This is a genomic window from uncultured Faecalibaculum sp. (assembly GCF_910588395.1).
Taxonomy (GTDB): domain Bacteria; phylum Bacillota_I; class Bacilli_A; order Erysipelotrichales; family Erysipelotrichaceae; genus Faecalibaculum.
Genome location: NZ_CAJUPA010000003.1, coordinates 1 through 56,529, shown reverse-complemented (window position 1 = coordinate 56,529; position 56,529 = coordinate 1). Strand labels below are relative to the sequence as shown.

The following is a 56,529-nucleotide window of genomic DNA, read 5'->3' as shown; positions in this document are numbered from 1 at the left end:
TCGGGAATCATGTCCGGTCCCAGTTGTGCTCCATCATCACAGAACACAGCATCAAATGCATCCGTATCTGTGAAACTGCAGAATCCCTTGATGGACAGCTTGGAGGAATCCGCCAGCAGATATTTTTTCTGGGCTTTGTCCATGGCTTTCTGCTTGATTGCCATGGTATCCAGCTCTGCGGTATAGGCCGTTTTTCCTGCCAGATCAATTCCGGCACATCCAATAAAGGCATGATCGAAATTGAACTTCGCCAGATCCTGCTCTGTCATCGGACCCACAAACATTTTGTACTCGGGAATGTACCTGCCGCCCAGGGCAAACAGTTCGCTGCCCGGATCCGCAAACTGCTGGGCGATCAGCAGGCTGTGGGTGACGATCCGGATTTTCTTTCCCTGCAGATAGGGCATCATCTGTTCGACAGACGTACCGCCATCCAGAAAGACGCAGTCGCCATCCTGAACAATGGATGCTGCTTTCCGGGCTACCGCATCTTTCTGACGCTGATTGCGGGACCGCTGGCTCATGTCCAGTTCCGCTCCCTTTGTCAGGATCATCTGCTGACGAAGCCGCCGGGCGCCTCCATGGACTTTCAGCAGAATTCCCCGGCGGTCCAGCTCCTCCAGATCCTTGCGGATGGTGGGTTCAGAGACTTTCATCTGTTCCGACAGATCTCTGGTGGAAACAAAATCCTTTTCATTCACAAGTTCGGCGATTCGGGAAAAACGTTCACTGGCCATCATGCAAGATCACTCCTGTCCAACAGGCATTGTACCGGAGATTCACAGCTTCCGGTAGTGCGGACAGCCCTGCGGAAGAACCTGGATGCCGGAGAATACCGGATCATCAGACAAAACTCAGTCCTATTTGGAAAAACCGGAATAATTCCCGGTCATTCCTGTGAAAAAGCGGGTTCTGTTCCGGTTTTCCGCCATCTGTTTGCCTCATAGTATACTGTAGCGAAAAACAACTGAAGCCCTGCACCCCTGGATGCTCCATGAAGACAAAAAGCGCTGCGCATCCCCGGTCGCCATCAAATCGGAAAACCACGCTGACCGCTGATCAGGTTCTGATCCGCCTGGATGAAATTCCGGAATATCCAGCTGCCAGAACAGCCATCAGGTTTCCGGGGAAAGATGGAGACCTGTCGCAACCGGCTCTTTTCCGAGGATACCTCTGGAGCAACTCTAATCCTGACACCAAGCCGGAAGGCGCAGATCCCTGACCCTCCATACAGATTTTTGATATCTTATATATATTCATCATCAGAAAGTGAGGCTTTTCCATGATCGGTGCGATTATTGGCGACATTGCCGGGTCCCGTTTTGAGTGGCACAATCACAGATCAAAACAGTTTGACCTGCTGGCTTCAGACTGCTTTTTCACAGATGATTCCATTATGTCTCTGGCAGTCTGTGACGCTTTGCTGCACTGCATGCCGGATTACAGCAGTCTGAGCCAGCAGGCTGTGATTTCCATGCAGACCATTGGCCGGCCCTATCCTGACTGCGGATATGACGGCCGGTTCTGGAACTGGATGTATTCGGATCATCCCAGGCCGTATAACAGTTTTGGCAACGGAGCTGCCATGCGGGTAAGCGGATGCGAGTATGCAGGCGACTCCCTGGAAGAAGTGAAGAAACTGTCCAGAGCCGTAACCGAAGTGACACACAATCATCCCGAAGGACTGAAAGGAGCGGAAGCGACTGCCGTTGCGGTGTACCTGGCCCGGACAGGAAAGAGCAAGGATGAAATCCGCAGGCATATCACGGAGAATTACTACCCGATCGACTTCACTCTGGACGATATCCGGAATATATACCAGTTCAATGAAACCTGTCAGGATACTGTTCCTCAGGCAATGGAGGCGTTTTTCGAATCCACGGACTTTGAAGATGCCATCCGGAATGCAGTCTCGATCGGCGGGGACAGTGACACACTGGCTGCCATTACCGGATCCATCGCGGAGGCTTACTATGGCGTACCGGATCCCATCCGTGCCAAAGCACAGCAGTATCTGGATGACCTGCTGTCCGGAATCCTGGAGGAATTCGAACATCGTTATCCGCCAAAAGCAGAATCCTGATGACAGCCAGGCAATGGTCCCCACTACCATTCTGCTGTCACAGACCTCTCTCATGCAGAAAACCCGTCCGTGATTCGGACGGGTTTTCTGCATCTTTGTGATTCAGCTCCGCTTTGCTGATGGTGAGAAACATCCACCGACAGTCTGCTTCAGAGGTGTCGCTGAAATCCGGCAGCACGCAGCATGCAGAGGATATACATCCCCGGTTTCCGCTGCAGTCAGCAGAATGCAGTCGCCTGACAACAGCTGACCGCAGTGATAACAGGTTCCTTCCTGTATCCATCCCGATTCTTTCCGGCACAGTTCCGGTTCCCCATCAGCAGTCCACTGATACAGCACCATGTTTTCTGTGATGATCTCCGATTCCGGCAGATGCTTTACCAGAATCCTCTCTCCATCCAGAAAGGTGTCCACATCATAGGAGTTGTCATGATCGTTGACGATGAATATCTTACCGGTGCAGTTCCTGCCACCTGTCCGGAATTCTATCCAGTCTCCTTTTTTGAATTTCATAATCCCGCCTTTCCTTTGAGAAATCATGCTTCCCGATATCTGTCCCGGGCTATGATCCCGGACTCTGACACTGGTATCTTTTCATGATTATAAATCAAAAATGAAGAATAAAACCCTTTCGCTCGATGGAGGGTGCATTGTCTGGACAGAAAGCTGCAGCCCTTTTCCGCTTCCATCACCGGCATTGTGCAGCTCTAAGCCAGCTGCACGTCCACCTGTTTTTTCACACGGCACCATTCCAGCACCGACAGGCCTGCACAGATCACTTCTGTGATCACAAACGCCAGCCAGCCTGCATCCAGTCCATAGAGACGGGCCAGCAGCGCAGTCAGGGGAATCAGCAGAATCAACTGCCGCAGCAGTGTGATGCCCAGACTCGTGCCCGGATGACCCAGAGCCTGGAAAGCAGAGCACAGAATCATGGATACCCCCGCGAAGACAAAGCTCAGGGATATGATCCGCAGGCAGGGAATGCCAATGGCATACATATCCTGATTGGCATTGAACATGGCCAGAAGCGGTCCGGGGATGAGCTGGAACAGCACCGTTCCTGCCAGCATGATGCCCGTGGCCATCAGCAGCGAGAACCGTACCGCGGGGAAGATCCGGTCTTTCCTGCGGGCACCGAAATTGAATGAAACAATGGGGATCAGCGCATTGGTGAATCCCATGACGATCATGAACACAAACTGCTGCAGCTTGATGTAGACGCTGAACACCGAGACCGCCATGCTGGAATAAGGCATGAGGATCCAGTTCATGAACACTGACATGAAACTCATGACAGCCTGCATCACCATTGCCGGTATGCCAATCTGCAGGATCCGCAGCATGAGAGCCCCGTTCCACCGGAACTGCCGGATATCGGTATGAATCTCCGGCACTTTTCTGTGCGTGATCCAGATGCCCAGTCCCATCGCCGTGATCTGGCCGATGATGGTGGCAATGGCCGCCCCGGCCACACCCTGGTTGAACGTGAAAATGAAAACCGGGTCCAGAATGATGTTGATCAGTGCACCGGTTCCCTGGATCGCCAGGTTGTACATGGGCCGTCCGGTGGCCTGCATGATCCGTTCATAGGTGATCTGAAAGAAAATCGCAAAGGAAAAGCCGCAGCAGATCTTCAGATAGGCATCTCCCTGCTCAATGACAGCGGCTTCCTGCGTAAAGAGTCCCAGAAACCATTTCGCTCCGAACAGGCCGAACAGCAGAAATACGATCCAGCTGATCAGCGCCAGAAACAGGCCGTTGAGCACAGACTGACTGGCCATATCCGGTTTCTGCTCCCCGAGAAACCTGGCCAGAACGGTGTTGAATCCCACGCCGATGCCGCAGGCAATGGCAATCATCAGCGTCTGCACCGGGTAGCACAGGCTGACCGCCAGAAGCGCCTGCTGTGAATAGCCGGCAACAAACATGCTGTCAATGATGTTGTACAGTGCCGAAAGCAGCATGCTCAGGGCAATGGGAATGGACATTGAAATCACCAGCCGGCGAATGTCCATGGATTCCATTTTATGCATTGAAAAACCTCCAGCGAATTATGATACCACGTTTCAGCTGCTTTCTTCATGCCGCACTCTGCCCGACAGCCGGTGAGGGACAGCATGTCTCAGCATCTGCATACAGGCCGGATACCCGACCTGTATGCTGTCAGGGGCTGGTGTGAAAAATCCGCCGCAGCGGATTCTTTCACTCAGTCAAAGGACTTCCGGTAAAACGCATCAATCTGATCGAACGGAATGACAGCCAGATTGTCATACAGGTCCGTATGCACCGCGCCGGGGATGATCAGCAGCTCCTTGTTGTCTCCCTTGAGGTGGGAATACGCTTCTTTGGAGTAGGACAGCGAGTGCGCTTTTTCCCCGTGCACCAGAAGGACCGGAATTTCGATCTCCTCAATGAAGGCATTCAGCGGCATGTTCAGAAACGAAGCGCAGCCGGTCACGTTCCTGCCATCCGTTGAGTTTCCCGAGCGGGGATGATAGCCCCGGGGTGTTTTGTAATAGGCATGATAATCCTTCACAAACCAGGGTGCATCCTGGGGCAGCGGATCCACCACGCCTCCGGCGCGTCGGAGGTCCTGCGTTCTGAAATCAATGGTCCGCTGGACAGCAATCGCTGCCCGTTTCGCATTGCCGCTGCGGCAGAGTCTTCGCTGTTGAAGTAGCCGTTTTCGATGTTTTCGCTCATGTTGTACATGGTGCTGGCGACTGTGGCTTTGATCCGCGGATCATTGCTGGCGGCACTGAGAGCCATGCCGCCGAATCCGCAGATTCCCAGAATGCCGATCCTTTCCTGATCCACCTGCTCCTCATTACTCAGAAAATCCATCGCTGCACTGAAATCCTCGGTATTGATGTCCGGGGATACCAGCCGCCGGGGCCAGCCACCGCTCTCTCCTGTATAAGAAGGATCAAAAGCCAGTCTATAGTATCCCTTCTCCGCCAGTTTCTGGGCATACAGACTCGAGGCCTGTTCCTTCACGGAGCCAAAGGGGCATCCGCCGTTTTACACCGGACAATCTGGAAAACCTGCGGGTGATCGAATGTCTTAAGACCAGCGGGCTGGAAATCCGGGACATTGCCCGGTTCATGGAGCTGTGTCAGCAGGGAGACGCAAGTCTGAGAGAACGGAAAGAAATGTTCGAAAACCGCCGTCAGGTGCTGCTGGCAGAAATCGCCAGGCTGCAGGAGCAGATGAACATGATCGAATTCAAGTGCTGGTACTACCAGCAGGCGCTGGAGGCCGGATGTGAATCCGCCGTGCAGGCGCTGATCCCACAGGATCTCCCGGAGGACATTCGCCGGCTCTACACAGCAAGTCACCAGGAAAACCAGCCGGATCCCGGGAAAACACAGGACGAAAAAGGGACTGCGCAGAATGACGCAGCCAGTTGAAACACAGCTGATGAACCTGCTGGTCAGCGCGCGGCAGCTTCCCGAAGAAACAGCCGCATGACTGCTGCCATCCGCTCCGGCTGATCCGCATTGATTTCATGACCGCTTCCTTCCACCATGCGTAGCCTGGCACCGGGAACCCGGTCGGTCATGGTCAGGGCGGCTTTCCGGTTGATTCTGTCCCGGCTGCCCACCAGAATCAGGACCGGACAGGAAAGCGCCGGAACCTGATCTGCATAATCCAGGGTCATCATGCTCCGGGAAAGAGACAGCATCTGGGGTTTCGTCAGGCCTGCAGACGCGAACAGTTTCTCCGGAGCCACGGAAAACAGCGTGCTCTGCAGCCGGAGGAGCGTTTTCGGGGTTTTGTACTGCGGGGCTGCCAGGATCAGGGAACGGACTTTCTCCGGATGACGCAGGGCATAATCCAGCGCCACCACTGCGCCCAGGGACAGTCCGGCTATGTCCGCCGGTCCCTGAATGCTTTCCATGAGCTGCTCGAAGGATGCGGCCAGCCGCTCAAAGGACGCATCCTCTTCTGTCACGCCGGATTCCAGATCCGGGGCAATGACCGGAATATACGCCGGAAGGTGTCTCATCACCGGTTTCCAGCTGTCGGGTTTCTGTCCCAGTCCATGAAGCAGCACCAGCGGCACAGGCTGTCTGGAGGGAGTATTCTGCAAAGTCATATCCATACTGTCCTTTTCTGCAAACACCAGGCAGGTCCCGGGTTCTTCTGTTACATCATACCGTACTGTACTTTTCATATCCCTGAAATATGGAACCTGCAAACAGAAATTGCCGCATTCTGCGCCGCCTGCGGGAAGAACGGAAATCAAAACCGGTTTCCATTGGCTGTTCCGTTCACATATTGTATCCTGTACTCATGAAAGACATTCCCTGGAATCCCTGGCATGGGTGCCACCCTTTTTCTGCCGGCTGCAAAAACTGTTTCATGCGCCGGGCTGACCTGCGTCATGGACGGAATCCCGATCAGATCACCAGGTCCGTCACGATGTTTGATCTACCCCTGAAACGGAAACGGGATGGCAGCCGGAAAATCCCGGCAGGAGCGCAGATGTCTGTCTGCTTCAACTCGGATTTCTTCGTGGAAGAAGCCGATCCATGGCGGCAGGAAGCCTGGGACATCATCCGCCAGCGCCCGGATGTACAGTTTCTGATTCCCACCAAACGGATCCACCGGGTCAGAGACTGTCTGCCTCCTGACTGGAACGGCGGCTGGCCCCAGGTGACGATTGCGGTTTCCATTGAAAACCAGCAGGCTGCCCAATCCCGGCTGGACCTGTTCCTGACAATCCCCTGCCGGCACCGGTATATTTTCGCCGCCCCCCTGCTGGAAGAGCTGCACCTGTATCCCTGGCTGAAAACCAGAGGATTCGAGCTGGTTTCCGCTGCCGGAGAAAGCGGTCTGGAAGCACGGCCCTGCGACTTTGGCTGGATGGAACAGCTGTTTCTGGACTGCCGGCGAACCGGAACCGCGTTCTCGATTCATCAGACAGGCCGGTATTTCATCCGGAACGGCCGGCTTTACACGATCCGGAAACAGGACCAGTTTCAGCAGGCGCACAAAGCCCACAGCTGGCTGCGAAAAAGACACAGACTGCAGCAGACTTCCCTGTTTGAAGAGGCAGCCTGACAGGCTGGCTCCAACCGCGTCTTCCCGACAGACACCGTATGAATGCCCATAAACGCAAAACACCCTGATCCTGGCTTCTCATGCAAAGCCGGTCAGGGTATTTTCTGCAGAATTCTCTGCGGCTGTCTGTGGTTACGCGCCTCCGGGCCTGGTCCGGGACAGATACCGCAGCACACGGCACAATGGCTCATACAGAACCCAGGCCATGGCTGCGCTGAGCGCCCCCTGGACCAGGGAGGTCTGCAGTCCCGCAAGAAGATAGCCCGCTGCCAGGACGCCGGAAAAGAGCAGCCAGGGAATCTGCAGGATCTGACCGGTCAGAAACGACAGCACGCCTGTCAGCGCCGCTGCCTGCAGCCGGTTCATGCCATGCCGGCCGAGCCGCCGGACGACCAGGGAATACACCGGATAGACCCCCAGATACATCAGGGACCAGGGGGTGACGCCCTGAATCAGCAGCATGTTCAGTACGCAGAAACAGACCGAGGACAGAACCGCCGTCCGCCGGTCCAGGCAGCAGGCAACCGATACAACCGTCAGGGTCACGGCTTCCAGGTACAGAATGCCGGAAAATGCCGTGAACACCACCAGCTCCAGCGCCCCCAGCACAGCGGACCGGACAAGCAGCCGGACGCTCATCAGCTGCCGCTGGAGAAGGTGAATACGAACCGGTCGCCGTCTTCCACTTTCACATCATCCGCAGCCGGACAATAGGATTCTTCCTGGCAGACCGCATTGTTGTCGGATTCATACGTCCACCAGGGGCCCTTGTTCCAGTCCTCTGTCTCCAGTCCCCCGAGTCCCATGACCATGGTGCCGTACTGTCCTTCTTCCAGTTTCGCCTGCAGGGCATCGCTGTTTTCCAGGACCCCGGTCAGCGTATCCGCCGTTGTGACAACGGACTCATCCAGGACCGTCTGACCGTCCTGATCCTTTGCGACAATCTGAACCGTTTTCTCAGTCCCTGCTCCGGTACTGTTCTCCTTGTCCGCCGCTGCAGGGCTGCCTGTGCTGCACCCTGCCAGCATGGTCAGGGTCAGGGCCCCTGCTGCCATCATCTGTTTCTTCATTTCTGTCATTCCTTTCTGTAAACCGCCGGTATTCTCCCGGTGTGATTCCATACAGCCGCATAAAAGTTCTGTGCATCGCGCTGCGGGAAGAAAACCCGTTGTCCAGCGCAATTTCTTCCATGCTCCTGGTTCCCTCCAGGATTGCTTTCTTCACCCCCGCCAGGCGGCAGTACATCAGATACGTGTGAACGGACATGGAGAACACATCGGAAAAACAGTGCATCACATACCAGCGGGAATACCCCAGGGCATCCGCCATATCCTGCGCCGTCACATGTTCGCGGCAATGCGCCTCCAGCCAGCGTCCTGCCTGAGAAGCCACTTTGTTTCCCGTGATGTTCCGCCGGTGCCAGTGCGAGAGAAACTGGAGAATCACGGAGGAAATCATGTAGCCATCCGGTTCTTTCCGGATTTTTCCCGCATTCTGCAGTCCCTGAAAAAAGATGGAGGTCCGGTTGGCAAACCCCTCCGGTGCCGTTGCGATACCCGGTTCCTGCCCCGGGACTTTGCTCAGCACCGCCAGCTGCAGACTGCATCCCTGCACCCGGAGAGTCAGGGGACCGGCTGCCACCGCTGTCCACCCGCCCGGCAGAGGTCTGCCGTCAATCTGCCCGTCATCCTCTGCCGCCAGGGCCACCAGCACCTGACCGGCAGCCAGGACAATCCGTTCCCGGGCCGGCACGCTGCTGCAGAGCCGGTCCAGGGAAATCAGGTCCTGCACCCGGATACCTCCTGCAGCAGCATGGCCCTGGCGAAGGTTTCCGCAAACCGGGGATCCTGTTCCAGTTCCAGAACCTGCGCCTGCAGATCATCCGGTTCCGGATTCACAGCCAGGCGGCAGGCCCCTTTCAGTGCTGTGTTTCCGCAGAACCGGATTTTCCCGTTCCAGGCCGGATGAAACAGACCCAGACGGATGCAGGCAGCTTCATCCAGCCCCAGAGAGAACCCGCCGGCGATCAGGATCTCCTCCAGATCCGCGGGATCGGGCACCAGCAGCTGCCAGGCTGCCTGCAGCGCCCCCTTGGCCAGCTGAAACATGCGGATGTCCTGCTGTGTCAAAGCCAGACCCGCAATCTCCGGACACGCCTTCAGCTTTCCCGCCCGCGTTACCAGATCCGCCTGCCGCAGCCCATCCACCCAGGCGATCAGCCCGCTGCCGCAGACCCCGGCCGGCACCTGGCCGCCTATGGTTGCGGCTGTCCAGTCGCTCTGTTCATGATACACGCCCGCAATGGCCCCCGGCAACGCCGGCATGCCGATGGAAATCCCTGCGCCTTCCAGCGCCGGACCGCAGGCCGCGCTGCACACCGTGATTCTCCCCCTGTCATACAGCGCCAGCTCGCCGTTGGTTCCCAGATCCATATACAGAAACCGCTCTGCATGGTCCTGCGCCAGCACCTCCAGCAGTCCCGTCCGGATATCTGCGCCGACATACGGTGCAAAAGGGGCGCATACGATCTCCTGCCGCCCCATACACCTGGTGATAATTCTGTCCGGGTGCGGAATCACAAAGGGAGATCTGGCCAGAGGCGCCGGATCGGTTTCCAGCCAGATATGGGTCATGATCGTGTTTCCCGTCACCACCAGACGCCGCACCGTCCCCAGCTCCGGTTCCACCAGATGCCGGATCAGTCCCCGGGGCATCTCATGGTAATGCTCCAGACGGGACAGCACATCGGCTCCCCACCGTTTCTGAGGATTCACCCAGCGGCATTCCCGCACCAGATTTCCCTGCCCATCCAGCAGCGCCAGCACCACCGTGGTCGTTCCGATATCCAGCGCCGCACATACAGCCCGGGCCTCTCTGGAAACCGGTGCCATCCCGCTGCCAGCCGTCTCCATGGAGGAGTCTGCACCGGCCATCTCCCAGTCCCCGTTCTCCTCCTGTCCGCCAGCCCAGTCATGACCCGCTGTCTCATGCTGACACGCCAGCCGCCAGCCCTGCTGACAGCCCGCAGATCCCAGTATTCGAAGATCCGCTTCCAGAACCGGCAGATCCGGCGCCTGCATCCGGCATTTCCCGCACAGACCCCGGCCGCCGCACACCCGGCTCATCCCAGAACCCGTGACAGCTCCACCGCATCCGCGGTATACAGGTCCGCCCCGATGGAAGCCGCAAACTCCGGCGTCACCGGGGCGCCTCCCACTGCCACCTTCACAGTATCCCGCAAGCCGGCCTTGCGCAGCGCCTCCAGTGTCCTGGCAAACCCGTCCATCGTTGTCGTCAGCAGCGACGACATGCACAGATACTCCGGATGATGCCTCTTCACCGCCTCGACAAACGCCTCCGGCGTCACATCCACGCCCAGATCCAGAACCGGGATCCCCTGGGAGCGCAGCAGCAGGATGCACAGATTTTTCCCGATATCATGCAGATCTCCCTGTACCGTGCCAAACACCACCCGCGGCGATTCCTCTTTCCTGTCTTCAGACACCATCAGCGGCTCCAGCCGTTCCATGGCAGCATTCATGATCCGGGCGCCAATGAGCACCTCGGGAATGAATGCCTCTCCTGCCGCCCATTTATCCGCAATGTCATTCATCCCCGCCAGCAGCCCCTGTTCCAGAATGACTGCCGGATCCACCTGCTCCTGCAGGGCCTCGTCCACATATCCCAGGATCGCGTCTTCCTCTCCGTCGATCAGCTCCGTACGGATTTTTTCCAGTTCGTTCATATTCAGGTTTCCTTTCTTTCCGATCTCTGCCCCGGCGCCGGCCGGGCTGCAGCCTTTATTCCCTGTCGCCCGGATCCCCGGCCGCATCGGCAGCAGTGCCGGGAACATAGGCGTGGACTTCCTTCATAAAAGCTTCAATGTTCTCCATGGGCACGTTGTCTTCCAGACGGTTGGAGACTGTGAACACGGTCCGGGTTTTCTGCGGGAGATAGAAGGTATCCACCAGATGATGCACTTCCTCTTTCACGTCTTCCACAGATCCGAAGGGCAGGATCCGCTGAAGATCCATGCCGGACCAGAAGGCGATCTGTCCGCCGTACTGTTCCATGACTCTGGTTTCATCCATGGCATACTTCTGTATCGGATGCAGCACATCGAATCCTGCTTCAATGAACTGATCCAGCAGCGTCATGGCATCGCCGCAGCAGTGCAGCCACACATGGAGTCCTTTTGAATGCGCATAGTCGCAGATTTCCCGGTAGAAGGGATAGTAGAATTTGCGGAACATCTTCGGGGACATGAAGGGACCTTTCTGCATCCCGTGGTCGTCTCCGAACCCGATGGCATCTGCCTTGTGTCCGGCAGCGACCTGGTCAATGACTTCCCTGAACCAGCGCATGGTGCGGTCGTTGATGTGTCTGACCCGTTCGGGGTCTGTATAGAGATCCATGAGGGAGTTTGTCATGCCCCGGTATTCCCAGATGCGGCTCCAGGGGCCGTAGGAGAGCCAGGCCATGCGGTAGCGGCCGTCTTCCGGGGGCCAGCCTTCAAAGAGGTCCACACCGGTGGGGTCCGGGATGTCCGGGGATATCTGATCGTAGATTTCCCAGGAGATGGCATTTTCTTCATCCACTCCAACGGATCTGGTCCGGCCGATGTGGGGATCGGCGTCTTTGACGTCGCACCAGCAGAATCTGTCTCCGGGTTGTCCGAAGGTAGCCGGTTTTTTGATGTAGAAGGCTTCCATGTCGCAGGGGTATTCTTCCATGAGCCTGGCATACCGCTGCTGTTTGTCTTCACTGAGCAGATCCGGATGGATCCAGGTGCCGATGGCCAGGGCCGGTCTGCGAACCGGGCGGCCTTCGATGCAGTCGATCATTTCCTGGCGGGTAAAGGGCGTGATTTTCATTTCATAACCTCTCTTTCCTGGTGTCTTTCTGATATTGAGCAGTTTGCGGTTTCTGTCACTGACCGGCTGTCCGGTTCCAGGTGTCAAAGGCAGCCTGGATGGAATCGGGTCTGGCAGCGGCGGGAATGTCACAGCCGGAGGACAGCCGCCAGCAGGGGTGTATTCCACAGCGGCGGATGAGTTCTCCGGTCATGGAGGCGATGGTTTCCGGCGGTTCAGTGACAAACGCCACCGGATCCAGATTGCCGAAGACCGGCACATCCGGATGGGTTTCGAGAATCTGTGACAGATCCACGGCGTTGCCAAAGTGATAGGCAGCGGCGCCGGACTGCCGGAGGACGTTCCAGCATTTTCCGGCGGAGGGACCGCAGTTGTGCAGGACGACGGCGAAGGCATCGGTCTGTACCGCCGCGATGATTTTCTGCAGCCAGGGCAGAACGAATTTCCGGTTCATGGCCGGTGACATGAGGCCGCCCATGGGTTCGGCCATGATCACCCCGTCACAGCCGGCTTTGCGGTACTGCTCCAGCAGGGAGATCAGGAAGGTGGCGGCTTTGTCCAGCAGCACAGTGAGTGTGCCGGGATCGGTGACAGGCATGGTCAGCGCGGCAGAAGGGTCTGCGAGGCGGCCGGCCAGAGAAAACGGACCGATGCAGCCTGCCAGCAGCGGTGTGTCGGGGTTTCGTTTCCTGACTGTCTGCAGAGCTTCCAGGGTGACAGCCAGCCGGCGGGTGTCCGGAGCCGGGATCTGCAGGTTCCGGGCATCTTCCGGGTTGCGGATCACAGGTTCCATGACCACCGGCAGGTCATCCCGGGAAAAGCGGACGGGACAGCCAAAGGCTTCGGCTTCCAGTGACAGGTCCATCAGACCGGTCAGGGCTGTCTGCTGCGGGTAGCGGTTCCTGATTTCTTCCATGGCTGCCACCTGGCTGGCGGCATCCGTGACCATGTCCTGCACGGTGATGCCCAGCATGCCGGCGGCGGGAAACGAGAGAATGAACAGCGGATCCCGGGACCGGATCCAGGTTTGTGTTCGGTTCATGTGTATCCCCCTTTCTGTTTCTTATTGTATATTGTCATATCATAATGACAAATATCTCTGAGTGTGGTTTTTTTGTCCCGATGTGCGCTTTGGAGCCTGCTGTCTGAACCTGCCTTTCATGCAGAAAGCCCAGAGCGCAAAAATCCCCTGTCAGGATTGAATCCTGCAGGGGATTTTTCAATGCAGACAGCAGCTCAGGCGGCTTCCATCCACTGGCGGCGGGTCTGTTCCCGGACAAACCGCTGGAAGGATTCCGCTTCCTGCTCATTCAGCGACGAACGGGGAATGATGAAATACGCCCGGGATCCGGTCGCCAGATACCAGTTTCTGGTGTCTCTGTACAAACCATAGATTTTCTTCCAGGGAACTCTGGCACCCTGGGCTCTGTTTTCCAGATGCAGTTCGATTCCATACCGGTTCAGAGATACCTGCGCAGTTCTGCCCAGATAGCAGGTCCTGAAACGCCGGGCATCCTGTTCGGCACTGTTCCTGTGCAGAGCGGTCCGCAGAAGAATCAGGGATCCTGTCAGGATCAGCACTGGCATGAGCTGCAGTCCTGACTGCCACAGCATGAAGCCGGAGACGATCAGTCCGGCGATTCCGGTGAGCAGGCATGCAAACCTACTTTTTCCGGACAGTTCCGTTTTGGAAAGCAGAAACCGCTCAAACGCCTTCAGATTTCCTGCTGTATAGGTAAAGTGCAAAGTCATGCTGTCAGATTCCGCTCCTTTCTGCCATTGCAGTCCTGTGATTTTCCCAGTAGCAGGCCGCTTACCGGGATTCTGTTTTCTGCCCGTAATAGGCGTCAGGTCCGTGTTTTCTCATGAAGTGTTTGTCCAGAATATTGTCCGGAGCCGGCTGTGCTTCAGGATTCACCTGTTCTGTCAGCAGGCTCATTCTGGCGACTTCTTCCAGAACAGCAGCATGGTATACAGAATCCGCCGCGTTCTTTCCCCAGGCAAAAGGTCCGTGGCTGGCGCAGATGATGGCGGGTGTATGCATGGGATCAATGCCTCTTTCCGTCAGCGTTTCCACAATCACATGTCCGGTGTTTTCTTCATATCCGTCCTGGATTTCCTGCGTTGTCAGATTCCGGGCGCAGGGAACAGGACCGTGAAAATAGTCTGCATGCGTGGTGCCGTATGCCGGTATATCCCGATGTGCCTGCGCCCAGGCAACTGCATAGGGAGAATGCGTGTGAACGATGGCTCCGATTTCCGGATAGCGCCTGTACAGAATTCTGTGGGTTTCTGTATCGCTGGAGGGATTCAGAGTGCCTTCCACCACGTTGCCTTCCAGGTCCACCACAACCAGATCTTCCGGTTTCAGTGCATCATACTCCACACCGGACGGCTTGATCACAAACAGACCTTTTTCCCGGTCAATGCCGGACACATTTCCCCAGGTATAGGTGACCAGCCCCCGCCTGGGGAGCTCCATATTGGCTTCATACACGTCCTGTTTCAGCTGTTCCAGCATCAGTCTTCCTCCTTCAGTTCGTATTGCGCAATTTCATTGATTTCCCGGTTGGTGCAGATCAGTTTCTGCTGCCCATGTTCGTCTGTCACAACCAGCGCATTGGCTGCTCCGGCATCTGTGTCGATCACTTCCCAGCCATAGGTCCCTCTGGCCGGATTCCAGCGGATGATGATGGTCGACCGGGTTCCTTTCCGCCAGCCGACAATCCAGGAAGGTTTGCCGTTGACGACGCCTGCCCAGGTGGCATGAACCATTTCTGTCTCTGCTTCCGGAAGCGGCAGCTTCCACTGGGGAACATACTGACCGTCCTGGTCCAGATGCCAGATTGTGACAGCAGCCCCGTGAAATGGTGAAATCATGCCCAGTTCCGGTTTTCCGTCTCCGTCAAAATCCAGCAGGACGCTGTCGCTGGAAGGAACAGCGGATATCTGTCTGATCTCCCAGGTTTCATCTTCTGCTGCCGGCGGCGTGAACAGGAACGTTCCGTTTTCCGCCGCAATCAGTGCCTGCCCCTCTTCCGTCTGACTGTATCCGTGGTTGCGCAGCAGACCGGTCATCAGTGTCTGGAACCTGATCCCCTCTTTCGGATCTTCCGGAAGCCTGGCACCATACACAGCACCGGGTTTGGACCAGTCCTCTTTGTGTTCATGTCCGGATTTCAGCGCGCAGGCGATGATCCAGTGTCTGCCGTTTCGCTCCAGCAGACCGAAGCGGTGCACAAACGGCAGATCGGTAACAGGATGCACATCCCATCCCGCTGCGGTTTTTTCCGCCAGAACAATGGAAGCCTCGGCGGCATCATTCGGTGAATAGAATTTCCGGGTTGCCAGAAACCGGCTGTCCTGCCCGGGTAGAGCCGCCATGGTCATGACCCCGCCGGGTCCATCCCAGACTGTGTCGATGCGGTTGCCCGCGGCATCAAACAGATAGCAGGGATCCTGTTTTTCCGCTGCTGCCAGCAGACAGGGTTCGCCGTCCACCATGAGTTCCGCCATGGAATAGCATTTGTTCAGTTCTCCAAGCTTTTTTTGCTGATTTTCATGTGTCATTCTCCTTATGCTGCTGTATCCTCAGGACCGTGCAGTCATTTCGTGCCTGCTTCTTTGCGGTCAAGAATGCCGGTCATCATTCTGCAGGCCTCATCAACCGCAGCTTTCCAGTCTCCTGTTCCTGTATCCCACAGCTCTGTCACAAACCGCCGGATTCCCAGATCCCAGGCACATCCGATCATTGCCTCAAAATCCACATGTCCGGTCCCGAAGGGAATCTCGCGGTAGTGACCGGGAATGGTTTCCTTGAGATGCAGGGCACAGAGATGACCCTGTCCGCTTTTCAGATCCTCCAGAACATCTGTTCCGTACAGGAGCGCCGCATTGGTGAGATTTCCTGTATCGGGATACACGCCGAGCCAGGGGCTGTCCACCGCCTGGACATAAAACATGGATTTCCATACCGTATCCATGAAAGGAGTCTCCATGGTTTCAAACCCCAGCATGATTCCCCGGGAGGCCGCCATGTCTGCGGCCTTTTTCAGATTCTCCAGAAACCGCTCCCGTGTTTCTGCACTGCCGGTTTCGTAATATACATCATATCCGGCCAGCTGAATAATCCGGATTCCCATCCTGTCAGCCAGACAGATGGCCTTTCTCATGATGTCCATTGACTTTTCAGCCCGGGCAGCCGATCCCATCGGATATTTGCGGTGACCGGAGAGGCACATGGAACGGATTGGCAGTTTCTCCCTTTCGCAGTCCTGCAGAAGAGCGTCAATGTCCGTGTCGTTCCAGTCGAGCCGGGCCAGCCGGCTGTCGCTCTCGTCAATACTCATTTCCAGATAGTCATACCCTGCTTCCTTTGCAGTTCTCAGCTTCTGCCACCAGGGCATTTCAGCTGGAAGGGCTTTTTCATACAGTCCAATCGAATAGCCTTTCAATCAATAGTTCCTCGCTTTCGCACCTAAAACATAATCCGAATAGTTTTTACGGTCAATATCGAACATTTATTTTGCTTCAATTCCGGAACAAACCCCATATTTTTGTTCTTTTTCCAAATTTATGTGTTGAATCCGCTTACAGCACACGGTATAACCTAGGTGCATTCGAACAGATTGTCTCGACTGCAGAACGTAAATCAGCAAACTATCCAGAAAACGAACAGAAAAGGAGATATTTTATGAGCAAAATTTCTGAGACAACAAGAGACAGCTGGATCAGCAGCACATTCCCTGAATGGGGCACCTGGCTGGTGGAAGATATTGAAAACGAACAGGTCCCGGAAGGAAATGTGGCCATGTGGTGGCTGGGTTGCACCGGCATGTGGATGAAAACCCCCGCCAATGCCAACATCACCATTGATCTCTGGACCGGCAACGGAAAACGGACCCACGGCAATGGGAAAATGGCACCGGGACATCAGATGGCCAACATGTGCGGCGGCCGGCTCATGCAGCCAAATCTGCGGAATATCCCTTTTGTGTTCGATCCCTTTGCCTTCAAAACCGTGGATGCTGTTCTGGCTACCCACTATCACCAGGATCATATGTCACCTGAATGGGCTGCCCATGTCATCAACAGCGGCATGACCACCGTGGATGAAAACGGACAGGTGATTCCTGTTCCATTCATTGGACCGAAGAAGTCTGTGGAGCTCTGGCAGAAATGGGGTGTTCCTGCCGAACGCTGCATCACCGTAAAGCCCGGAGATTCCATCCGGATCAAGGATCTGGAAATCATTGCGCTGGACAGTTTCGACCGCACCTGCCTTGTGACCACGGACAAAACCGATGAAACCCGCGAGGAGCTGACAGGGATCTGCCCCACTGATATGGATGACAAAGCTGTCAATTATCTGATTCGCACCCCGGGGGGCAATATCTACCATTCCGGCGATTCTCATTATTCGATTTATTCCGCCAAACACGGAAAAGATCACGATGTGGATGTGGCCTTCGCCTCTTTCGGAGAAAACCCGGTGGGCATGCAGGACAAGATGACATCGGTGGACTGTCTGCGCATGGCCGAAGCCCTCAATGCCAAAGTCCTTGTACCCATTCACTGGGATGTCTGGACAAACTTCGCCCCGGATCTGGAGGAAATCAGACTGCTGTGGGATTTCAAAAAGGACCGCAATGAGTACAGGTTCCATCCGTTCTTCTGGCAGGTTGGCGGCAAGTACACATATCCGATGGACAAAGACAAACTGTATTATCACCACCGTCGGGGATTTGAAGACTGCTTCGAACACCCGCAGAACATTCCCTTCCGGTCTGCGCTTTGATCCGGACAGACTGAGACGACTACAGAAACAGAAAGAGAGAAAAAGATGTCTGAACTCCTGAAAAGAATTGTTGAACGGGATCACGTCCTGTTCAGGGACCATATAGAAACCTGGCAGGAAGCCGTGCGGCAAAGCACCCTGCCGCTGGTGAAAACCGGATACGTCACCGAAGACTATTACAGACAGATTGTCAGCTGCATTGAAACATACGGCCCCTATGTGGTTTTTGATCACCAGGTGGCTATGCCTCATACCACGGAAAATGCAGAGGGAGTCCTGAAAACAGCTGTCAGCTTCATGCGGGTCAAGGATCCGGTCAGCTTCGGATTTGACGAAGATGGCGTGGAAAAAACAGCGAGTCTGTTCTTTACCCTGGCAGCTGAAAATCCGGAAGAACACCTGAACAACATTCAGAATCTTGTGGGGATTTTCACCAATGAAGAACTGCTTGACGCACTGATGACCGCTTCTTCGAAAGAAGACATTCTGGCTGCAGATGCAGCTCATCCCTGCACAGGATTTCAGGAGGACTGAATATGGATTTTCTGATTGGCATCTGGGATTTTTTCGCTGAGTATATTCTGAAGCAGGCACCGATGATGATCGGTTTCCTGGTTCTGCTGGGATCGCTGCTGCTGAAGCGGAAATGGTATGACTGTCTGGCATCCACGCTGAAGGCCATTATCGGCATGCTGATTCTGGGCGCCGGTTCTTCCGGGCTTGTGACCACATTCCGCCCGATCCTGGCCGGGCTGCGGGAGCGGTTCAATCTGGCTGCGGTGGTGATTGACCCCTATTACGGACAGAACGCCGTGACCGAGGGCCTGGAGCAGACATTCGGTGTGGCTTTCTCCTATGCCATGACCCTGCTGCTGATTGCCTTCATCGTCAATATTCTGCTGGTCCGCTTCAATAAATGGACCAAATGCCGGCGCTGTTTACCACCGGTCACGTTCAGGTGCAGCAGGCTGCGACGGCTTTCTGGCTTGTTCTGTTTGCCATGCCTTTCCTGGCAAAAGAAGGCAACACCATTCTGATGCTGATCGTCATGTCGGTACTGCTGGGAGCCTATTGGGCTGTTGGATCCAACCTGACAATCAAGCCGATGCAGGAGCTCACCAATGGGGCGGGATTCTGCATTGCCCATCAGCAGATGTTTGGCATCCGGCTGAACTACTGGCAGGCTGAGAAATTCTTCAGCAAGGACGGCAAGCCAAGGGGCCGCAAAGTCGGAGAAATGGAAATGCCGGGTTTCTTCTCGATTTTCAATGAAAACATGGTCTGCACTGCGATTCTGATGGTGGTTTTCTTCGGAATCATCATGGGAATCATTGGCAAGGAGTATTTTGTGACACAGGGTGTCATTGCCGCAGATTACAACTTCCTGTACTACACGTTCACCACTTCGCTGAATTTCGCTGTTTATCTGGCCATCCTGCAGCTGGGTGTCCGGACGTTCGTAACCGAGCTGACCACTTCTTTCCAGGGAATTGCCGACAAACTGCTGCCTGCTTCCATCCCTGGTGTGGATTGCGCTGTCTGCTACGGTTTTGGTGATTCCAATGCGGTGACATTCGGATTCCTGGCTGGTCTCACAGGTCAGATCGTTGCCATACTCGGCCTGCTGGTATTCAAAAGTCCGGTCATCATCATCTGCGGATTTGTTCCTGTCTTCTTCGACAATGCCACGATCGGACTTGTTGCCAATGAAAAAGGCGGTATGAAAGCCTGCATCGTACTGACATTCCTGTCCGGTATCGTACAGGTTCTGGGCTCCGCCTTCATTGCCGGGCTTGTGGGTCTTGCACCATTCGGCGGCTATCTGGGCATGTGGGACTGGGCAACAGTATGGCCTGCCATCACGGTTGTGATCAAGTATCTCGGCTGGATCGGACTGGGCATCGTCACGCTCGTTCTGCTGGCTCTTCCGCAGCTGGAATACCGGAAGGATCCGAAAGGCTATTTCCTGATTACAGAAGACTATTCCGCCTACAAGAAGTACAAAGGCATTGACGACGGAGACGAGGAGGAAGACTGGTCAGAGTTTGCCTGACCTGTTCTTCCAGGGCAGCTGGCTGCCTTCCTGCTACAATAGACGCATCACTGCATATCTGACAGAAAAGGAGAAAACGCATATGTCCAAACTTGACAACAAAAAATTCATGGTCTGCTGTGCTAACGGCGCAGGTTCATCTCTGATGATGAAGATGACCCTTCAGAAAGTGCTGAACAAGCACAAAATCAAACCTGCTTCCCTCCACCACTGCGCACTTTCCGAAGGCAAATCGGCTGCCGGTCAATACGACATCGTGTTCTGTGCCCGCAACTTCGCCGGCATGTTCAAGGACGCCGAAAAGAAAGGGACTGTCGTTCTCGGACTTAAGAACATCATGTCTCCCGGAGAAATGGAAAAAGCCCTCATGGAAAAAGGGCTGATTGACTGATACAAGTCGGGAAAGAAGGAAGTTATGTTCCTTCTTCTTTTTTATGCTCAGAATACTGATTTATATGAGCATCCGGACTGTATAATGAAAAACGAAAGCAGAAGGAATATGAAACGAGATCAGAAAACAATTGACCGCAGGCACCAGGAAATGGTAGCCAGAATACGGGCGGCAGGAACAATGAGTGTGGAAGAACTGTCTTCCCTCTTCGGCATCTCCAGCATGACATGCCGCCGGGATCTGCAGATACTGGAAGAAAAGGGATATCTCCGGCGATTCCGGGGTGGGGCAGCCTACCTGCAGGATGCCGCTTCCGAGAAAAACGACTATGTTCTCTCCAGCCGGAAAGCCATCAGCCGGTATGCTGCCGGATTGCTCAAAAGCGGAGACTCGCTGTTTATAAACGGCAGCCAGACGGCGCTGGACGCGCTTGAGTTCACAGACGTACGTCTGTCTGTCTATACCAACAACGCCAGAGCTGCCAGTCTGAAACAGGACCGTGATATCCAGTTTATCCTGACCGGTGGAACATTGAAAGGCCATATCCTGGTGGGTGATTACTGCATCCGCAGTCTTCTGGCAACCGATGTGGATATCGCCCTGCTGGGATGCACAGGCATTTCAGAATACGGAGAAATCCTGTGTGACATTCCCAGTGAGCTGTCCATCAATGAAACAATGCTCTCCCACGCGCAGAAATACTTCATTCTGGCGGATTCAACCAAATTCGGGAAAGTGAAATCCATGGGCAGCTTTACACTGCAGACGCCCGGAACCGTCATTACGGATAGCGGTGCCCCAAAGGACATTCTGGACAAGCTGCGGGACCAGGGCATGGAAATCATCCTGGTGCAGCCTGCTGTCTGAACCTGCCTTTCATGCAGAAAGCCCAGAGCGCAAAAATCCCCTGTCAGGATTGAATCCTGCAGGGGATTTTTCGGTGCAGACAGCAGCTCAGGCGGCCATCTGATCCGTATAGCACTCAATGTCGTTGATCATGTATTTGTACTCATCCATTGTGCAGATGATGTACTGGGCGCCATACTCCATGACAAGAAGCGGCTGCCGGTCCATGAGGGGCATTGCGTCGAGTTCGTGTTTGGAAACAACCTGGATCATGAGAAATCTCCTTTCCCGGTTTCTTCCGGTTCTTTATTTCAGGTGCCAGATATCCTGATTGTACTGGGCAATGGTGCGGTCACTGGAGAAGTAGCCGGCTTTGGAGATGTTGACAATCATCTTTTCTGCCCAGGCCTGACGGTCTTCATAGGCTGCGAAGCACTTGTCCTTCTCATCAATGTAAGCATGCAGATCCAGCAACGCCATGAACCAGTCTTTGTTGATCATGTCGTTCTTGACCCGCATCAGAGCTTCCGGATCGCCGATTTCCATCATGGAAGGATCTGTGATGAAATCCACAGCACGCTTGACCACCGGATCGGATTCATAGACAGCCCGGGAGCTGTAGTCCGCGTTCTTGTAGTGGTTGATGACGGTATCGGAATCTGTGCCGAAAATGAAGATGTTGTCATCGCCGACCAGTTCGTGAATTTCCACGTTGGCGCCATCGTCTGTACCCAGGGTCACAGCACCGTTGAGCATGAACTTCATGTTGGAGGTACCGGAGGCTTCTTTGGAAGCCAGAGAAATCTGCTCGGATACATCGGCCGCCGGGATCAGCTTCTCAGCCAGTGTGACGTTGTAGTTTTCCACCATGACCACGTTCAGGTACGGTGCAACGGCGGGATCCTTCCGGATCAGATCACCCAGCGTCAGGATCAGAGAAATGATGTCCTTGGCCAGCAGATATGCCGGAGCCGCCTTGGCGCCGAAGATGCAGGTGATGGGACGGGCGGGGATTTCCCCGTTCTTGATGCGCAGATACTTGTCAATGATGTACAGGGCGTTCATCTGCTGACGCTTGTACTCATGCAGACGCTTGATCTGAATATCATAGATGGATTCCGGGTTCACAACGATGTTCTGGTGGCTGAAGATGTAGCTTGCCAGTTCGTTTTTCTTTTCCTGCTTGATGGCCTGCAGACGAACCTGTGTATCGGCATCATTTTTGAAAGATTCGAATTCTTCCAGCAGATCTGCATTCTGCTTCCAGCCATCCCCGATTTTTGCATCCAGGAACGCTGTGAGCTGGGGGTTGCAGGCAATGAGCCACCGGCGGAATGTCACACCGTTGGTCTTGTTGTTGAAGCGCTCCGGGTACAGCTCGTAGAAGTCGTGGAGTTCTTCGTTTTTCAGAATATCCGTGTGAATCGCAGCCACGCCGTTGGTGGACTGGGAGAAGTGGATATCCATGTGTGCCATGTGCACACGGCCATCCTGGTCGATGATGGATGTGGCCGGGTTGCTGCTGCGGCTGGCTGCAATATCATTCAGCTTCCGGATGATGGGCATCAGCTGCGGGCAGATGTCCTCCAGATACTGACTCGGCCACTTCTCCAGGGCTTCAGCCAGAATGGTGTGGTTGGTATAGGCACAGGTGTTTTCCACCTGCTCAACAGCTGCTTCAAAGCTCATGCCGCGGGCTGTCAGCAGCCGGATGAGTTCAGGAATGACCATGGACGGGTGAGTGTCGTTGATCTGTACCACCACGTGCTTGCTCAGTTCCTCAACGGGATATCCCTTGTCATCCATTTCCTTCAGGATCAGCTGGGCTGCGTTGGATACCATGAAGTACTGCTGATACACACGCAGACGGCGTCCTGCTTCGTCTCCGTCATCCGGATACAGGAACAGCGTCAGGTTTTTCGCAATGTCTTCCTTGTCGAAGTCAATGCCTGCTGTCACGATGCTGTCTTCCACGCTGTCCAGATCAAAGAGATTCAGCGCGTTGACTTTCCGGTTGTAACCGGCCACATCGATGGTGTACATGGAGCTGGTCACGGTGAAGTCCCTGAAAGGCACTTCAAAGTGCACATCGGTGCGGTTTTCCCAGGTGTCTTTATTGATCCAGGGGTTGGGATATTCCACCTGTTTGTGGTTTTCAAACTGCTGTCGGAACAGACCCAGGTGATAGTTCAGACCCACGCCGTCGCCAGGCAGGTCCAGGGTGGCAATGGAATCCAGGAAGCAGGCTGCCAGCCGTCCCAGACCGCCGTTGCCCAGAGAAGGTTCGGCTTCGATTTCTTCAATTTCAGCCAGTGTATATCCGGCTTTGGCCACAAAGGCTTTGGCATCGTTGTAAATGCCCAGGTTGATGAGGTTGTTGGAGAGCAGTTTTCCGATCAGGAATTCTGCGGAAATGTAGTACAGCTTTTTGTCGCCGGTGATTTTCGGCGCTTCAGCCAGCGCTTCTTTGGTGTACGTCAGAAGAGCTGCATATACCTCTTCCTTCGTGAGCGCTTCAGGCGCTTTATGAAAAAGCTGTTCGGCTGTTGCCGCAATCTGCTGTTCAGTGTTCATATTACCTCCATAAAAGTGTAAACGTTTCCACTTACCTTGACGTGTCTATGCTACCACAAGGAATCAAAAAAAGTCACGTTTCCCCAATGACAGGATTTTACATCGAACTTCAGCAAAATCATCAGATATGTATCTTTTGACTCACTTTATGTAATGCATGGATTCGGCTGTCTGTATGACAGCGGGATTGATACCGTTTACATACCGGATGCGGTGCAACTATTCGCCTATCTCACAGAAGTTTCTGAAAATTTCCGGCGGGACAACTGTAAATTTTCATCCCCTTCTGCCCCGCAAAAGACTGCCATGGTATAATCAGACCATTGTTACATGACAGCAGGGGGAATATATATATGAATCTGATCGTACCGAAAGACTACAAACCGACGCTGGATATCCGGCAGACGCAGGAAGCCATCAAATACATTCGTGACACCTTCCAGGACGAGCTGGGAAAGGAACTGAAGCTGCAGCGGATCTCCGCTCCTTTGTTTGTGACCAGAAGCTCGGGCCTCAATGACAACCTGAACGGCAGCGAAGAGCCGGTGCATTTCACCATGGCAAGCCAGGAAGAGGAAGAAGTGCAGGTGGTGCACTCCCTGGCAAAATGGAAGCGGGCTGCGCTGGGACGCTACGGTTTTGGTCTGCATGAAGGGCTGTACACCAACATGAATGCGATCCGCAAGGATGAAGAACTGGACAACCTGCACTCAGCTTATGTGGATCAGTGGGACTGGGAAAAAGTCATTGGCAAGGGAGAGCGCAATGTTGCCACTCTCAAAGAACATGTGGAGACCATTTTCAAAGTCATCAAGCACATGGAACATGAGGTGTGGTACAAGTATCCCCAGGCTGTGAACCATCTTCCCGATATGATTCACTTTGTCACCAGCGAGCAGCTTCTGGACCTGTATCCGGAACTGACACCGAAGGAGCGGGAAAACGCCATCACCCGGGAACTGGGCTGTGTCTTTGTCATGAAGATCGGTGCCGTGATGCGGGATGGACAGAAACATGACGGACGGGCACCGGATTATGATGACTGGGATCTCAACGGGGATATCCTGTTCTGGTACGAACCGCTGCAGCAGGCTCTGGAAATCAGTTCCATGGGCATCCGGGTGGATGAAGAAAGTCTTCACCGGCAGCTGGAAGCGGAAAACTGTCTGGACAGAGAGGCACTGCCCTTTCACCAGGCGGTGCTCAACGCGCAGCTTCCCTATACCATCGGCGGAGGAATCGGCCAGTCCCGGCTCTGCATGCTGCTGCTGAAAAAAGCCCATGTGGGGGAAGTGCAGGCCAGTCTGTGGCCGCAGGAAATGCGGGATGCCTGTGACAAAGCCGGCATCCATCTGCTGTAACCGGGAAAACTGCACAGGACCGGATGATGTATCCGGTCCTGTCTGCGCTTTCCAGGGCGCCGGTCAATGCCGGCGTCCTTTTTTCTTCTCTGCGGCCCATCGCTGGTGCCGGCGTTCCCGGTTCTTCTTCACAAACCGGTGGATTGTATACTCTTCCTCCCATTTGGTGAGCCCGGAATCGCCGCTGTCCGTTTCGTACGGACTGCTGCCTTTGTCCTTTCGGGAGGTACTGTCTGCTGCCAGGTAAAGGATGCATGCCAGCAGTATGAGGATCATGATTTCCATAACATTCTCCTTTTCTGTGTTTTTCTTTCTGTATCCTCAGTCTGAATGCCGGTTCCAGGGCTGGATACCCGGGGGTATGAAGCTGAATGCGCAAGTGCGTGCGGTTCTGCAGATGATGGCTGAATCAGGGAAACAGCCCGGCTCACCGGTGATGATGGTTCCATTCCTCCCATTCGGAGAGTCCGGACTTTCTGCCGGAGCTGCTGCAGGAACTGCTCCGGGGCCAGTAAACGAAGAGTACCAGAATGATCCAGATGATGACTTCCATAACGTTCTCCTTTTCTGTTTCTGTCAGCTGCTTTCTGTACTTTCATTCTACTCACCCTACTGACAGCATGAATGCACGTTACAGTGGTTCCCGGAAAAATCTGTTCATCCCCGCCGACTGTGTCACACCCCTCCGACGGCTGTATCCCCTTTCATGACGCGCAGATGGTACACTGAAGACATGCACAGTATCAAAGAAATTTTTAAAAAAGGACCTGGCCCATCCAGTTCCCACACTCTGGGCCCCATGAATGCGGCTCTGTACATGAAACACCAGTATCCGCAGGCAGACCGCTGGAAAGCGGAACTCCAGGGCTCTCTGGCACTGACCGGCAAAGGACACCTGACGGATGAGATTCTGATCCGGACGCTGGGAGAGAATACAGAAGTTGTCTTCAACCTGAAAGCCTCCCCGGAACACCCGAATACGATGTACATAACCGCGTTCCAGGGTTCTGATGCTCTGGGCACTGATCAGTTTGTCTCCATAGGCGGCGGAAAACTGGAAATCAACGGGGTGCCGGCTGCTTCCACCCCGGAGATCTACCCGCATTCCACCATGGCTGCGATCCGGCTCTGGTGCAAGGGACAGGACATCACCCTGGATCAGTATGTGGATATGGTGGAAGGACCGGAACTGACTGCCTACCTGGAGGACATCATGGACACCATGATCCAAAGCGTGCAGGACGGGCTGAAAGCCGAAGGCCTCCTGCCCGGTTCCCTGAAGCTGAAGCGCGTGGCGAAAGAACTCCACGAAGATGCCCTGGCATGTACCGATCCGGATGAAATCTTCCACCTGCTTCTGGCCAGCTACGCCTTTGCCGCCAGCGAACAGAATGCAGCAGGCGGCACCGTCGTCACGGCTCCCACCATGGGCAGCTGCGGGATTCTGCCGGCTCTGATCTATCATTTTATCCATGACAGGCACTACAAGCGCGAACAGCTGATGAAGGGCCTGAAAGTGGCTGGTCTTGTGGGCAATCTCATCCAGACCAATGCCACCATCTCCGGAGCCAAAGGGGGCTGCCAGGCGGAAGTGGGAGCGGCCTGTGCCATGGGCAGCGCCATGATCGCCTGTGCCGCCGGGCAGTCGGACGGACAGGTGGAGTATGCGGCGGAGATGGGCCTGGAACACCATCTGGGTCTGACCTGCGATCCGGTGGGCGGCTATGTGATGATTCCCTGCATCGAACGAAATGCCATGGCTGCCCTGCGTTCTGTAGACAACGCCCGGCTTTCCCGGCACATCCTCCGGGTCAAGCACGAACGGGTGAGCTTTGACCATGTGGTGGAGGCCATGAACATCACCGGCATGAAACTGCCAATGGAGCTCAAGGAAAGCTCTCTGGGCGGACTGGCGGTGGTGATTCCCAACGAAGCACAGGAGCAGTAACACAGTCTGCTGCCTGGCAACCTTGGAAAACACAAAAGGGCTGCAACTGCCTGTCCGTCGCAAACCGGACAGGTCAGTCGCGGTCCTTTTTCATATCGGAAATCGGGCGGTTTATACCACAGTTCTGTATCAGCTGTCCTGTTCCTCCGGATCCTGTCAGTGACGGGATCTGCGGCGCAGGTCGAAAGCTGCCCACAGGGAGCCAGCCGCAGCTGTTGTCCAGGCTGCAATACGGGCCAGAGTGCCTCCGGCCGCTGTCGGTACAGCTCCACCGGTTTCATTCCTGTTCTCTCCCGGCTGAGCAGAGGCTGCATGACGGGTATCAGTGAATACCACATGGGACTGTTTCCTGTCCTCCTGCTTCTTCTGCCCCTGCATACCCGGATCCTGCTTTTGCTGGCCAGTTTCCGGTCCGGCAGTTTTGAGTACCAGGATCCGGCAGGTCTGATCCTGACTGCCAACCGTCCACAGCCGGGGGATCTGCTGATCTGCCAGTGCATAACCAGCGGGGATTTCATACAGAATGTCCCGGTTTTCACCGGTGAGACCGTCCTGCTGTGACCGGCTGATTGTGTTCCCCTGTTCATCCACATACACAACATTCAGATGGAATGTACGGGGGAGGACTTTCAGCATGGTCTGGATGATGTCCTGGCTGCCATCCGGATACTGAACCATGATATGGACAGGTTCTCCCGCATGGGGAAGATCTGTATCAACCGGGTACACGAATATAAAACCGGTGTTCTCCGGCAATACCTCCAGGTTCTGGATGAACTGCGCAGCCGATACCGGATCAAGCTGCATGACGGTCTGATCCTTTCCTGCAGGTTCATACTGCCCTGCCTGATTGATCTGCCAGGTGGCATCATCGGCGATGATTTCCCTGATCAGATAGTTCGATCCCAGCAGATCCCGCATCCGTTCAATTCCGGTTTGACTGAGATCCACATCATACTGCCAGGGATTGGATGGATCCTGATGCAGGGCGAGATCTGACTGCGAAGTCTGAAAGGACGAGGTCAGTCTGTCCACTTCCGGCTGCAGTGCCGGATTTTCTGCTATGGCAGCGACTGAATAACTGTCAGGATCCGGCAGTTCCGTCTTGCCGGTCTGGTTGCCCCGGATCCACAGATCCACTGGTGCAGGCGTGATCTGATACGTGGCTGCCAGCCCCATTGCAGCCACTGCATTCAAATCATAGGGGCGGCCAAACGTGATGTTGTAGTAATGATCCGGCGTGGCCTGGGCAAACTGCGGCTGCCATATGTGGTTTTCGTCATAGTGGCCTGAAAGGTGATTCAGCAGGTTGTACCAGCCCTGTTCGGTGCAGATTACATAGTAATACCCTGCATTCACCGGTTTTCCGTCTGCAAGTGCGGTCTGCCCGTAAGCAGCCAGCGCCGGATTGCCTTCCTGGAAGTGTGCATTGTTCTTCAGAGCATCAAACAGAAATGCCGCTTCATCTTCTGTGACAAACCGCAGATCTTCCGGTCTGGTGACATAGGCTGGCGGCTGAACCTTCAACCCGCCTACTGTGAAACTGAAGGTATAAGCCTGAGGATCCAGCACACCCTGACCTGCCTGGAAGGGACTTTCCTGACCGCTTCTGGCTGCCCTGGCCATGACCATCGGTCTGTCATTCGCTGTCTGTGGCACAAAATCCGTGTCCTGCATTCCATCCAGACTGGAAACAGCTTCTCTGATCTGAGCCTGCTGCCCGGATTTCTCAATCCCACTTCCCTCCAGAGGTGTCTCAGCCGCTGCGTGTGTCTGGCTGGCCGGATGCAGCCTCCTGGGATTGTCTGTCTTCAGACTCCTGAGTCTGCCGGTCTTCAGCATCTCCTGATTCATCCGGATCCACAGCCGGCGCTTCCGTCTGCCCGCTCTGAGAGACAGTCGCAGAGACTGCTGCAGGCTGGGTTTCGTCCACCGGTAATTCGGTTGTATCGCCTGCCTGGGCTGCGGGAACTGCCGTTTCCGTTTCCGCCGGCTGCACCGGATTTTCAGCCGCCATCACAGGTGCACAGCTCAAAAGCAGCAAGCCAGCCGCACAGGTGCCGGAAGCTGCCAGAACTTTCGAATTGAACGAAAGTGTAAAACCATTGTGTTTCACTGATGTATCCTTGACCTCCTGTTCAGATGAATCACGCAGGTTTGAAAAATGATTTTACGTCTTTCAGGAAACAACACCGCATTTTCATTTCGATTTCCTCCGGACATCAAATTGATTTTTCAATTTATTGCATATTCATCCGCATTTTTAGTATAGGATTCACACAGATGGTTCTACAGTTATCTGACCATCCTGCCGTTTATTTCAACCTGATTGCGACAGTTGTATGATCTATCCGGTTTTATTGACAGATTTTGGTACACACCTCAATAAAACAGAAAAATCCGCTGTCCTCCGGCTATCAGACCCGCTTTCTGAACGCAGGATGATCCGTCTCATACTTCCGGTGCAAGACTTTTTCCTTCGCCGACAGCCGGCTCCCCCGGATGTGCATGCAACACCAGCAGCCCCCGGGCCAGCTTCTTCTTTCTTCGTGCCAGCCATTCATCCAGCATGGACCACAGTGCCTGTTCCGAAACCGCCGCCGTTTCCGGGGCCATGAACCAGACATCCGCCTCCAGCCAGACAAAGTCCGGGTTTCCGTCTGCTTCCTGACACTGCACAAATACCAGCATCTCAGATTTGGCTGCTGCATCTGTCCAGGACACAAGATGGAGCTCGCCTGCCAGAAATCCCTTCCACAGTTTCTGCAGTATTCCGTCATATTCCTGGCCGGACTGAATCAGCCGCTTCATCTGTTCCGACAACGAGGCTGTATCATCCGCCGCTCCGTCCGCTGTGTCTGCCAGCAGCATCTCCATCTGGTGCCGACACCGGTCATCCGGTCTGCAGTACTGTACAGACCCGGACGCCGGATTCTGTTTTCCAGCATGAGAAGAACGCTGTTCGTTTTCACTGCCAGTCATGCTGATGTGTTCTGATTCTGATAAACGCTGCATCTTTCTGCCTCCCTGTTCTCACGCAGCTGACCGGACCAGCTGGATCCTGTACCAGCAGCCGGCTGCGGCTTCATAATACGGCAGTCCGGAACCAGCCCAAACAGGAGATTCCGGAACCTTGTGATTCAGGCATGCATGCTGTCAGAACACCCGCAAAAATCAACGGGCGGTTTTCCTGTTTTCACAGCGAGACCGCCCGTTTTCCTGTTCTGTTTTCATTCTCTTTTCAGACCGGCAGATACAGATCCAGAAAGAAAACCACCAGGACCACCCCCAGAATGATCCACCAGCCAATGGCCGCTGTCCTGTCTTTCAGCTGCCGGTACCGCACAAACCAGGTCCAGAATCCGCCGGCTGCCACAGCCACTGCCAGTCCCGCAGCCAGACCAATCACAGAGGCTGACAGATTCATGGCTTTCCTCCTTTGACCAGACTTCCGTACCCCCGCGCCGGTTCCGCCTCCGGAAAACCGGCGGGATCCTGCAGCTGACCATTCACAAAACAGCCGCCATCCCGGACCATCACCGGTCCTTCGCCCCAGATCACATCCGCTCCGTACCAGAGCAGTGTATCCAGCGCCTCTTCATCCGTCGTCCAGACAGGTCCCCCGTGCATCTGTGCAAACCGTCCAATGTCTTTTTTATCCATAAGCCAAAGTATAGCAGGACCTGCCCCCAAAAACAGCATTGTCTGCCGCACCCTGCCGCCGTCACTGCCCTGCCCAGGCGCCAGCCGCATCGGCAGTCTGCATGCAAAAAGGCTTCGGTCTGCCTGAATGATCAGAACAGTGCCGAAGCTTTTTGCATTATTCGCTTTCGCCGAAGAAATCGTCCGGTGTTTCGAGGATCTCCTCGTTGAGCATGGACAGATCTTCGTCCGTGACAGCCGCATGATCCTGCTGGTCGCCGCCGTTTGCGGATACGATTTCCTCGAATTTCTCATCGTGGACTTCTTTCATCCGCGCCAGACGCTTCTCACGCAGTTCCTGGGCTTTCTGGGCAATGATCAGGTTCTGGGGACGGTCGCCTTTGGCGCCGGTGCCAGCCGGGATCAGCTTGCCGATGATGACATTTTCCTTCAGACCGATCAGGTGATCCACCTTGCCTTTGATGGTGGCATCGGTGAGCACCTTGGTGGTTTCCTGGAAGGAAGCGGCGGAGAGGAAGGAATCGGTTTCCACAGAAGCCTTGGAAATACCCAGCAGCACTGGTTTGAACTGTGCAGGGATCTTGCCCTGGAGCAGCGCATCCCGGTTGATGCGGGTGATTTCATTCAGAGACAGCTGTACGCCGACGTTGAGATCCGTGTCTCCGGAGTCTGTGACCATGACCTTTTTCAGCATCTGCTTGATCATGACTTCCAGGTGCTTGTCGGAGATTTCGATACCCTGGGACTGATATACCTTCTTGACTTCTTTCAGGATGTAGTCCTGCACTTCCCGGACACCGGCTACCCGCAGCAGTTCCTTGGGATCCAGCGGTCCTTCGGTGATGGCTGTGCCGGCTTCGATTTTCTCGCCGACTTTGACCCAGGGTCGCAGCGACTGGTTGGCGTTCAGTTTGTGGGGAACGGACTCATGTTCGTTGGTGATCGTCACTTCCTGACGCATGGTGCCTTCGATACGGTCAATGGCGGTGATTTCACCGGAGATCTGTGCAATGACAGCCACACCTTTCGGGTGACGGGCTTCGAACAGTTCCTCTACACGGGGAAGACCCTGGGTGATGTCACCGGTACCGGAACCGGCTACACCGCCGGTGTGGAAGGTACGCATGGTCAGCTGTGTACCGGGTTCACCGATGGACTGTGCGGCCATGATGCCCACAGCTTCGCCGACTTCCACGTCCTTGCCGGTGGCCATGTTCCGGCCATAGCACTTGCGGCAGATGCCCAGTGTGGATTTGCAGGTGAAGGGAGACCGGATGTACATGCCTGTGACACCGGCATCCACGATTTTCTTCGCAATGGCATCATCGATGAACTGGTCGCTTTCGATGATGACTTCTCCGGTGTTCGGATCCAGGACATCCTGCTTGGAGTACCGGCCGGTCAGACGGTCCTGCAGGCTTTCGATGACGGTGTTGGTCTTGCGGTCCACCAGGTCTTCCACCCAGTAGCCGGTATCCGTTCCGCAGTCATCTTCCTTGATGATCACATCCTGTGCCACGTCCACCAGACGCCGGGTCAGATAACCGGATTCCGCTGTTTTCAGGGCGGTATCGGTCAGACCTTTCCGCACACCGTGGGTGGACAGGAAGAATTCACTTACGTTCAGGCCTTCACGGAAGCAGGAGTAGATGGGGACCTCGATGATGGAGGGAACAAACTCTCCGGTGCGGGATTTACCGTGACCGGGGCGGGCCATCAGACCACGCATGCCGGCTAGCTGGGTAAAGTTCTGCTTGTTGCCTCGGGCACCGGATTCACTCATCATGAAAATCGGGTTTTTCCGGGGCATGTTGTCCATCAGCTCATCCGCGATCTGGTCCTTGACATCATCCCACATCTTGTTAAGGCGGGATTCCCATTCAGGAAGCGTCAGCAGACCTTTCTGCTGCATTTTCTTCAGGGCTTCGGCACGGGCACGGCCTTCATCCACGTGCTGTTCCTTGTTCGGAGCAACTTCGATGTCGGACAGGGCCACGGTGATGCCGGCGGTGGTGGAGTACTTGAATCCCATGGACTTGATCTGGTCCAGGATCTCGGCGGTCTCATCCACGGAGTAGCGCTTGAAGACTTCCGCAATGATCGTGCCCAGGTCCTTCTTCTTGAAAGCCGGCACGACTTCACGGCTCTGGATGAATTCCTTCACATCCTGTCCCGGCTTGATGAAGTACTTCTCCGGGGTGGCGGCGAAGTTTTCCTTGGATACCTCATTGATGAAGGGGAAATCCGCCGGGAACATGCCGTTGAAGATGATCTTGCCCACGGTGGTAGCCAGATAGTCGTTCTGGTGTTCTTCTCCGAAGGCAGTGTTCTTCAGACCCCTGACGGGCACGGCGATCCGGGAGTGCAGGTGCACCTGCCCGGACTGATAGGCCATCATGACTTCTTCCTCATTGGCGAAGACAGACCCTTCGTTGTCCGCATAGCGCTGCCAGCTGGCGGCTTCCAGGGGCAGGTTCTTGTCTGCATACCGCTGTGCCTCCGCGGCGAGTTCCCCGGCGGTTTCTTCCATGGTCAGATAGAAGTTGCCCATGACCATGTCCTGGCCGGGGGTAACGATTGGCTTTCCGTCCTTGGGACCCAGAATGTTGTGGCTTCCCAGCATCATGATCAGGGCTTCGGCACGGGCTTCTTCCCCCAGCGGCACGTGAATCGCCATCTGGTCACCGTCAAAGTCGGCGTTGAAGGCGGTGCACACCAGCGGGTGCAGACGCATGGCGCGTCCTTCCACCAGCTTGGGCAGGAAGGCCTGGATACCCAGACGGTGCAGCGTCGGGGCGCGGTTCATCAGGACGGGGTAGCCTTCGATGACTTTTTCCACCACATCCCAGATCCGGGGATCCCGGCGTTCAATGAGCTTCTCCGCGTTCTTGGGGTTGGCAGCCAGGTCCTGGTTCACGATTTCGTTGATCACGAAGGGCTTGAACAGGTTGATTGCCATTTCACGGGGAATGCCGCACTGATACATCTTCAGATCCGGTCCCACGGCGATAACCGAACGGCCGGAGAAATCCACACGCTTGCCCAGCAGGTTCTGACGGAACCGGCCCTGTTTTCCCTTCAGGGAATGAGACAGGGATTTCAGGGCTCTGCCGCCGGCGCCGGTAATGGGCTTGGAACGGCGGCCGTTGTCGATCAGCGCATCCACCGCTTCCTGGAGCATGCGCTTCTCGTTCTGCACGATGATGTTCGGGGTTCCCAGTTCCAGCAGCTTCTTCAGACGGTTGTTCCGGGTGATGACACGGCGGTACAGATCGTTCAGGTCACTGGTCGCAAACCGGCCGCCGTCCAGCTGCAGCATCGGCCGCAGATCAGGCGGGATGACCGGGACATCCGTCAGGATCATCCATTCGGGTTTGTTGTCGGAGTGGCGGAAGGCATTGATGGTGTCCAGACGCTTGATCAGCTTCTTGCGCTTTTCGCCCTGGGCTTTCTCCAGCTGCTTCTGGACGTTTTCGTATTCCGCTTCCAGGTCCACGTCCTGCAGCAGGCGCTGAATTGCTTCGGCACCTGTCTGGGCGGTGAAGCCCATGGGACCGTGGATGGCCAGGTTTTCCCGGTATTCCCGCTCCGACAGCACCTGTTTGTAGGCCAGGCCGGAGTCCTTGGGATCCGTGACGATGTAGCTGACGAAGTAGACAACTTCCTCCAGCTGCTTGGGTGTCACATCCAGCAGCAGCGCCATCCGGGAAGGGATGCCCCGCAGATACCAGATGTGGGCGATGGGAGCCGCCAGATGAATGTGGCCCATGCGTTCCCGCCGCACGCTGCTCTTGGTGATCTCGACGCCGCAGCGGTCGCAGACCACGCCCTTGAAACGGACTTTCTTGTACTTGCCGCAGGCACATTCCCAGTCCTTGGTGGGACCGAAGATGCGTTCGCAGAACAGACCGTCTTTTTCCGCTTTCTGAGAACGGTAGTTGATGGTCTCGGGCTTTGTCACTTCACCGTGGGACCACCGCTGGATGGTCTCGGGACTGGCAAGCTGGACCTGGATGGAGCTGAATTTGTTGATGCTCATTCGGCGTCTGTTTCCTCCTTCTCTGTTACGGCAGGAAGATCCTCATCTTCCGCAATGGCAGGAAGATCTTCTTCGGGAGCAGCCTCCGGTGCGGAAACAGGTTCTTCATCCGGCAGCCGGATTTCCTCTGCTTCCACAGCCACGGCTTTCACATCGCCATCGGCTGTCTCCTCTGTTTCCATATCATTGACCAGAACCTCTTCCTGGGCAGGAGCGGCCTGTTCGTGTTTGTGTTCTGTGAATTCTCCGTTGATGATGCCCGGTTCGTCATCCTCGGCGGTGATATCCACTTCGTTTCCGGCATCATCCAGCAGGCGGACATCAATGGCCAGACCCTGCAGTTCGTGCATCAGCACGCGGAAGGACTCGGGAATGCCCGGTTCCGGGATGTCCTTGCCCTTGATGATGGCTTCATATGTCTTGATCCGGCCCTGAATGTCATCGGACTTGATGGTCAGAATCTCTTCCAGGGTGTGCGCGGCGCCGTAGGCTTCCAGCGCCCAGACTTCCATCTCTCCGAACCTCTGACCGCCGTTCTGCGCCTTGCCGCCCAGCGGCTGCTGGGTAACCAGGGAATACGGACCGGTGGCACGGGCATGCAGCTTGTCGTCAACCATGTGGGCCAGCTTGATCATGTACATGACACCCACCGAAATCCGCTCATCGAAGGGCAGACCGGTCTGGCCGTCATACAGAACCTGCTTTCCGTCGTCGGTCATCTGCGCTTCCCGCATGATGTCCGCCAGTTCTTCGTTGGAGACACCATCGAATACGGGCGTGGCAAATTTCTGGTTCAGTTTCTTGGCAGCATATCCCAGATGAATCTCCAGGATCTGCCCGATGTTCATACGGGACGGTACACCGAAGGGGTTCAGGATGATGTCAATGGGCTGACCCTCCGCCGTGAAGGGCATATCCTCCACAGGCAGGATCTTGGAAATAACACCTTTGTTTCCGTGACGTCCGGACATCTTGTCGCCTTCGGAGATTTTCCGCTTCTGGGCAATGTACACCTTGACGCGTTCGTTGACTCCGGGGGGCAGATCGCTGCCGTCACCCCGTTTAAAGGTCCGCACGGAATGCACAATGCCGGCACCGCCGTGGGGCACTTTCAGGGAGTTGTCCCGGACTTCCCGGGATTTTTCACCGAAGATCGCCAGCAGCAGCTTCTCCTCGGGAGATACTTCGCTCTGGCCCTTGGGCGTGACCTTGCCCACCAGAATGTCGCCTTCCTTGACCTCGGCGCCCACCATGATGACACCGTTCTGGTCCAGCTTGCGCACGGCGTTCTCGCCCACGTTGGGAATATCCCGGGTGATTTCCTCGGGTCCCAGCTTGGTGTCGCGGCAGTCGATGTCATATTCCTCCAGGTGAATGGAAGTGTAGACATCATCCGCCACCATGCGCTCGGACATGATGATGGCATCCTCATAGTTGTAGCCGTACCAGGTCATGTAGGCGATGGTCACATTCTGACCCAGCGCCAGTTCGCCGTTTTCCATGGAAGGACCATCTGCCAGAATGTCGCCGGCTTTGACCCGCTCGCCGTGCTTGACGATCGGGCGCTGGTTGATGGAAGTGGAGGCGTTGGAGCGGGTGAATTTCCGCAGCTGATAGGTGTGGTTCTTGCCTTCGTCGTCTGTGACCACGATCCGCAGACCATCCACATAGGTTACGGTGCCATCGGTGCGGGACACGATGCCCACACCGGAGTCCTTGGCAATCTTGTATTCAATGCCGGTTCCCACATAGGGACTGTGGGGCACCAGCAGAGGCACAGCCTGCCGCTGCATGTTGGCGCCCATCAGGGCACGGGACGCATCGTCGTTTTCCAGGAACGGAATGCAGGCAGTGGCCACGGATACGATCTGCTTCGGAGATACGTCCGCCAGTTCCACTTCCGCTTTGTCGGCAATGATCGTTTCACCGTTTTTCCGGGCAACGACACGGTCGTTGATCAGCACCCCGTCCCGGACCTCGTTGGCCTGGGCAATGACATAATCCGCTTCCTCATCCGCAGACAGATAAATCGCCTCTTCGGAAACAGTGCCGTCCTTGTTCACCACACGGTAGGGCGTCTGAATGAAGCCGTACTCATTGGTCTTGGCATAGGTGGTCAGGTTGGAGATCAGACCGATGTTCGGTCCTTCAGGAGTCTCGATGGGACAGATACGGCCATAGTGGCTGGAGTGAACGTCACGGACCTCGAAGGATGCCCGGTCACGTGTCAGACCGCCGGGACCCAGGGCGGAGATACGCCGCTTGTTGGTCAGTTCCGCCAGCGGGTTCTGCTGGTCCATGAACTGGGACAGCTGGGAAGAGGAGAAGAACTCCTTGATGGCAGCGGTCAGCGGGCGGATGTTTGTCAGTTTCCGGGGCGTCAGGGAATCCAGCTCCTGGATGGACATCCGTTCCTTGACAACCCGCTCCATCCGGGAAAGACCGATCCGGAACTGGTTCTGGATCAGTTCACCCACGGAGCGGATGCGCCGGTTGCCCAGCATATCGATGTCGTCTGTCTCTCCGATGCCGTCCATGATGTTCAGGTCGTAGGAGAAGAAGGCGTAAATATCCGGGATGGTCACGGTGTGACGGTTGGTGAAGGGGTCGTTGCCGGTGATCTTGATCGGATTGCCCTGGGCATCCTCCACAAGCAGTTCCTGCTGCGCGGCACCGATCAGCCATGCTTCCATGGGTTCGTTCAGCGCCCGGGTGCGGATGTCCATCATCACGGCGTCATCCAGCCGGTCGGGACTGACACCCACTGTGTAGCGGGGAACCAGCAGTTCGAATTCATCATCTGTCAGGTCTTCGCCACGTTCATTGGTGAGACGGCCCAGCGCAAACAGACGCTGACCGTAGTTCAGCACAGCCTCTGCGTTGTCCGGGGTGATCTCCACCGGTTTTGCGATCAGACCGGCATAGATCTTCACATCCTTGACACCTGCAGCCTTCAGCATGTCCACATCCTGTCCGGTGAGGACCATGCCCTGTTCCAGGAGCGTGCCGTTTGCCGTCACATCCTGTGCCAGAATGCGGCCGATCAGGCCGGTGCTCCAGGCAACGGGAATGGTGACAATGTCCTCTTCGTGGAATTCGCTCCGGAAGGGATAGGGGTTCATGTAGGTACCCTTGGCCAGTTCTTCCCGCAGGAAGTTCCGCTCATCCCGGCCGATGTGCTTTCCTTTTTCCATGATCACATTGCCGTCCACATCCAGAATGTCCTGACCCAGGGTCTGGTTCATCAGACGGGAAACGGCGTTGAGTTTTTTCTTCAGCTTGTACCGGCCGGCCTTGGTCAGGTCATAGCGCCGGTGATCGAAAAATTTCGCCTGCATCAGGGAAATGGATCCGTCCAGCGTGGGGATTTCATCCGAACGCTGGTTTTCGTAGAACGACAGCAGCGCTTCCTCGTTGGTCTTCACCTTGTCGTTGAGCAGGGTGTTTTCGATTTCCTCGTATTTGCCGAAAAAGGCGTTGTAGAGCAGGAGATACAGATCCATGTATTCCCGGTGTTCCGGATCTTCCGCCACATCGGTGAAATCCCGGCCCAGGGCCTTCAGGAATATTTCCATGGGCGCCTTGTCATAGGCGTCTTCGTTTTTCTCCAGTCCCAGGGACATGCCCAGAGCCTTGAAGAAAATGGAGAACAGAATCTTCCGGCGGCGGTCAATGGACACATTGATGGCTCTGCCGTTGGTGGTCTTCTTCTGTTCCGTCATCAGCTCCAGCCAGGTGCCGCGGCTGGGAATCAGTTCACTGGCGTAGTTCTGACGGCCGATTTTCTCATCATACTGTTCGGAGAAATAGGCGCCGGGGGCCCGGACGATCTGGCTGACAATGACACGTTCCGCACCATTGATGATGAACGTGCCGGTATCGGTCATCAGCGGGAAATCCCCGAGATACACTTCTTCGTTTTTCGTGCGCACTTCTCCCGTTTCCGGGTCAGTGATCTCCAGTTCCATCTCCACATAGAGAGGAGCTGCATAGTTGCATTCACGGTACATCGATTCTTCGGCGGAATACTTCGGTTCGTCGAACCGGTACCTGACATAGTTCAGGCTGATGTTCTTGCCGTAGTTTTCGATCGGATATATCTCTTCAAAGACTTCCTGGATCCCCGTTTTGGTAAACCAGTCGAACGAATCCGTCTGGATTTCCACAAGGTTGGGCAGTTCCAGCTTGCCGCTGACTTTGGAGTAATCGCGACGCTGGCTTTTTCCGCCGCACGCGAGCTCGTGATACGCTTTGTTGCTGTCCATGCACGCCGTCCTTTCACTGCTGCAGGCATATGCCGGCAGACTATATTGCAGTTTATTATAATAGCAGTTGGAACCTCGTCTGTCAATTCAAGTCTTGAAATGAGATGGGAATTCCGATAGAATTATGGACAAATTAACCATTTTGGAGTTTCTGTGACGTTTAACGGAAGTTTGTCGACCTGGATGGAATTTTTCGCAGAATTGTCCGCTTATCCTCATGTCCCAACTTCCCATAGCTGTCACCTCTCTTCCAAAAACGGACAATCCCGCAGGCTCCGGGTTCTTCTGAAAACCCTTCCTGCGGGATTGCTGTCGTTTTCAGCCACTGCGGCTTACTGCCGGGGCACTGTTTCCTTTTCCTGCCGGGCCAGATCCGTCTCGATGGCCGCAATGGCCTGGTCCAGCTGTTCCTCCGACATGTCATTTTCTTCCAGTAGCGCAAAGGACTGCGCCATCAGCGCCATGTAGGCAGGATCCGAGGCCAGCCGCGCTTTGTCCGGATGGGTCACCAGCTGATACAGCCGGTTGGTTTTCCGGAACCACTCGTCTTCCCGGCCGATTTCATACATCAGCGCCTCCAGCGTCCATTTTTCGTTGTTCTCCGTCCGGACCGCCTTCCGGCTCACCCGGAGACCGGCTTCCTTCAGCGCCGCTTCCACCTTCTGTATCTCTTTGGAATCCAGCTTGTCGTAGTACAGAAACAGCGGCTTGTCCCCGGACAGATCCTGGGACTGTCCGTCACCATCCGCCAGTTCTCCCACTGTCGCATTCAGATCCGCATCCCCGAGATCACGCTTCGCGATCCCGAGATCACGGAATATCCGGTCAAACACCGGCTTTTTGTCCATATCCCTGCCGTAGTATACCAGCACCATTGTCCATGCACCCCTCTCCGGGTCCGCCTTTGACACCCGTTCCTATTCATCTTACTATGACCAAAAGGAGAAATCCCATGAAGAAACTCAGCAAACTCATCACTGCCCTGCTCCTGTGCCTCTTTCTGACCGCCTGCAGCCAGGCCGGTGAAAATGAAAAGAAGCAGGCGGCTCTGACATTTTTCGATGCCCTTCACAAAACCATGACCGCCGAGTCCATGGAAGTGGAAGGATCCGCAGATATCAAAGCCGGCACCTCCATATCTGGCGACTTCCATCTGTATCTGAATCAGAAAGACGACCTGCAGCTGGCTTTTCTGGTAAACGGCAGCGCCATGGGCATTCCCGTGGGCGATCTCTTCAATTTCTACATCCGGGACGGTCGGACCTATCTGAACGCCATGGGGACAAAATCCCAGAGTCTGGCTGAAAACATCGGATTGAAACCCGGCGAAAAACTCGAGTCCTGGGACCCGTTTCTGTCCCTGACAGACGAAGAAAAAGTGAACTGTTTCAAATCCGTCTCCGTGAAAGGCGATGCGTATCATTTTGTGATCGACGCAGCCGATCTGGCCTACACGCTGGATTCCATGGGTTCCACCACGCTGTCCAGGGCAGACATGGATGCCACCATCCAGGACGGCATCCTGCAGGACCTGAAACTGGATCTGGAAGGAGAATACCGGATCAGTGACCAGAGTCAGCCCTTCACGGCAGCCATTACCATGCAGGCCAGGGATGTGGATGGCAATGTGACCGTTCCCTATCCAGCCGACCTGGACAGCTGGGGAAAATAAACCGGCAGACAGAGACAAACGGCATCAGAGGGTGCCGTTTTTCATTGCCGATGGTGGCCAGGCTCGTCAGAGATCCCGCAGCCCGTGCAGCTTCAGTTTGCCTTCGAAAACACAGGCCAGTATAATGGAACCAGCTGCAGGCGTAGTTTAATGGCAGAACTCAACCTTCCCAAGGTTGCCGCGGGGGTTCGATTCCCCTCGCCTGCTCCATCGTACAGACAGACCCGGATGGCGGTTATGGCCCATCCGGGTTTTTTGTGTCAATAATCCCGGCGGTGAATTCCTGCAGCCGATCGAGGACTTTGCCCATGCTTTCGTTGACGCCGGTCCGTATTTATGACACGATTGATATAGTTAGTCATACAGAAAATATATGAAGCTTCCCGTAACCATTCGGGCCGATTGAACCGGATGATACTGATCGAACATCAGGACTATGAATATGTCCAATGACAGTCTGACTGAATGGAGGTAAACATGACCCGCGCTGACTCCTGGAAGAAAATGCATGACAAATCCAGCCCATCTGTACTGACGGGACTGCTGACCATTTTCATTGTTTTATCCGGCTGCACCACCCATACTGCAGACTCGGACAGCTATCCGCAGACCACTCCCGGACTGGTGGCGTGTCCGGCGGCTCGGGAACAGTCCGGGTCCATGCCGGAAGCCCTGAAGACGCTGCTGAAACAGGACGGCCTTCTCATTTACACGGAAGAGTACAACTGGCTGCTGCTCAGGGGCAAAGATACATTTCTGCAGACCCAGATTCAGTACAGAGATGGACTTGAAATCCGAACATATACCCTGCAGCAGGGCAGTGAAGAACTGTTTTTTGCCCTGAACAAAGAACCCTTTGACGACTGGATCCTTTCTCTGGAGCCGCAGCAGAACTCTGTCCAGGAACAGCCGGACCAGCGCTGGAAGGCAGCTGTCCTTGGAACCGCATTGCCCGGGGCCGCGGATGAAGCTGCACTTGCAGATCCCGATGCCTGGCAGAAAACAGAGACCGGCTACGTGTATACTGCGCAGGACTGGACATGGAAAGTATCCATGGCCTGCGGCCTTCCCGCCTGCATCACCACTGTCTATCCTGATGGCAGGACAAAATCTGTCATGATCCGGGTGGTCTCCAATGCACCGGACCTGATCAGCGAAGCCGGACAGGCTGCCACCAGCATCCGGAAAGACGCTGACCGGATACAGGACCCCATTCCGCTTCCCAATCCCTCAAAGACGGCATGAATCGGCAAAAGACCTGCAGACGGCATGTGATGCTCCTGCAGGTCTTTTGTTCTTTCTCTTTATTCCGCTTTGGCAATCTCCACTTCCGTGTAGCCGGCACCTTCCAGGGCCTGCTTCAGACCATCGGTGGTCTTGTCGGCCCGGATGATCATGCTGGCATTGCCATCAGTGGTGTCATACACGCCGATGTTGGCAATGTTGATGCCTTCATCCGCAAAGATCTTGGAAATCTTCTCCAGCTGGCCGATTTCGTCCTTCGCTTCCAGCGCCACCCGGACTCCTTCGCGATACCAGCCCAGGACCTCCAGGAAGGACTTGAATACATCATTCTGGGTGAGGATGCCCACCACTTTTTCCCGGTCATCCACCACAGGCAGACAGCCGATGTCTTCCCGCAGCATCTTTTCCGTGGCTTTTTCCATCAGGTCACCAGGATGAATCGTGGCGACTTTTTTCTGCATCACAGTTTTCACCTTCGTCTTGGACAGAAGGTAATTCAGCTCGTAAATCGACAGGCTTGTGGCATTGCCACCGGCACCGGAGATCATCCCCTCGGTGATCAGACCCACGAGTTTTCCATCTGTGTCTGTCACCGGGATCCGGTGCAGATTGTTTTTCTTCATGATGTCCAGAACCTCCGTGATTCTGGCATCCGGCTCTGTGCAGATGACAGGCGCCGTCATGAAATCTTGTACTTTAAACATATTTTCCTCTCAAACCCGGCCGGAACCTGGTTCCATGACAGCCGGCTTTCTTTCAGGTTCATTATACAAAGGAACAGTTGATATGCAGACTTGCACAGGCCTGTATCAATAGCGTTACAGCATCGCAACCTGCACAGTCTTTCCTGACAGCGGGCTTCTTGGCTGCCAGATGCAGCAATGAAGGTGGCTGTCAGCCTCCCAGATAGGCTTTCTGAATCTCAGGGCTGTCCGCCAGTTCCTGCCCGGTTCCCTGCAGGGAAATCCGGCCGGTTTCCAGAACATAGGCATAATCCGCAATGGACAGTGCCATCTTGGCGTTCTGTTCCACCAGCAGCACGGTGGTGCCGGTGGAGTTGATCTCCTGAACAATGGAGAAAATCTCCTTGACGAGAATCGGCGCCAGACCCATGGACGGTTCATCCAGCAGGAGCAGTTTCGGACGGGCCATCAGGGCCCGGCCCATGGCCAGCATCTGCTGTTCGCCGCCGGACAGGGTGCTGGCATCCTGGTTCTTCCGCTGTTCCAGGATGGGAAACTGTGCATATACCTTCTGCAGATCTTCCTCGATCCCCTGTTTGTCCCGGCGCAGAAACGCACCCATCATCAGGTTTTCATACACGGAAAGACCGGTGAACACCCGCCGTCCTTCCGGAACCTGTGTCAGGCCCTCGGACACAATTTTCTTCGGCGAAGCGGACGTGATGTTGTCCGACAGGAACATGACCTCGCCGCTGGTCTTTTTCTTGATTCCGGAAATCGACTGCAGCAGCGTGGTTTTCCCCGCTCCGTTGGAGCCGATCAGCGCCACGATCTGTCCTTCGTTCACAGACATGGAAACGCCTTTGAGCGCTTCGATGACACCGTAATGAACGTGCAGGTCCTTGACTTCAAGCATGGCCATGACTAGATTTCCTCCCCGAGATACGCCTTGATGACGAACTCGTTTTTCCGGATTTCCTCCGGTGTGCCACTGGCAATGAGCTTTCCGTAGTCCAGCACAAAGATCCGCTCGCAGATCTTCATGACCAGAGACATGTCGTGCTCGATCAGGATCACCGTCAGACCGTATTTTTTCCGGATCCGGTGAATCAGCTCCGTGAGCTCTGCGGTTTCCTGGGGATTCATCCCGGCAGCCGGCTCATCCAGGTACAGGATTTTCGGCTGAATTGCCAGGGCTCTGGCAATCTCCAGCTTTCTCTGCTCGCCATAGGGCAGATTGACTGCCATCTCGTTGCGCTTGGCATACAGACCCACTTCCTTCAGATACTCGCAGGCTTTTTCCTGCACCCAGCGCTCCTCGGAATAATACCGCGGCAGCCGGAGAATCGCGCTCATCACCCCGTAGCGGATATTCCGGTGCATGGCCACCTTCACGTTCTCCAGCACAGTCATTTCTTTGAAAAGCCGGATATTCTGGAACGTCCGGGCCACGCCCAGTGCAGTGATTTTGTAAGGGGGCAGTCCGCCGATCTGCGTGGGCTTGCCATCCACTTCCATCTCGATCAGCCCTTCACTGGGTTCATACACCCCCGTCAGCAGGTTGAACAGCGTGGTTTTTCCCGCACCGTTGGGCCCGATCAGACCAATCAGCTCCCCGGGCTGAATCTCCAGAGACACGTTGGCCACAGCAGTCAGACCGCCAAAATGACGGGACAGGTTCTTGACCTGCAGAATCGGTTCCATCAGCTGGCCTCCTTTCCGGCCTCCCGTTTGGCCAGGATCTTTTTAAAGGAAAGCTCCCGTTTGCCCAGCAGACCATTGGGCTTGAAAATCATCATGATGACCAGCGCCAGACCATAGATGATCATGCGCAGGTCGGTGAAGTTCTGCAGAATCGTGTTCAGCAGGCCGATTGCAATCGCCGCCAGAACCGAGCTGGTCATGCTGCCCATGCCGCCGAATACCACCATGACCAGAATGTCAATGGACCGGTTGAAGGTGAACTGGCTCGGTTTGATGACATAGAAGCTGCAGGCAAACAGCGCCCCGGCCAGACTGGCAATCAGTGCGCCGATGACAAAAGCCAGAACCTTGTACTTCGTGGTGTTGATGCCCATGGCTTCCGCGGCAATCTCATCGTCCTGAATCGCCAGACAGGCGCGCCCCGGTGCACTGCGCATCACATTGCTGCAGACAACGATGGCAATCACCACACCCAGAATCAGAATCGGCCAGGTGGTCAGCGCCGGAATCCCCGACAGACCCGCTGCACCGTTGGTGATGGTCATGTTCTGCACCAGGATCCGGATGATCTCCGCAAATCCCAGTGTGGCAATGGCCAGATAGTCGCCCTTCAGCCGCAGGGTGGGAACGGAAACAATCAGGGCAGCCACGGCGGAAATCGCAAATCCCGCCAGGATCCCCAGCAGCAGCCCGCCGTAGTTGGGAATCATCTTCGTGATGACACCCGCACTGTAGGCACCGATGCACATGAATCCCGCATGCCCCAGGGAGAACTGCCCGCAGATCCCGATGACCAGGTTCAGACTCACAGCCAGCATGATGTTGATGCAGATGTTGAACAGCGTGATTTTATAGTAGGAGTTGATGATGCCCACCTGCATCAGCAGTGTCAGCACCCCGAACAGAATCGCAGAGAGAATGACCCAGCACAGGTTCTCCTTTGTGAAAATGCTTTTTGGCACAGACTACACCTTCTCTCTCTGGTTCTTGCCCAGCAGACCGGTGGGCTTGACGATCAGCACAACAATCAGGATCGCATATACAATGGCGTCCCGGTACAGGCTGGACCCGTAGGCAACGACCATCGTTTCGGCAATGCCGATGAACAGACCGCCGATCACCGCGCCGGGGATGCTGCCAATGCCGCCGAATACCGCAGCGACAAAGGCTTTCAGACCGGGGGTGAGGCCCATCAGCGGGTTGATTGTGTTGTAGTAGATTCCCACCAGAATGCCCGCAGCACCGGCCAGGGCAGAACCCAGCAGGAAGGTGAAGGAAATGGTGGTATCCACGTTGATGCCCATCAGTTCCGCTGCCTGTTCATCCACGGAGACAGCCCGCATGGCCCGCCCCATTCTGGTTTTGGAAATGATGAACTGCAGAGCGACCATCAGCACGATGGTGATGGCAAAAATGTAGATCTGGTGGGTGGTGATGGACACCGGCCCCAGCTGATAGATGGTTTTGGGAAGAACGTTGGGATAGGTGCGCACTTCGCTGCCCATGAAATACTGCATGGTGTATTCCAGAACATAGCTCACGCCAATGGCGGTGATCAGAGCTGTGATCCGGGGGGCTTTGCGAAGGGGCTTGTAGGCAAGGCGCTCGATCAGAACACCAAGCAGCCCGCAGACTACCATGCTGGCGATCAGCGCCGGGAAAAACCCGAAGCCAAGCCATGCCGTGCAGATGAAGGCAGTGTAGGCGCCGACCATATATACATCGCCATGGGCGAAGTTGATCAGTTTGATGATGCCGTAGACCATGGTGTAGCCCAGGGCGATCAGCGCATAGATGCTGCCAAGTGACAGGCCGTTGATGACCTGCTGGAGAAACTGGCTCATTGGACCTCCTTTACTCAAAAAATGGGGAATCTACATTCCCCATTTGTCATGATGCGGTTTCGCTTATTTGACTTCGACTTCGTCGACTTCTGTCTGTACGCCATCCTTCTGGTTGACGACAAGCACGGTCTTTTTCGGGGTGTGAGTCTTTTCGTCAAAGACGAAGGAACCGGTCAGACCTGAGAAATCGGCTTTCTTGATGGCCTCGTTCAGTTCGGCGCCGGTTTTGCCTGTGGCTTCCAGCTGATCGAGCACCAGGTTGGTGGCGTCGTATGCCAGGGCGGAGAACATGTTGGGGGCCTGGTCGTATTTGGCTGTGTAGTCATCGATGAAGCTCTTCAGTTCATCGGATGCGTTGACTGTGGTGTAGCAGGTGGTGTACCAGACGTTGTTCAGGTTTTCCTTGCCTGCCAGTTCCGCCAGCTTTTCGGATTCGAAACCGTCAGCGCCGACAATGTTGCAGTCGATGCCGGATTCACGGGCCTGCTTGATGATCAGACCGGCTTCACCGTAGTAGCCGGCAATGTACAGAACATCAAAATCCTTGCCCTTGATCTTGGTCAGAATGGACGCGAAGTCCGTATCCTTGGCGTTGTACTGTTCCTGTGCCACGACTTCGCCGCCCAGGGACTCGAATTTTTCCTTGAAGGTTTTGGCAAGACCCTGACCATAATCAGAGGTCTCGTTGATCACAGCGGCTTTCTTGTCGCCCAGCGTATCGTAGGCATAGATGGCCATTGCCGCCCCCTGATAGCTGTCTTCGAAGCAGACACGCCATGCATATTCATAGGGGGTGTCTCCGTTGAGCATCGCGTCCACCTGTGTGGCGGAGGGAGATACCACCGGAGTCTGCTTGTCTGTGGCAGCCTGGTATGTGGAAATGGAGGGTGCGGAAGTGGCAGGGCCCACGATGGCAGCCACCTGGTCTTCGTCAATCAGCTTGATTGCTGCTGTGGTCGATTCAGCCGGATCGCCTTTGGAGTCAATTTCCACGCCTTCCACGGTGAAGGGCTTGTCCTCGCGGGCGTTGAATTCATCAATGGCCAGCTGCGCACCGTTGCGTTCGGCTGTACCGTAGCTGGATACTTCCCCGGTCAGTTCGAAGTTCAGTCCGATTTTGACTGTGTCGCCGGTTTCGGCGGATCCGCCGTCACCGGCGTTGTCGGAGCCGGATGCGGATGAACATCCCGCCAGCAGCACGGCAGCGCCGAGGCCGCCGGCCAGGAGCTTCCTGAAATCTCTCTTCATAGTTCGTTTCCTCCCGTAATATGCGTTTATCATACGCTTTGCATTTTGGGATTGCAACGTTCTGAAAGAATTTGTAACAGTTGTGAAAATCAGAGGGCCGGCCATGATAACAGCCATCATCCATCAGGAAGACAGTCACTATGTGCCGGTTTGACTGCTGTGAGACAGATGTATGTGTATTGCCCTCCTCCTGAATGGCAACCGCGGCTTTCATCGGCCATGAAGAAAAAGAAAAACCGGTCTGCACAGCAGGACCGGCTTGTCCGGAATGGACTCGGATTCACATACCCAGCAGGAACATTGCCGCTGTGGAGAAGGCATCGATCATGCCGCCCCGGAGCATGGCAATGGGACCGGAGATCACACCGGACCACAGCAGGGCAATGAAAACCAGCGACATCCAGGGGGTGCCCCGGGTAACGCGGTAATAGGTCTGGTCGGGAAGAAAGGCGAACAGAATTTTGGAGCCGTCCAGGGGCGGAACAGGGATCAGATTGAAGATCCCAAAGCCCGCGGAGATGATCGCCGTGGTAGCGAAGACCGACTCGATGAAACTGCCCGCAGCGCCCAGGGCGAATCCCGGAGAGATCTTCAGCAGCAGGTAATAGAGAAACACACAGACAAAGGACAGCAGAAAATTGGCCAGGGGCCCGGCAAATGCGGTCCAGATCATGCCGGCTTTCGGGTCTTTGTAATACCGCGGATCCACCGGCACGGGTTTCGCCCAGCCAAACCCGAACAGCAGCAGGCACAGCAGACCGCTCCAGTCTATGTGGGCAAAAGGGTTCAGGGAGAGCCGGCCAGCCTGACGGGCTGTGGGATCCCCGAACCAGTATGAGACCAGGCCATGGGCCACTTCATGAATGGACATGGAGAGGATCACCGCAATCACCAGCACGATGATCTGGCTCAGGCTCTGTCCGAGTATCATCATGCCCGGGTCCTGCCTGCAGAAGGCACGGAGAGGCAGATCATACGTTGAAGCGGAAATGCATCACATCTCCGTCCTGCACCACATACTCCTTGCCTTCCATGCGCATGCGCCCGGCTTCCCGGATCGCCGCTTCGCTTTCCAGCTCGTCCATGTCCTGGAAGCGGTAGACTTCTGCCTTGATGAATCCCCGCTGGAAATCGGAATGAATCACGCCTGCGCATTCCGGTGCTTTCATGCCTTTGCGGAAGGTCCATGCCCGGCATTCATCCGGTCCGGCGGTCAGGAAGGTCTGCAGCCCGAGCACGGCATAGGCTTTGGTGATGACCTGATCCAGGCCGGAGGCAGGCAGTCCCAGTTCATCCAGAAACTCCTGTTTCTCTTCCCGGTCCATGCCCGAAAGATCTTCTTCCATTTTGGCACAGAGCAGCACCGCTTCGCTGCCATGGTTTTCAGCATAGGATTTCACCTGCTGCCAGTAGCCGCAGCCATCGGGATCCGATACCCCTTCTTCATCAGTATTGGCGATGTAAATCACCGGTTTCATGGTGATCAGACCATATCCTTTGACAAGCGTCAGTTCATCTTCGTCCATTTCCAGGGTCCTGGCAGGCTGTTCCGCTTCCAGATGCGGCTGCAGGCGTCTGAGCAGCGCCAGTTCGGCCATGGCTTCCTTGTCTTTGGTCTTTGCCTTGCGTTCGACTTTCGCAATGCGGTTTTCCACTGTCTGCAGATCCGCCAGGATCAGTTCCAGGTTGATGATTTCAATGTCCCGGACAGGATCCACCGTGGTTTCCACATGGGTGATGTTGGGATCGTCAAAGCAGCGGACGACATGACAGATGGCATCCGTGAGGCGGATATTGGAGAGAAACTGGTTGCCCAGTCCCTCGCCTTTGGAGGCGCCTTTGACCAGTCCGGCAATGTCCGTGAACTCAAAAGTGGTGTAAATGGTCTTTTTTGGCTGAAACAGTTCTGTCAGCCGGTCGATCCGCGCATCCGGGACTTCCACCACACCCACATTCGGGGAGATGGTGGCAAAGGGATAGTTGGCGGCTTCAACCTGCGATCTGGTGATCGCATTGAATAATGTGGATTTGCCTACATTGGGCAGACCCACGATTCCTGCCTGCAATGGCATGGCTATCGTTCCTTTCGTATTGTTTTCAGTTTCATCTGACAGCTGCATTCCGGCTGAGTCTGAGTCTGAGGCAGCGGGAACCAGCTTCAGTCTTTCTGCGGACTGCCGGATTCCTCCGGTGCTGCCACAGCGACTCTTTTCAGTTTCTTCTCGAATTTCGAGCGGGGCATCAGCACACTGGTGCCGCACCCGAGGCATTTGATGCGGATATCAGCCCCCATGCGGATGATTTTCCACTGTCTGGACAAGTGACACGGGTGCTCTTTTTTCATCTCCACGATGTCGTTGAGCTTGTACTCCATTCACTGACCTCCCCTGTCTCAGGATTCTCTGTCATCCTGCAGCTGTGCTGCCAGCAGCGTGTTTTCCAGCAGCATCTGCACGGTCATGGGCCCGCAGCCCCCGGGAACCGGCGTGATGGCAGCGGCATGGTTTTCCGCAGCCTCTGTCTGCACATCCCCTACCAGATGACCATCCACCCGGTTGATTCCCACATCGATCACATAGGCGCCGTCCTTGATCCAGTCGCCCCGGATCAGTTCCGGCTGACCCACAGCTGCCACCAGAATATCCGCTTCGGCCACGTGGGCTGCCAGATCCTTTGTGCGGGAGTGGCAGATGGTCACAGTGGCGTTGCGGTTCAGAAGCAGCTGAGCCATGGGTTTGCCCACCAGGACCGAACGCCCCACAACCACCGCTTTCAGCCCGGTCATATCCGCAAGCCCGGCCTGTTCCAGCAGAGCGATTGCCCCCTGGGGCGTACAGGGCACAAACCCCTTCAGGCCATTGGCCAGGCGGCCGGCGTTCACCGGATGCAGTCCGTCCACGTCCTTGTCCGGATCAATGGCGGCAATGACCGCCTGTTCGTCAAGGTGTGCCGGCAGCGGCATCTGCACGAGAATGCCATGAACCGACTGGTCCCGGTTGAGTGTTTCAATCAGATCCAGAAGCTCCTTCCCGGATGTATCCGCGGGCAGCCGCCAGGTGCGGGGTTCGATCCCCGCTTTCCGGCAGGCGTTTTCCTTGTTGCGGACATAAACCTGGCTGGCAGGATCATCCCCCACCAGGATCACAGCCAGCACCGGGACCGGCAGGCCCTGACTGACACGTCTGCGGACTGCTTCCGCCGTGGCTTCCCGGCGGGCTGCAGCCAGCGCTTTTCCATCAATTCGCATCACTGTTCCCCCATTTCAAGCTCGATCGTCACAGGTCCGTCGTTGACCAGATGGATCTGCATATCTGCACCGAACCTGCCCGTGGCTGTCGGCACCTGTCTGGCGAGCTGTTCATTCATATAGTTATACAACGAAATGGCCGTTTCCGGACAGGCCGCCTGCGAAAAACCCGGTCTGTTTCCCCTGCGGCAGTCCGCATACAGGGTGAACTGACTGATGTTCAGCACCGAGCCCTCCACATCTCTCAGGCTACGGTTCATTTTTCCTTCTTCATCGGAAAACACCCGGAGAGCCAGGATTTTCCGGATCATCCGGTCCACAGTATCCCGGGTGTCCGTGGGGCAGAAACCGGTGAGAATCATGTATCCCTGTCCGATTTCTCCCACGACGCTGCCGTCTATGACACAGCTTGCTTCCGTGACGCGCTGCAGTACGGTTTTCATCGGTCTGTCTCCATCAGGCAGACGCAGACAGCTGCGATGCCTTCTTCGCGGCCCACAAAGCCAAGTTTTTCGCCCCGGGTTGCCTTGACGGAAATCTGCGACACATCGCAGTTCAGCACCCGGGCCATGTTTTCCCGCATTGCCGGGATATGGGGCGCCATCTTCGGTTGCTCTGCCAGAATCGTGGCGTCCAGATTGGAAAGTCTGAATCCGCAGTCTCTGGCCAGTTTGGCAGTATGAGCCAGCAGCAGCAGACTGTCGGCGCCTTTGTATGCCGGATCGGTGTCCGGAAAATGGGTCCCCAGATCTCCCAGCGCCAGCGCACCGAGAATGGATTCCGCCACGGCATGCACCAGCACATCCGCGTCGCTGTGTCCGTCCAGTCCTTTGTCATGACTGATCCGCACACCGCCCAGGATCAGATCCCTGCCCGCTTTGAGGGGATGAATGTCCACAGACTGCCCGATGCGGATCATTTCAGGTACCCCACCCGGGATGTTTTCGCTTTGACCGCCGGCTGCTGGGCTGGATGTCCGGCGATGACAAAACCGATTCCTTCATAATCCAGAGGCAAGCCGGCTTTTTCCAGAATGGCTTTCCCCTGATCAGTGGCAAAGACTTCCTTTGCACGGTGGATCCAGCAGGATCCCAGCCCCAGTGCACTGGCTGCCAGCAGCATCTGTCCGGCAGCCAGGGAGCCGTCATACAGATAAGTGGAAACAGCAGGATCTGCCAGCACCGCAAACACCGCCGGTGCCTGATAAAAAGGATCTGCATCTGTGTGCAGGACTTCGGCGTTCAGGCGGGAAAGTGTGCGGCGGATTTCGGGATCTGTCACCGCCAGAAATGCGGTGGGCTGCCGGTTTCTGCCGGAGGGAGCCGCCTGGCCGGCCTGCAGGATAAGGCGGACTTCGTCTTCCAGCAGCGGCTGAGTCGTGTAGGTTTTGCAGGAAGCCCGGTCAAGAAGCAGTTCAATGGGTGTCATGGATGTTCCTTTCTGTGATTTTTCCAGGCAGCTGCCATGCAGACACACGGCAGCCGGAAAAAGAAAAGCCCGACTGGTGTCAGGCTTTCGTCTTACTGTGCAATCTGGATAAACTGAGGATTTCCGGCAGTGGACAGATAGGCATCTGCAATCACTGTCTGACCGTCATAGTTTCCATGAACGGCCTGGCCGTCACCGATGTAGACAGCAATGTGATCATAGCCATTGCCGCCGTTGTTGTAATAAATCAGGTTGCCGGCTACAGCCTGGGAAGGATCCACATAGTAGCCGTACTGGATGTATTCACTGGGCCATACCACACCAGCATTCACACCGGCTGCGTTCAGAGCGCCTGTGGCGACCTGTGTGCACTGCCAGCCGTCTGTCACGCCGACCATACCCAGGGCCGCATTGGCGATGCTGCTGTTCAGGTCCGCATTGGGATCCACAACAGGTTCCGGGGTGGGTTCGGGTGCAGGAGCCGGTTCCGGTGCAGGTGCAGGTTCCGGAGCGGGAGCCGGTGCCGGATCCACAACGGGTGCTTCCGGGGCCGGTGTTTCATCCACAACCGGAGCCGCGGGCACTTCCGGTGCCGGTGTTTCGTCAACAACCGGAGCTGCCGGTACTTCCGGAGCCGGTGCTTCGTCCACGACGGGCGCCTCGTATACATCCTGAACCGGTGTCTCGTCAACAACCGGAGCTGCCGGCACTTCCGGGGCGGGAGCTGCTTCAACAGGTGCTGTTTCCACGGGAGCGGTTTCAACAGGAACCTCTGTCACAGCGGGGAGTTCCTCCACCGGAGCTGCGGGCGTCTCTTCTGTGTAGACTGTTTCTTCCACAGCAGGGGCTGCTTCTGCAGGGGCTTCCACCGGTGCTTCTGCCGGCTGTGCCTGTTCTGCAGCGGGTGTCTCTTCCGCGACGGGGGCTGCTTCTTCTGCAGCGGGTGCTTCAGCAGCTGCTTCTGCGGCTGCCTGTTCTGTGATTGCTGCTTCCGCTTTTGCCTTCATTTCATCTTTTACATTGGATGAAACACTTGCAACAACGGCGCTGCGGGTTGTTTTTGTATCGACAGTTCCGTCTTCTTCAGAGAAGTACCAGGATTTGCCTTCAATCTCCTGCCAGCCTTTGGCTACAGTGGAGTCATTGTTGATGTACTTGTCGCCGTGCCATCCAGGTGCGGTCTCCATTGCGTAGACTGTGGCAATCACGGGGAAACATGATGCCACGCACAAGACAGCTGCGATTTTTTTACCATTGTCCTCTACAAAATTCATTCCTTGCCTCCTGTTCTGCGAAAGTTCAAACATACACTAACACACGCCCGATCCAAACTCAATGCTTCCCGGCGTAACCACCCGGATTCAATCTGTTTGAAAGCGCTGAATTTCTGTCACTTTCTGCAGGGATTCTGCGATGGAGTTCGCGTGAAAAGCCGCCGCTTTTTTTACAATATGCGGGCTGCCGGAGAAAGTAAAGCCATATGATACTGTCTCGATCAGCGGCAGATCATTCCAGGAATCCCCCATTCCCGCCGTTTTTTCCGGATCCAGCCCCAGCAAACGGCACAGTTCCAGGACCCCGGTCCCTTTCGAGATCCCGGCAGGTACATAGTCCACCGTCGCTGCATTGGCATAAGCCGCCAGCCTCAGATCCGTGATATCCAGCCGCTTTCCCTCTTCATTCCAGGAAGACAGTCCATAGTACTGCCGGTCATCCGGAACATCCTGGCGAAGCGGGAGGTCATGCCATGCCTTCCCCATGCAGAAAAGCTCCCGGCTGTTGTGCACAGCCAGGGAATCCGGGCAGCGCTCTGCGGCTGAGCGGATCACATCCGCTTCGATTTCATGAACTGCCATCACTTCTTTTTTGCCGTTCACAATCAGCGCGCCGGAGGAACTGATGTAAAAATCCGGAACCACACCCGCCTGATGCAGCACCGTTTCGAACTTCTGCAGCAGATGAGTGAGCGACCGCCCGGTGCAGATCCCGAACAGATTGCCCGCCGCCTGCCACTCTCTGATGGCCCGGGCATCTGTCTCGTGCAGCCCTGTGCCATCGTGAAAGAACAGCGTATTGTCAAAATCCGAGGCAAATATCCAGCCGGTTTTCCCCTCCGGCTTCTGCCTGTTTGTCTCCATACTGTCTCCACCTTCCTTCCGTTGTCTCCTTTATACCATGCACCTGCGCATGGCAAAACCTTCAAATATCTGTCCTCATGGCTGCCCCTGCCACTCCGGCCCGAAAAAAGCGGGTGCCTGTTTCTTTGCAGAAACTGACACCCGCCAGAGCAGAAATCTGCGGAAAGCAGAACTCTACTTTGTTTTTTCGATGATTTCCAGGAAGCTGTCCGGTTTCAGGGACGCACCGCCGATCAGAGCACCGTCGATATCCGGCTGTGCCATGTATTCCACGATGTTGCCGGGCTTCACAGATCCGCCGTACTGAATGCGTACAGCCTCCGCAGCTTCTTCGCCGACCATGTCGCGAACGACATCACGAACCAGCTTGCAGCAGTCTTCTGCGATTTCCACAGAAGCGGATTTGCCGGTGCCAATGGCCCAGATCGGTTCGTAGGCGATGACGATGTTCTTGTACTCTTCGGCAGGAATGTCTGCCAGAGAGCCATTGAGCTGAGAGGCAATGACGTCCTTTGTCTTGCCGGCATCGTACTCCTCTTCGGTCTCGCCGATGCACAGAATCGGCGTAATGCCTGCAGCCAGCAGTTTCTTTGCCTTTTTGTTGACTGTTTCATCCGTATCACCGAACATCTGACGACGTTCGCTGTGACCGATGATGCAGTATTTGATGCCCAGTTCTTCCAGCATCGGAACGGACACTTCGCCGGTGAATGCACCGGAGTCTTCGAAGTGAACGTTTTCTGCTGCAACAATCAGGTTCTTCGCGTTGTCCAGCGCTGTTTTCAGATCCGTGAAAGGAGCGCCGATGCCATACAGAGCCTTGTCGCTGACAGCTGCGGGATCCACTTCCTCAAAGAAAGCCCGGGTCTCCGCGTTGTTTTTGTTCATTTTCCAGTTTCCGACAATGATTGCTTCTCTCATGATGTCCTCCAGATGACCTTAGTCTTTTGCGCTGATCACAGCGATGCCCGGCAGAGTCTTGCCTTCCATGTACTCCAGGGAAGCGCCGCCGCCTGTGGAGATGTGGGAGAACTTGTCCTTGAAGCCCAGCTGAATGGCTGCAGCTGCGGAGTCACCGCCGCCGATCACGGTAATGGCTTCCGGCAGTTCGGAAATGGCAGTGCAGACTTCCAGTGTGCCCTTGGCGAAGTTCGGCATTTCAAATACGCCCATGGGGCCGTTCCATACCACAGTCTTCGCACCATCCAGCGTTTCCTTGAATTTCTCAACGGATTTCGGTCCGATATCCAGACCCATCCAGCCTTCGGGAATGTTGCCTTCCACAACCTGCGTATTGGCATCGTTGGCGAATGCATCCGCAATCACGTGGTCAACGGGGAGAACGATTTTGTCCTTGCCCTTTTCCAGCGTGGCTTTGGCCAGATCGATTTTGTCTTCTTCAACCAGAGAGTTGCCTACGTTTTCTCCCAGCGCCTTCAGGAATGTGTACGCCATGCCGCCGCCAACGATGACTTTGTCGGCTTTCTCCAGCATGTTTTCAATCACACCGATTTTGTCGGATACCTTGGCACCGCCGATGATGGCCACGAAGGGATGCTTCGGATCATCCACGGCTTTGCCCAGCATGTCCACTTCCTTTTCAACCAGGAAGCCCAGACCGTTTTCCGGCAGGTTGGACGGGATGCCCACGGTGGAAGCGTGTGCCCGGTGTACAGAACCGAAAGCGTCTTCCACAAATACATCACCCAGGCTTGCCCAGTATTTGCCCAGTTCGGGATCGTTCTTGGATTCGCCCTTTTCATACCGGGTGTTCTGGATCAGCAGAATCTGACCATCTTTGAGATCGTTGACCATTTCTTCCAGAACAGGTCCGCGGGTCTCGTTGCAGAATTCCACTTTTGTGTCAGGCAGCAGCTCAGCCAGACGGACAGCCACGCACTCCAGGCTGTTCTTGGCCTTGTCTTCCTCTGTCTTCACCTTGCCCAGGTGGGACATCAGAATGACTTTGGCTCCCTGCTCCAGCAGATATTTGATCGTCGGCAGCGCCTGCACGATCCGGTTGTCATTTGTGATGACGCCGTCCTTGCGGGGCACGTTGAAATCGCAGCGGACGATGACCTTTTTGCCTTTGACATCCAGGTCTTTGACAGTTCTTTTTGCCATGATAATCCTCCTATGCTTTTTGCATCGTAAACAGTATATCACCTGCAGGCAGGAATATGTCCATGTCCTGAGGATTTGTAAGCCCGGCGCAAATCTCCGGTTTGAGAACAGAAGAAAACCGAAAAGGACAAACCCGGCCTGGGACTGCCATGGTTTGTCCTTTGTGCTCGTAACCGTCCGGGTCTTTCACAGTTCCATCTGAACATATCTCAGATTGGAATTTTTAATAATA

General features: G+C 55.5%; 56 protein-coding genes, 1 tRNA gene and 1 pseudogene (1 of these 58 only partly in view). 13 read left to right on the top strand and 45 right to left on the bottom strand.

What is annotated here, in order from left to right:
- Positions 1–740, bottom strand: the 5' portion of a protein-coding gene (locus tag QZ305_RS01470) for a DeoR/GlpR family DNA-binding transcription regulator (RefSeq protein WP_294729721.1). Its footprint begins 40 nt before the window's first position; only the first 740 of its 780 coding nucleotides appear in the window; it begins with the start codon at positions 738–740; the stop codon falls past the left edge of the window.
- Between the two features lie 542 nt (positions 741–1,282).
- On the opposite strand from QZ305_RS01470, the gene QZ305_RS01465 reads away from it, so the two are divergent.
- Positions 1,283–2,083, top strand: a complete 801-nt coding sequence (locus tag QZ305_RS01465; protein WP_294729720.1) for an ADP-ribosylglycohydrolase family protein — start codon at positions 1,283–1,285, stop codon at positions 2,081–2,083.
- 102 nt (positions 2,084–2,185) lie between these two features.
- On the opposite strand, the gene QZ305_RS01460 is transcribed toward QZ305_RS01465, so the two are convergent.
- From QZ305_RS01460 to QZ305_RS01445, 4 genes are all read right to left on the bottom strand, one after another.
- Positions 2,186–2,596, bottom strand: coding sequence for a hypothetical protein (locus tag QZ305_RS01460; RefSeq protein ID WP_294729719.1), 411 nt, complete (start codon positions 2,594–2,596; stop codon positions 2,186–2,188).
- Between the two features lie 194 nt (positions 2,597–2,790).
- Positions 2,791–4,119, bottom strand: a complete 1,329-nt coding sequence (locus QZ305_RS01455) for an MATE family efflux transporter (protein WP_294729718.1) — start codon at positions 4,117–4,119, stop codon at positions 2,791–2,793.
- A 173-nt stretch (positions 4,120–4,292) separates the two neighbouring features.
- The gene (locus QZ305_RS01450; RefSeq protein WP_294729717.1) at positions 4,293–4,655 is read right to left on the bottom strand and encodes an alpha/beta hydrolase; all 363 of its coding nucleotides are present in this window, start codon (positions 4,653–4,655) and stop codon (positions 4,293–4,295) included.
- The gene (locus QZ305_RS01445) at positions 4,619–5,083 is read right to left on the bottom strand and encodes an alpha/beta hydrolase (protein WP_294729716.1); all 465 of its coding nucleotides are present in this window, start codon (positions 5,081–5,083) and stop codon (positions 4,619–4,621) included. Before QZ305_RS01445 ends, QZ305_RS01450 begins: the two co-directional genes overlap by 37 nt.
- Here QZ305_RS01445 and QZ305_RS01440 point away from each other — a divergent pair.
- Positions 4,966–5,496, top strand: a complete 531-nt coding sequence (locus QZ305_RS01440; protein ID WP_367268817.1) for a MerR family transcriptional regulator — start codon at positions 4,966–4,968, stop codon at positions 5,494–5,496. The two genes, QZ305_RS01445 and QZ305_RS01440, sit on opposite strands and share 118 nt — an antisense overlap.
- A gap of 23 nt (positions 5,497–5,519) precedes the next feature.
- Here QZ305_RS01440 and QZ305_RS01435 read toward each other — a convergent pair whose 3' ends face one another.
- On the bottom strand, positions 5,520–6,263 hold the full coding sequence (locus QZ305_RS01435) for an alpha/beta fold hydrolase (RefSeq protein WP_294729714.1): 744 nt from the start codon (positions 6,261–6,263) through the stop codon (positions 5,520–5,522).
- Between the two features lie 11 nt (positions 6,264–6,274).
- On the opposite strand from QZ305_RS01435, the gene QZ305_RS01430 reads away from it, so the two are divergent.
- Complete coding sequence (locus tag QZ305_RS01430; RefSeq protein ID WP_294729713.1) at positions 6,275–7,153, top strand: DUF5131 family protein; 879 nt, start codon at positions 6,275–6,277, stop codon at positions 7,151–7,153.
- 132 nt (positions 7,154–7,285) lie between these two features.
- Here QZ305_RS01430 and QZ305_RS01425 read toward each other — a convergent pair whose 3' ends face one another.
- The 11 genes from QZ305_RS01425 to QZ305_RS01375 form a co-directional block, all read right to left on the bottom strand.
- A complete protein-coding gene (locus tag QZ305_RS01425) occupies positions 7,286–7,792 on the bottom strand; it encodes a cytochrome B (RefSeq protein WP_294729712.1) in 507 nt (168 codons plus the stop codon).
- Positions 7,792–8,223, bottom strand: coding sequence for a DUF4430 domain-containing protein (locus QZ305_RS01420; RefSeq protein ID WP_294729711.1), 432 nt, complete (start codon positions 8,221–8,223; stop codon positions 7,792–7,794). The genes QZ305_RS01425 and QZ305_RS01420 overlap by 1 nt, the downstream gene beginning before the upstream one ends.
- Positions 8,111–8,944: a helix-turn-helix transcriptional regulator gene (locus QZ305_RS01415; RefSeq protein ID WP_294729710.1), complete on the bottom strand. Its 834-nt coding sequence runs from the start codon at positions 8,942–8,944 to the stop codon at positions 8,111–8,113. Before QZ305_RS01415 ends, QZ305_RS01420 begins: the two co-directional genes overlap by 113 nt.
- Positions 8,932–10,233 carry an ASKHA domain-containing protein gene (locus QZ305_RS01410; protein WP_294729709.1) on the bottom strand — a complete coding sequence of 434 codons (1,302 nt, stop codon included), beginning with the start codon at positions 10,231–10,233 and terminating at the stop codon, positions 8,932–8,934. The genes QZ305_RS01415 and QZ305_RS01410 overlap by 13 nt, the downstream gene beginning before the upstream one ends.
- Positions 10,234–10,274: 41 nt before the next feature.
- Entirely contained in the window at positions 10,275–10,898 is a 624-nt protein-coding gene (locus QZ305_RS01405) for a corrinoid protein (RefSeq protein WP_294729708.1), read from the bottom strand.
- A gap of 55 nt (positions 10,899–10,953) precedes the next feature.
- Positions 10,954–12,027: a uroporphyrinogen decarboxylase family protein gene (locus QZ305_RS01400; RefSeq protein ID WP_294729707.1), complete on the bottom strand. Its 1,074-nt coding sequence runs from the start codon at positions 12,025–12,027 to the stop codon at positions 10,954–10,956.
- A gap of 55 nt (positions 12,028–12,082) precedes the next feature.
- Positions 12,083–13,069: a uroporphyrinogen decarboxylase family protein gene (locus QZ305_RS01395; protein ID WP_294729706.1), complete on the bottom strand. Its 987-nt coding sequence runs from the start codon at positions 13,067–13,069 to the stop codon at positions 12,083–12,085.
- Between the two features lie 194 nt (positions 13,070–13,263).
- Positions 13,264–13,779: a YcxB family protein gene (locus QZ305_RS01390; RefSeq protein WP_294729705.1), complete on the bottom strand. Its 516-nt coding sequence runs from the start codon at positions 13,777–13,779 to the stop codon at positions 13,264–13,266.
- A gap of 61 nt (positions 13,780–13,840) precedes the next feature.
- On the bottom strand, positions 13,841–14,548 hold the full coding sequence (locus QZ305_RS01385) for an L-ribulose-5-phosphate 4-epimerase (protein WP_294729704.1): 708 nt from the start codon (positions 14,546–14,548) through the stop codon (positions 13,841–13,843).
- Entirely contained in the window at positions 14,548–15,597 is a 1,050-nt protein-coding gene (locus QZ305_RS01380; RefSeq protein ID WP_294729703.1) for a hypothetical protein, read from the bottom strand. Before QZ305_RS01380 ends, QZ305_RS01385 begins: the two co-directional genes overlap by 1 nt.
- A gap of 35 nt (positions 15,598–15,632) precedes the next feature.
- Positions 15,633–16,481 (bottom strand): L-ribulose-5-phosphate 3-epimerase, encoded by an 849-nt coding sequence (locus tag QZ305_RS01375; protein ID WP_294729702.1) that lies wholly within the window; start codon positions 16,479–16,481, stop codon positions 15,633–15,635.
- Positions 16,482–16,720: 239 nt separating this feature from the next.
- Here QZ305_RS01375 and ulaG point away from each other — a divergent pair, with 239 nt between their 5' ends.
- The 5 genes and pseudogenes from ulaG (at position 16,721) to QZ305_RS01345 (ending at position 21,135) form a co-directional block, all read left to right on the top strand.
- Complete coding sequence (ulaG, locus tag QZ305_RS01370) at positions 16,721–17,824, top strand: L-ascorbate 6-phosphate lactonase (RefSeq protein WP_294729701.1); 1,104 nt, start codon at positions 16,721–16,723, stop codon at positions 17,822–17,824.
- A 45-nt stretch (positions 17,825–17,869) separates the two neighbouring features.
- Positions 17,870–18,358, top strand: a complete 489-nt coding sequence (locus tag QZ305_RS01365) for a PTS sugar transporter subunit IIA (RefSeq protein ID WP_294729700.1) — start codon at positions 17,870–17,872, stop codon at positions 18,356–18,358.
- A gap of 2 nt (positions 18,359–18,360) precedes the next feature.
- Positions 18,361–19,877: pseudogene (locus QZ305_RS01355) on the top strand (PTS ascorbate transporter subunit IIC).
- A gap of 82 nt (positions 19,878–19,959) precedes the next feature.
- Complete coding sequence (locus QZ305_RS01350) at positions 19,960–20,268, top strand: PTS sugar transporter subunit IIB (protein ID WP_294729698.1); 309 nt, start codon at positions 19,960–19,962, stop codon at positions 20,266–20,268.
- 108 nt (positions 20,269–20,376) lie between these two features.
- Positions 20,377–21,135 carry a DeoR/GlpR family DNA-binding transcription regulator gene (locus tag QZ305_RS01345; RefSeq protein ID WP_294729697.1) on the top strand — a complete coding sequence of 253 codons (759 nt, stop codon included), beginning with the start codon at positions 20,377–20,379 and terminating at the stop codon, positions 21,133–21,135.
- Positions 21,136–21,222: 87 nt separating this feature from the next.
- Here QZ305_RS01345 and QZ305_RS01340 read toward each other — a convergent pair whose 3' ends face one another.
- Both QZ305_RS01340 and QZ305_RS01335 read right to left on the bottom strand, forming a co-directional pair.
- Positions 21,223–21,387 carry a hypothetical protein gene (locus QZ305_RS01340; protein ID WP_294729696.1) on the bottom strand — a complete coding sequence of 55 codons (165 nt, stop codon included), beginning with the start codon at positions 21,385–21,387 and terminating at the stop codon, positions 21,223–21,225.
- A 33-nt stretch (positions 21,388–21,420) separates the two neighbouring features.
- A complete protein-coding gene (locus QZ305_RS01335) occupies positions 21,421–23,688 on the bottom strand; it encodes a glycogen/starch/alpha-glucan phosphorylase (protein WP_294729695.1) in 2,268 nt (755 codons plus the stop codon).
- Between the two features lie 353 nt (positions 23,689–24,041).
- Here QZ305_RS01335 and asnA point away from each other — a divergent pair, with 353 nt between their 5' ends.
- Entirely contained in the window at positions 24,042–25,049 is a 1,008-nt protein-coding gene (asnA, locus tag QZ305_RS01330; protein WP_294729694.1) for an aspartate--ammonia ligase, read from the top strand.
- A 63-nt stretch (positions 25,050–25,112) separates the two neighbouring features.
- On the opposite strand, the gene QZ305_RS01325 is transcribed toward asnA, so the two are convergent.
- Both QZ305_RS01325 and QZ305_RS01320 read right to left on the bottom strand, forming a co-directional pair.
- Positions 25,113–25,334 (bottom strand): hypothetical protein, encoded by a 222-nt coding sequence (locus QZ305_RS01325; RefSeq protein WP_294729693.1) that lies wholly within the window; start codon positions 25,332–25,334, stop codon positions 25,113–25,115.
- 142 nt (positions 25,335–25,476) lie between these two features.
- Positions 25,477–25,602 (bottom strand): hypothetical protein, encoded by a 126-nt coding sequence (locus QZ305_RS01320; RefSeq protein WP_294729692.1) that lies wholly within the window; start codon positions 25,600–25,602, stop codon positions 25,477–25,479.
- A 180-nt stretch (positions 25,603–25,782) separates the two neighbouring features.
- Here QZ305_RS01320 and QZ305_RS01315 point away from each other — a divergent pair, with 180 nt between their 5' ends.
- Positions 25,783–26,997, top strand: coding sequence for an L-serine ammonia-lyase, iron-sulfur-dependent, subunit alpha (locus tag QZ305_RS01315; protein ID WP_294729691.1), 1,215 nt, complete (start codon positions 25,783–25,785; stop codon positions 26,995–26,997).
- A 156-nt stretch (positions 26,998–27,153) separates the two neighbouring features.
- Here QZ305_RS01315 and QZ305_RS01310 read toward each other — a convergent pair whose 3' ends face one another.
- From QZ305_RS01310 to QZ305_RS01280, 7 genes are all read right to left on the bottom strand, one after another.
- Entirely contained in the window at positions 27,154–28,851 is a 1,698-nt protein-coding gene (locus QZ305_RS01310; RefSeq protein ID WP_294729690.1) for a Rib/alpha-like domain-containing protein, read from the bottom strand.
- A 597-nt stretch (positions 28,852–29,448) separates the two neighbouring features.
- Complete coding sequence (locus tag QZ305_RS01305) at positions 29,449–29,979, bottom strand: hypothetical protein (protein WP_294729689.1); 531 nt, start codon at positions 29,977–29,979, stop codon at positions 29,449–29,451.
- Positions 29,980–30,238: 259 nt separating this feature from the next.
- Complete coding sequence (locus tag QZ305_RS01300; protein WP_294729688.1) at positions 30,239–30,424, bottom strand: hypothetical protein; 186 nt, start codon at positions 30,422–30,424, stop codon at positions 30,239–30,241.
- Positions 30,421–30,660, bottom strand: coding sequence for a hypothetical protein (locus QZ305_RS01295; protein ID WP_294729687.1), 240 nt, complete (start codon positions 30,658–30,660; stop codon positions 30,421–30,423). The genes QZ305_RS01300 and QZ305_RS01295 overlap by 4 nt, the downstream gene beginning before the upstream one ends.
- 157 nt (positions 30,661–30,817) lie before the next feature.
- Entirely contained in the window at positions 30,818–34,699 is a 3,882-nt protein-coding gene (rpoC, locus tag QZ305_RS01290) for a DNA-directed RNA polymerase subunit beta' (RefSeq protein WP_294729686.1), read from the bottom strand.
- Positions 34,696–38,964 carry a DNA-directed RNA polymerase subunit beta gene (locus QZ305_RS01285; RefSeq protein WP_294729685.1) on the bottom strand — a complete coding sequence of 1,423 codons (4,269 nt, stop codon included), beginning with the start codon at positions 38,962–38,964 and terminating at the stop codon, positions 34,696–34,698. Before QZ305_RS01285 ends, rpoC begins: the two co-directional genes overlap by 4 nt.
- 332 nt (positions 38,965–39,296) lie before the next feature.
- Positions 39,297–39,839, bottom strand: a complete 543-nt coding sequence (locus tag QZ305_RS01280) for a DUF3783 domain-containing protein (RefSeq protein WP_294729684.1) — start codon at positions 39,837–39,839, stop codon at positions 39,297–39,299.
- A 77-nt stretch (positions 39,840–39,916) separates the two neighbouring features.
- Here QZ305_RS01280 and QZ305_RS01275 point away from each other — a divergent pair, with 77 nt between their 5' ends.
- The 3 genes from QZ305_RS01275 to QZ305_RS01265 all read left to right on the top strand — a co-directional run bounded on the left by QZ305_RS01275 (position 39,917) and on the right by QZ305_RS01265 (position 41,881).
- On the top strand, positions 39,917–40,636 hold the full coding sequence (locus QZ305_RS01275; RefSeq protein WP_294729683.1) for a hypothetical protein: 720 nt from the start codon (positions 39,917–39,919) through the stop codon (positions 40,634–40,636).
- A 136-nt stretch (positions 40,637–40,772) separates the two neighbouring features.
- Positions 40,773–40,846: transfer RNA gene (locus tag QZ305_RS01270), tRNA-Gly, on the top strand.
- A 267-nt stretch (positions 40,847–41,113) separates the two neighbouring features.
- Entirely contained in the window at positions 41,114–41,881 is a 768-nt protein-coding gene (locus QZ305_RS01265) for a hypothetical protein (RefSeq protein WP_294729682.1), read from the top strand.
- Positions 41,882–41,940: 59 nt separating this feature from the next.
- Here the strand turns inward: QZ305_RS01265 and QZ305_RS01260 are convergent, their stop codons facing one another.
- From QZ305_RS01260 to pgk, 17 genes are all read right to left on the bottom strand, one after another.
- The gene (locus QZ305_RS01260) at positions 41,941–42,585 is read right to left on the bottom strand and encodes a CBS and ACT domain-containing protein (RefSeq protein ID WP_294729681.1); all 645 of its coding nucleotides are present in this window, start codon (positions 42,583–42,585) and stop codon (positions 41,941–41,943) included.
- A gap of 190 nt (positions 42,586–42,775) precedes the next feature.
- On the bottom strand, positions 42,776–43,480 hold the full coding sequence (locus tag QZ305_RS01255; RefSeq protein ID WP_294729763.1) for an ABC transporter ATP-binding protein: 705 nt from the start codon (positions 43,478–43,480) through the stop codon (positions 42,776–42,778).
- Positions 43,481–43,488: 8 nt separating this feature from the next.
- Positions 43,489–44,268, bottom strand: coding sequence for an ABC transporter ATP-binding protein (locus QZ305_RS01250; protein ID WP_294729680.1), 780 nt, complete (start codon positions 44,266–44,268; stop codon positions 43,489–43,491).
- Positions 44,268–45,230: a branched-chain amino acid ABC transporter permease gene (locus QZ305_RS01245; RefSeq protein WP_294729679.1), complete on the bottom strand. Its 963-nt coding sequence runs from the start codon at positions 45,228–45,230 to the stop codon at positions 44,268–44,270. Before QZ305_RS01245 ends, QZ305_RS01250 begins: the two co-directional genes overlap by 1 nt.
- 3 nt (positions 45,231–45,233) lie before the next feature.
- Positions 45,234–46,112, bottom strand: a complete 879-nt coding sequence (locus tag QZ305_RS01240; RefSeq protein WP_294729678.1) for a branched-chain amino acid ABC transporter permease — start codon at positions 46,110–46,112, stop codon at positions 45,234–45,236.
- Between the two features lie 63 nt (positions 46,113–46,175).
- Complete coding sequence (locus QZ305_RS01235) at positions 46,176–47,360, bottom strand: ABC transporter substrate-binding protein (RefSeq protein WP_294729677.1); 1,185 nt, start codon at positions 47,358–47,360, stop codon at positions 46,176–46,178.
- Between the two features lie 280 nt (positions 47,361–47,640).
- Complete coding sequence (locus QZ305_RS01230) at positions 47,641–48,294, bottom strand: site-2 protease family protein (protein ID WP_294729676.1); 654 nt, start codon at positions 48,292–48,294, stop codon at positions 47,641–47,643.
- A gap of 37 nt (positions 48,295–48,331) precedes the next feature.
- Positions 48,332–49,432: a redox-regulated ATPase YchF gene (gene ychF / locus QZ305_RS01225; protein WP_294729675.1), complete on the bottom strand. Its 1,101-nt coding sequence runs from the start codon at positions 49,430–49,432 to the stop codon at positions 48,332–48,334.
- Between the two features lie 86 nt (positions 49,433–49,518).
- Positions 49,519–49,734: a DUF951 domain-containing protein gene (locus tag QZ305_RS01220; RefSeq protein WP_294729674.1), complete on the bottom strand. Its 216-nt coding sequence runs from the start codon at positions 49,732–49,734 to the stop codon at positions 49,519–49,521.
- 18 nt (positions 49,735–49,752) lie between these two features.
- Positions 49,753–50,607 (bottom strand): bifunctional methylenetetrahydrofolate dehydrogenase/methenyltetrahydrofolate cyclohydrolase FolD, encoded by an 855-nt coding sequence (gene folD / locus QZ305_RS01215; protein WP_294729673.1) that lies wholly within the window; start codon positions 50,605–50,607, stop codon positions 49,753–49,755.
- Positions 50,607–51,050, bottom strand: a complete 444-nt coding sequence (gene dtd / locus QZ305_RS01210; protein ID WP_294729672.1) for a D-aminoacyl-tRNA deacylase — start codon at positions 51,048–51,050, stop codon at positions 50,607–50,609. The genes folD and dtd overlap by 1 nt, the downstream gene beginning before the upstream one ends.
- Entirely contained in the window at positions 51,047–51,526 is a 480-nt protein-coding gene (ispF, locus tag QZ305_RS01205) for a 2-C-methyl-D-erythritol 2,4-cyclodiphosphate synthase (RefSeq protein ID WP_294729671.1), read from the bottom strand. Before ispF ends, dtd begins: the two co-directional genes overlap by 4 nt.
- Positions 51,523–52,035, bottom strand: a complete 513-nt coding sequence (locus QZ305_RS01200; RefSeq protein ID WP_294729670.1) for a nitroreductase family protein — start codon at positions 52,033–52,035, stop codon at positions 51,523–51,525. Before QZ305_RS01200 ends, ispF begins: the two co-directional genes overlap by 4 nt.
- 92 nt (positions 52,036–52,127) lie before the next feature.
- Complete coding sequence (locus QZ305_RS01195) at positions 52,128–53,309, bottom strand: NlpC/P60 family protein (RefSeq protein ID WP_294729669.1); 1,182 nt, start codon at positions 53,307–53,309, stop codon at positions 52,128–52,130.
- An 87-nt stretch (positions 53,310–53,396) separates the two neighbouring features.
- Positions 53,397–54,173 carry an HAD family hydrolase gene (locus QZ305_RS01190; RefSeq protein WP_294729668.1) on the bottom strand — a complete coding sequence of 259 codons (777 nt, stop codon included), beginning with the start codon at positions 54,171–54,173 and terminating at the stop codon, positions 53,397–53,399.
- A 174-nt stretch (positions 54,174–54,347) separates the two neighbouring features.
- A complete protein-coding gene (tpiA, locus tag QZ305_RS01185) occupies positions 54,348–55,094 on the bottom strand; it encodes a triose-phosphate isomerase (RefSeq protein WP_294729667.1) in 747 nt (248 codons plus the stop codon).
- An 18-nt stretch (positions 55,095–55,112) separates the two neighbouring features.
- On the bottom strand, positions 55,113–56,297 hold the full coding sequence (gene pgk, locus QZ305_RS01180) for a phosphoglycerate kinase (RefSeq protein WP_294729666.1): 1,185 nt from the start codon (positions 56,295–56,297) through the stop codon (positions 55,113–55,115).
- Positions 56,298–56,529: the final 232 nt, after the last annotated feature.

Excerpts from the sequence above, each read along its gene's own strand:
- QZ305_RS01465 (WP_294729720.1), top strand. The coding sequence starts at position 1,283 with ATGATCGGTGCGATTATTGGCGACATTGCCGGGTCCCGTTTTGAGTGG.
- QZ305_RS01460 (WP_294729719.1), bottom strand. The coding sequence starts at position 2,596 with ATGAAATTCAAAAAAGGAGACTGGATAGAATTCCGGACAGGTGGCAGG.
- QZ305_RS01455 (WP_294729718.1), bottom strand. The coding sequence starts at position 4,119 with ATGCATAAAATGGAATCCATGGACATTCGCCGGCTGGTGATTTCAATG.
- QZ305_RS01435 (WP_294729714.1), bottom strand. The coding sequence starts at position 6,263 with ATGAAAAGTACAGTACGGTATGATGTAACAGAAGAACCCGGGACCTGC.
- QZ305_RS01430 (WP_294729713.1), top strand. The coding sequence starts at position 6,275 with ATGGAACCTGCAAACAGAAATTGCCGCATTCTGCGCCGCCTGCGGGAA.
- QZ305_RS01425 (WP_294729712.1), bottom strand. The coding sequence starts at position 7,792 with ATGAGCGTCCGGCTGCTTGTCCGGTCCGCTGTGCTGGGGGCGCTGGAG.
- QZ305_RS01420 (WP_294729711.1), bottom strand. The coding sequence starts at position 8,223 with ATGAAGAAACAGATGATGGCAGCAGGGGCCCTGACCCTGACCATGCTG.
- QZ305_RS01410 (WP_294729709.1), bottom strand. The coding sequence starts at position 10,233 with ATGCAGGCGCCGGATCTGCCGGTTCTGGAAGCGGATCTTCGAATACTG.
- QZ305_RS01405 (WP_294729708.1), bottom strand. The coding sequence starts at position 10,898 with ATGAACGAACTGGAAAAAATCCGTACGGAGCTGATCGACGGAGAGGAA.
- QZ305_RS01400 (WP_294729707.1), bottom strand. The coding sequence starts at position 12,027 with ATGAAAATCACGCCCTTTACCCGCCAGGAAATGATCGACTGCATCGAA.
- QZ305_RS01395 (WP_294729706.1), bottom strand. The coding sequence starts at position 13,069 with ATGAACCGAACACAAACCTGGATCCGGTCCCGGGATCCGCTGTTCATT.
- QZ305_RS01390 (WP_294729705.1), bottom strand. The coding sequence starts at position 13,779 with ATGACTTTGCACTTTACCTATACAGCAGGAAATCTGAAGGCGTTTGAG.
- QZ305_RS01385 (WP_294729704.1), bottom strand. The coding sequence starts at position 14,548 with ATGCTGGAACAGCTGAAACAGGACGTGTATGAAGCCAATATGGAGCTC.
- QZ305_RS01380 (WP_294729703.1), bottom strand. The coding sequence starts at position 15,597 with ATGACACATGAAAATCAGCAAAAAAAGCTTGGAGAACTGAACAAATGC.
- ulaG (WP_294729701.1), top strand. The coding sequence starts at position 16,721 with ATGAGCAAAATTTCTGAGACAACAAGAGACAGCTGGATCAGCAGCACA.
- QZ305_RS01365 (WP_294729700.1), top strand. The coding sequence starts at position 17,870 with ATGTCTGAACTCCTGAAAAGAATTGTTGAACGGGATCACGTCCTGTTC.
- QZ305_RS01350 (WP_294729698.1), top strand. The coding sequence starts at position 19,960 with ATGTCCAAACTTGACAACAAAAAATTCATGGTCTGCTGTGCTAACGGC.
- QZ305_RS01345 (WP_294729697.1), top strand. The coding sequence starts at position 20,377 with ATGAAACGAGATCAGAAAACAATTGACCGCAGGCACCAGGAAATGGTA.
- QZ305_RS01340 (WP_294729696.1), bottom strand. The coding sequence starts at position 21,387 with ATGATCCAGGTTGTTTCCAAACACGAACTCGACGCAATGCCCCTCATG.
- QZ305_RS01335 (WP_294729695.1), bottom strand. The coding sequence starts at position 23,688 with ATGAACACTGAACAGCAGATTGCGGCAACAGCCGAACAGCTTTTTCAT.
- asnA (WP_294729694.1), top strand. The coding sequence starts at position 24,042 with ATGAATCTGATCGTACCGAAAGACTACAAACCGACGCTGGATATCCGG.
- QZ305_RS01325 (WP_294729693.1), bottom strand. The coding sequence starts at position 25,334 with ATGGAAATCATGATCCTCATACTGCTGGCATGCATCCTTTACCTGGCA.
- QZ305_RS01320 (WP_294729692.1), bottom strand. The coding sequence starts at position 25,602 with ATGGAAGTCATCATCTGGATCATTCTGGTACTCTTCGTTTACTGGCCC.
- QZ305_RS01315 (WP_294729691.1), top strand. The coding sequence starts at position 25,783 with ATGCACAGTATCAAAGAAATTTTTAAAAAAGGACCTGGCCCATCCAGT.
- QZ305_RS01310 (WP_294729690.1), bottom strand. The coding sequence starts at position 28,851 with ATGAATCAGGAGATGCTGAAGACCGGCAGACTCAGGAGTCTGAAGACA.
- QZ305_RS01305 (WP_294729689.1), bottom strand. The coding sequence starts at position 29,979 with ATGACTGGCAGTGAAAACGAACAGCGTTCTTCTCATGCTGGAAAACAG.
- QZ305_RS01300 (WP_294729688.1), bottom strand. The coding sequence starts at position 30,424 with ATGAATCTGTCAGCCTCTGTGATTGGTCTGGCTGCGGGACTGGCAGTG.
- QZ305_RS01295 (WP_294729687.1), bottom strand. The coding sequence starts at position 30,660 with ATGGATAAAAAAGACATTGGACGGTTTGCACAGATGCACGGGGGACCT.
- rpoC (WP_294729686.1), bottom strand. The coding sequence starts at position 34,699 with ATGAGCATCAACAAATTCAGCTCCATCCAGGTCCAGCTTGCCAGTCCC.
- QZ305_RS01285 (WP_294729685.1), bottom strand. The coding sequence starts at position 38,964 with ATGGACAGCAACAAAGCGTATCACGAGCTCGCGTGCGGCGGAAAAAGC.
- QZ305_RS01280 (WP_294729684.1), bottom strand. The coding sequence starts at position 39,839 with ATGGTGCTGGTATACTACGGCAGGGATATGGACAAAAAGCCGGTGTTT.
- QZ305_RS01275 (WP_294729683.1), top strand. The coding sequence starts at position 39,917 with ATGAAGAAACTCAGCAAACTCATCACTGCCCTGCTCCTGTGCCTCTTT.
- QZ305_RS01265 (WP_294729682.1), top strand. The coding sequence starts at position 41,114 with ATGACCCGCGCTGACTCCTGGAAGAAAATGCATGACAAATCCAGCCCA.
- QZ305_RS01260 (WP_294729681.1), bottom strand. The coding sequence starts at position 42,585 with ATGTTTAAAGTACAAGATTTCATGACGGCGCCTGTCATCTGCACAGAG.
- QZ305_RS01255 (WP_294729763.1), bottom strand. The coding sequence starts at position 43,480 with ATGCTTGAAGTCAAGGACCTGCACGTTCATTACGGTGTCATCGAAGCG.
- QZ305_RS01250 (WP_294729680.1), bottom strand. The coding sequence starts at position 44,268 with ATGGAACCGATTCTGCAGGTCAAGAACCTGTCCCGTCATTTTGGCGGT.
- QZ305_RS01240 (WP_294729678.1), bottom strand. The coding sequence starts at position 46,112 with ATGAGCCAGTTTCTCCAGCAGGTCATCAACGGCCTGTCACTTGGCAGC.
- QZ305_RS01235 (WP_294729677.1), bottom strand. The coding sequence starts at position 47,360 with ATGAAGAGAGATTTCAGGAAGCTCCTGGCCGGCGGCCTCGGCGCTGCC.
- QZ305_RS01230 (WP_294729676.1), bottom strand. The coding sequence starts at position 48,294 with ATGATGATACTCGGACAGAGCCTGAGCCAGATCATCGTGCTGGTGATT.
- ychF (WP_294729675.1), bottom strand. The coding sequence starts at position 49,432 with ATGCCATTGCAGGCAGGAATCGTGGGTCTGCCCAATGTAGGCAAATCC.
- QZ305_RS01220 (WP_294729674.1), bottom strand. The coding sequence starts at position 49,734 with ATGGAGTACAAGCTCAACGACATCGTGGAGATGAAAAAAGAGCACCCG.
- folD (WP_294729673.1), bottom strand. The coding sequence starts at position 50,607 with ATGCGAATTGATGGAAAAGCGCTGGCTGCAGCCCGCCGGGAAGCCACG.
- dtd (WP_294729672.1), bottom strand. The coding sequence starts at position 51,050 with ATGAAAACCGTACTGCAGCGCGTCACGGAAGCAAGCTGTGTCATAGAC.
- ispF (WP_294729671.1), bottom strand. The coding sequence starts at position 51,526 with ATGATCCGCATCGGGCAGTCTGTGGACATTCATCCCCTCAAAGCGGGC.
- QZ305_RS01200 (WP_294729670.1), bottom strand. The coding sequence starts at position 52,035 with ATGACACCCATTGAACTGCTTCTTGACCGGGCTTCCTGCAAAACCTAC.
- QZ305_RS01195 (WP_294729669.1), bottom strand. The coding sequence starts at position 53,309 with ATGAATTTTGTAGAGGACAATGGTAAAAAAATCGCAGCTGTCTTGTGC.
- QZ305_RS01190 (WP_294729668.1), bottom strand. The coding sequence starts at position 54,173 with ATGGAGACAAACAGGCAGAAGCCGGAGGGGAAAACCGGCTGGATATTT.
- tpiA (WP_294729667.1), bottom strand. The coding sequence starts at position 55,094 with ATGAGAGAAGCAATCATTGTCGGAAACTGGAAAATGAACAAAAACAAC.
- pgk (WP_294729666.1), bottom strand. The coding sequence starts at position 56,297 with ATGGCAAAAAGAACTGTCAAAGACCTGGATGTCAAAGGCAAAAAGGTC.